The organism is Chryseobacterium gregarium DSM 19109 (assembly GCF_000430845.1).
Taxonomy (GTDB): domain Bacteria; phylum Bacteroidota; class Bacteroidia; order Flavobacteriales; family Weeksellaceae; genus Chryseobacterium; species Chryseobacterium gregarium.
Map to the genome: position 1 here is coordinate 230,687 of NZ_AUMU01000003.1, position 57,671 is coordinate 288,357.

The 57,671-nt window shown below is 39.8% G+C and carries 56 protein-coding genes and 2 tRNA genes (2 of these 58 running past the window's edge); 30 read left to right on the forward strand and 28 right to left on the reverse strand.

Going from position 1 to position 57,671, the window contains the following annotated elements; all coding sequences use genetic code 11:
* From H561_RS0106105 to H561_RS22125, 5 genes are all read left to right on the forward strand, one after another.
* Positions 1-782, forward strand: partial view of a cation:proton antiporter gene (locus tag H561_RS0106105; protein WP_394330843.1) — the final stretch only. The gene continues 1,510 nt to the left of window position 1, outside the view; 782 of the gene's 2,292 nt are visible here — the last part of the coding sequence; the start codon falls outside the window, past its left edge; it ends in the stop codon at positions 780-782.
* Positions 783-1,044: 262 nt separating this feature from the next.
* Complete coding sequence (locus H561_RS0106110; protein ID WP_027386207.1) at positions 1,045-1,890, forward strand: prephenate dehydrogenase; 846 nt, start codon at positions 1,045-1,047, stop codon at positions 1,888-1,890.
* A gap of 130 nt (positions 1,891-2,020) precedes the next feature.
* The gene (locus H561_RS0106115; RefSeq protein ID WP_027386208.1) at positions 2,021-2,287 is read left to right on the forward strand and encodes a DUF2089 family protein; all 267 of its coding nucleotides are present in this window, start codon (positions 2,021-2,023) and stop codon (positions 2,285-2,287) included.
* A 7-nt stretch (positions 2,288-2,294) separates the two neighbouring features.
* The gene (locus tag H561_RS0106120; protein ID WP_027386209.1) at positions 2,295-2,864 is read left to right on the forward strand and encodes a YIP1 family protein; all 570 of its coding nucleotides are present in this window, start codon (positions 2,295-2,297) and stop codon (positions 2,862-2,864) included.
* A gap of 17 nt (positions 2,865-2,881) precedes the next feature.
* On the forward strand, positions 2,882-4,540 hold the full coding sequence (locus H561_RS22125; RefSeq protein WP_051349316.1) for a serine hydrolase domain-containing protein: 1,659 nt from the start codon (positions 2,882-2,884) through the stop codon (positions 4,538-4,540).
* A 56-nt stretch (positions 4,541-4,596) separates the two neighbouring features.
* Here H561_RS22125 and H561_RS0106130 read toward each other — a convergent pair whose 3' ends face one another.
* The 7 genes from H561_RS0106130 to H561_RS0106165 all read right to left on the reverse strand — a co-directional run bounded on the left by H561_RS0106130 (position 4,597) and on the right by H561_RS0106165 (position 11,553).
* Positions 4,597-6,015: an L-serine ammonia-lyase gene (locus H561_RS0106130; protein WP_027386210.1), complete on the reverse strand. Its 1,419-nt coding sequence runs from the start codon at positions 6,013-6,015 to the stop codon at positions 4,597-4,599.
* A 205-nt stretch (positions 6,016-6,220) separates the two neighbouring features.
* Positions 6,221-7,564 carry an ammonium transporter gene (locus H561_RS0106140; RefSeq protein WP_027386211.1) on the reverse strand — a complete coding sequence of 448 codons (1,344 nt, stop codon included), beginning with the start codon at positions 7,562-7,564 and terminating at the stop codon, positions 6,221-6,223.
* Positions 7,565-7,669: 105 nt separating this feature from the next.
* Positions 7,670-8,311 (reverse strand): alpha/beta hydrolase, encoded by a 642-nt coding sequence (locus tag H561_RS0106145; RefSeq protein WP_027386212.1) that lies wholly within the window; start codon positions 8,309-8,311, stop codon positions 7,670-7,672.
* Between the two features lie 84 nt (positions 8,312-8,395).
* A complete protein-coding gene (locus tag H561_RS0106150; protein ID WP_027386213.1) occupies positions 8,396-9,022 on the reverse strand; it encodes a YceI family protein in 627 nt (208 codons plus the stop codon).
* 77 nt (positions 9,023-9,099) lie between these two features.
* The gene (locus H561_RS0106155) at positions 9,100-9,666 is read right to left on the reverse strand and encodes a YceI family protein (RefSeq protein ID WP_027386214.1); all 567 of its coding nucleotides are present in this window, start codon (positions 9,664-9,666) and stop codon (positions 9,100-9,102) included.
* Between the two features lie 160 nt (positions 9,667-9,826).
* On the reverse strand, positions 9,827-10,876 hold the full coding sequence (locus tag H561_RS0106160) for a glucokinase (RefSeq protein WP_027386215.1): 1,050 nt from the start codon (positions 10,874-10,876) through the stop codon (positions 9,827-9,829).
* A 113-nt stretch (positions 10,877-10,989) separates the two neighbouring features.
* Positions 10,990-11,553, reverse strand: a complete 564-nt coding sequence (locus H561_RS0106165) for a membrane protein (RefSeq protein ID WP_027386216.1) — start codon at positions 11,551-11,553, stop codon at positions 10,990-10,992.
* Between the two features lie 273 nt (positions 11,554-11,826).
* Here H561_RS0106165 and H561_RS0106170 point away from each other — a divergent pair, with 273 nt between their 5' ends.
* Positions 11,827-13,206, forward strand: a complete 1,380-nt coding sequence (locus H561_RS0106170) for a DUF1800 domain-containing protein (protein WP_081411640.1) — start codon at positions 11,827-11,829, stop codon at positions 13,204-13,206.
* A gap of 89 nt (positions 13,207-13,295) precedes the next feature.
* Positions 13,296-14,480 (forward strand): DUF1501 domain-containing protein, encoded by a 1,185-nt coding sequence (locus H561_RS0106175; protein WP_027386218.1) that lies wholly within the window; start codon positions 13,296-13,298, stop codon positions 14,478-14,480.
* Positions 14,481-14,697: 217 nt separating this feature from the next.
* Here the strand turns inward: H561_RS0106175 and H561_RS24155 are convergent, their stop codons facing one another.
* From H561_RS24155 to H561_RS0106190, 3 genes are all read right to left on the reverse strand, one after another.
* Complete coding sequence (locus tag H561_RS24155; protein WP_170207310.1) at positions 14,698-14,838, reverse strand: hypothetical protein; 141 nt, start codon at positions 14,836-14,838, stop codon at positions 14,698-14,700.
* Positions 14,839-14,886: 48 nt separating this feature from the next.
* A complete protein-coding gene (locus H561_RS0106185) occupies positions 14,887-15,906 on the reverse strand; it encodes a helix-turn-helix transcriptional regulator (RefSeq protein ID WP_027386219.1) in 1,020 nt (339 codons plus the stop codon).
* Positions 15,907-16,129: 223 nt separating this feature from the next.
* Complete coding sequence (locus tag H561_RS0106190; RefSeq protein WP_027386220.1) at positions 16,130-16,462, reverse strand: HopJ type III effector protein; 333 nt, start codon at positions 16,460-16,462, stop codon at positions 16,130-16,132.
* Positions 16,463-16,559: 97 nt separating this feature from the next.
* On the opposite strand from H561_RS0106190, the gene H561_RS0106195 reads away from it, so the two are divergent.
* From H561_RS0106195 to H561_RS0106200, 3 genes are all read left to right on the forward strand, one after another.
* On the forward strand, positions 16,560-17,942 hold the full coding sequence (locus H561_RS0106195; RefSeq protein WP_027386221.1) for an RtcB family protein: 1,383 nt from the start codon (positions 16,560-16,562) through the stop codon (positions 17,940-17,942).
* A 78-nt stretch (positions 17,943-18,020) separates the two neighbouring features.
* Positions 18,021-18,129 (forward strand) — tRNA-OTHER (locus H561_RS23890).
* Positions 18,130-18,378: 249 nt separating this feature from the next.
* Entirely contained in the window at positions 18,379-20,130 is a 1,752-nt protein-coding gene (locus H561_RS0106200) for a lipocalin/fatty acid-binding family protein (RefSeq protein ID WP_027386222.1), read from the forward strand.
* A gap of 152 nt (positions 20,131-20,282) precedes the next feature.
* On the opposite strand, the gene H561_RS22130 is transcribed toward H561_RS0106200, so the two are convergent.
* Positions 20,283-20,729, reverse strand: coding sequence for a hypothetical protein (locus H561_RS22130; protein ID WP_051349317.1), 447 nt, complete (start codon positions 20,727-20,729; stop codon positions 20,283-20,285).
* A gap of 452 nt (positions 20,730-21,181) precedes the next feature.
* On the opposite strand from H561_RS22130, the gene H561_RS0106210 reads away from it, so the two are divergent.
* The 6 genes from H561_RS0106210 (at position 21,182) to H561_RS0106235 (ending at position 25,878) form a co-directional block, all read left to right on the forward strand.
* The gene (locus H561_RS0106210; protein WP_027386223.1) at positions 21,182-21,931 is read left to right on the forward strand and encodes a nucleotidyltransferase domain-containing protein; all 750 of its coding nucleotides are present in this window, start codon (positions 21,182-21,184) and stop codon (positions 21,929-21,931) included.
* A 3-nt stretch (positions 21,932-21,934) separates the two neighbouring features.
* Positions 21,935-22,765, forward strand: coding sequence for an SIR2 family NAD-dependent protein deacylase (locus H561_RS0106215; RefSeq protein ID WP_027386224.1), 831 nt, complete (start codon positions 21,935-21,937; stop codon positions 22,763-22,765).
* A 23-nt stretch (positions 22,766-22,788) separates the two neighbouring features.
* Positions 22,789-23,520, forward strand: a complete 732-nt coding sequence (locus tag H561_RS0106220) for an ATP-grasp domain-containing protein (protein WP_027386225.1) — start codon at positions 22,789-22,791, stop codon at positions 23,518-23,520.
* Positions 23,521-23,612: 92 nt separating this feature from the next.
* Positions 23,613-23,837: an AAA family ATPase gene (locus H561_RS23250; protein WP_051349318.1), complete on the forward strand. Its 225-nt coding sequence runs from the start codon at positions 23,613-23,615 to the stop codon at positions 23,835-23,837.
* A gap of 110 nt (positions 23,838-23,947) precedes the next feature.
* A complete protein-coding gene (locus tag H561_RS0106230) occupies positions 23,948-24,700 on the forward strand; it encodes a tRNA(His) guanylyltransferase Thg1 family protein (RefSeq protein ID WP_027386226.1) in 753 nt (250 codons plus the stop codon).
* 98 nt (positions 24,701-24,798) lie between these two features.
* On the forward strand, positions 24,799-25,878 hold the full coding sequence (locus H561_RS0106235) for a nucleotidyltransferase domain-containing protein (protein WP_027386227.1): 1,080 nt from the start codon (positions 24,799-24,801) through the stop codon (positions 25,876-25,878).
* A gap of 63 nt (positions 25,879-25,941) precedes the next feature.
* On the opposite strand, the gene H561_RS0106240 is transcribed toward H561_RS0106235, so the two are convergent.
* From H561_RS0106240 to rpsO, 6 genes are all read right to left on the reverse strand, one after another.
* Entirely contained in the window at positions 25,942-26,376 is a 435-nt protein-coding gene (locus H561_RS0106240; RefSeq protein WP_027386228.1) for a cold shock domain-containing protein, read from the reverse strand.
* Positions 26,377-26,915: 539 nt separating this feature from the next.
* On the reverse strand, positions 26,916-27,275 hold the full coding sequence (locus H561_RS0106250; RefSeq protein WP_228372226.1) for a hypothetical protein: 360 nt from the start codon (positions 27,273-27,275) through the stop codon (positions 26,916-26,918).
* A complete protein-coding gene (locus tag H561_RS0106255; RefSeq protein WP_027386230.1) occupies positions 27,265-28,524 on the reverse strand; it encodes an outer membrane protein assembly factor BamB family protein in 1,260 nt (419 codons plus the stop codon). The genes H561_RS0106250 and H561_RS0106255 overlap by 11 nt, the downstream gene beginning before the upstream one ends.
* 47 nt (positions 28,525-28,571) lie before the next feature.
* Positions 28,572-29,300 carry a WG repeat-containing protein gene (locus H561_RS0106260; RefSeq protein WP_027386231.1) on the reverse strand — a complete coding sequence of 243 codons (729 nt, stop codon included), beginning with the start codon at positions 29,298-29,300 and terminating at the stop codon, positions 28,572-28,574.
* A gap of 102 nt (positions 29,301-29,402) precedes the next feature.
* On the reverse strand, positions 29,403-31,709 hold the full coding sequence (locus tag H561_RS0106265; RefSeq protein ID WP_027386232.1) for a polyribonucleotide nucleotidyltransferase: 2,307 nt from the start codon (positions 31,707-31,709) through the stop codon (positions 29,403-29,405).
* A gap of 345 nt (positions 31,710-32,054) precedes the next feature.
* Positions 32,055-32,324: a 30S ribosomal protein S15 gene (gene rpsO / locus H561_RS0106270; protein WP_027386233.1), complete on the reverse strand. Its 270-nt coding sequence runs from the start codon at positions 32,322-32,324 to the stop codon at positions 32,055-32,057.
* Positions 32,325-32,493: 169 nt separating this feature from the next.
* Here rpsO and H561_RS0106275 point away from each other — a divergent pair, with 169 nt between their 5' ends.
* The 3 genes from H561_RS0106275 (at position 32,494) to H561_RS0106285 (ending at position 35,648) form a co-directional block, all read left to right on the forward strand.
* Positions 32,494-33,045, forward strand: a complete 552-nt coding sequence (locus H561_RS0106275) for a pyruvate decarboxylase (RefSeq protein ID WP_228372227.1) — start codon at positions 32,494-32,496, stop codon at positions 33,043-33,045.
* Between the two features lie 540 nt (positions 33,046-33,585).
* On the forward strand, positions 33,586-34,890 hold the full coding sequence (gene mgtE, locus H561_RS0106280; protein WP_027386235.1) for a magnesium transporter: 1,305 nt from the start codon (positions 33,586-33,588) through the stop codon (positions 34,888-34,890).
* Between the two features lie 26 nt (positions 34,891-34,916).
* Positions 34,917-35,648, forward strand: coding sequence for an ABC transporter substrate-binding protein (locus tag H561_RS0106285; protein WP_027386236.1), 732 nt, complete (start codon positions 34,917-34,919; stop codon positions 35,646-35,648).
* 516 nt (positions 35,649-36,164) lie between these two features.
* On the opposite strand, the gene H561_RS0106295 is transcribed toward H561_RS0106285, so the two are convergent.
* Entirely contained in the window at positions 36,165-36,614 is a 450-nt protein-coding gene (locus H561_RS0106295) for a GAF domain-containing protein (RefSeq protein ID WP_027386237.1), read from the reverse strand.
* 12 nt (positions 36,615-36,626) lie between these two features.
* A complete protein-coding gene (locus H561_RS0106300) occupies positions 36,627-38,054 on the reverse strand; it encodes a TonB-dependent receptor (protein ID WP_027386238.1) in 1,428 nt (475 codons plus the stop codon).
* 56 nt (positions 38,055-38,110) lie between these two features.
* Here H561_RS0106300 and H561_RS0106305 point away from each other — a divergent pair, with 56 nt between their 5' ends.
* The 4 genes from H561_RS0106305 to H561_RS23600 all read left to right on the forward strand — a co-directional run bounded on the left by H561_RS0106305 (position 38,111) and on the right by H561_RS23600 (position 39,864).
* Entirely contained in the window at positions 38,111-38,878 is a 768-nt protein-coding gene (locus H561_RS0106305) for an MBL fold metallo-hydrolase (RefSeq protein ID WP_027386239.1), read from the forward strand.
* Positions 38,879-38,955: 77 nt separating this feature from the next.
* A tRNA-Leu gene (locus H561_RS0106310) sits at positions 38,956-39,035 on the forward strand.
* Positions 39,036-39,179: 144 nt separating this feature from the next.
* Positions 39,180-39,581, forward strand: a complete 402-nt coding sequence (locus tag H561_RS0106315) for a hypothetical protein (protein ID WP_027386240.1) — start codon at positions 39,180-39,182, stop codon at positions 39,579-39,581.
* 145 nt (positions 39,582-39,726) lie between these two features.
* Positions 39,727-39,864: an RHS repeat-associated core domain-containing protein gene (locus H561_RS23600; protein ID WP_228372233.1), complete on the forward strand. Its 138-nt coding sequence runs from the start codon at positions 39,727-39,729 to the stop codon at positions 39,862-39,864.
* Positions 39,865-39,952: 88 nt separating this feature from the next.
* On the opposite strand, the gene H561_RS0106325 is transcribed toward H561_RS23600, so the two are convergent.
* Positions 39,953-40,633 carry a Crp/Fnr family transcriptional regulator gene (locus H561_RS0106325; protein WP_027386241.1) on the reverse strand — a complete coding sequence of 227 codons (681 nt, stop codon included), beginning with the start codon at positions 40,631-40,633 and terminating at the stop codon, positions 39,953-39,955.
* Positions 40,634-41,185: 552 nt separating this feature from the next.
* Between H561_RS0106325 and H561_RS0106340 the strand changes: the two genes are divergently transcribed.
* Complete coding sequence (locus H561_RS0106340; protein ID WP_027386243.1) at positions 41,186-41,644, forward strand: hypothetical protein; 459 nt, start codon at positions 41,186-41,188, stop codon at positions 41,642-41,644.
* A gap of 307 nt (positions 41,645-41,951) precedes the next feature.
* Here the strand turns inward: H561_RS0106340 and H561_RS0106345 are convergent, their stop codons facing one another.
* Entirely contained in the window at positions 41,952-43,778 is a 1,827-nt protein-coding gene (locus H561_RS0106345) for an erythromycin esterase family protein (RefSeq protein WP_027386244.1), read from the reverse strand.
* Positions 43,779-43,957: 179 nt separating this feature from the next.
* Between H561_RS0106345 and H561_RS0106350 the strand changes: the two genes are divergently transcribed.
* Both H561_RS0106350 and H561_RS0106355 read left to right on the forward strand, forming a co-directional pair.
* Entirely contained in the window at positions 43,958-45,016 is a 1,059-nt protein-coding gene (locus H561_RS0106350; RefSeq protein WP_027386245.1) for a sensor histidine kinase, read from the forward strand.
* Positions 45,016-45,696, forward strand: a complete 681-nt coding sequence (locus H561_RS0106355) for a LytR/AlgR family response regulator transcription factor (protein ID WP_034761486.1) — start codon at positions 45,016-45,018, stop codon at positions 45,694-45,696. The genes H561_RS0106350 and H561_RS0106355 overlap by 1 nt, the downstream gene beginning before the upstream one ends.
* A 127-nt stretch (positions 45,697-45,823) precedes the next feature.
* Here H561_RS0106355 and H561_RS0106360 read toward each other — a convergent pair whose 3' ends face one another.
* Complete coding sequence (locus H561_RS0106360; protein ID WP_027386247.1) at positions 45,824-46,576, reverse strand: SMI1/KNR4 family protein; 753 nt, start codon at positions 46,574-46,576, stop codon at positions 45,824-45,826.
* A 512-nt stretch (positions 46,577-47,088) separates the two neighbouring features.
* Between H561_RS0106360 and H561_RS0106370 the strand changes: the two genes are divergently transcribed.
* Positions 47,089-48,117, forward strand: coding sequence for a LacI family DNA-binding transcriptional regulator (locus H561_RS0106370; RefSeq protein WP_027386248.1), 1,029 nt, complete (start codon positions 47,089-47,091; stop codon positions 48,115-48,117).
* Between the two features lie 122 nt (positions 48,118-48,239).
* Positions 48,240-48,542 carry a hypothetical protein gene (locus tag H561_RS0106380; protein WP_027386249.1) on the forward strand — a complete coding sequence of 101 codons (303 nt, stop codon included), beginning with the start codon at positions 48,240-48,242 and terminating at the stop codon, positions 48,540-48,542.
* A gap of 196 nt (positions 48,543-48,738) precedes the next feature.
* Here H561_RS0106380 and H561_RS0106385 read toward each other — a convergent pair whose 3' ends face one another.
* Together H561_RS0106385 and H561_RS0106395 are read right to left on the reverse strand one after the other, a co-directional pair.
* The gene (locus tag H561_RS0106385) at positions 48,739-49,332 is read right to left on the reverse strand and encodes a dual specificity protein phosphatase family protein (protein ID WP_051349319.1); all 594 of its coding nucleotides are present in this window, start codon (positions 49,330-49,332) and stop codon (positions 48,739-48,741) included.
* A gap of 424 nt (positions 49,333-49,756) precedes the next feature.
* Positions 49,757-50,143: a winged helix-turn-helix transcriptional regulator gene (locus tag H561_RS0106395; RefSeq protein ID WP_027386252.1), complete on the reverse strand. Its 387-nt coding sequence runs from the start codon at positions 50,141-50,143 to the stop codon at positions 49,757-49,759.
* Between the two features lie 128 nt (positions 50,144-50,271).
* On the opposite strand from H561_RS0106395, the gene H561_RS0106400 reads away from it, so the two are divergent.
* The gene (locus H561_RS0106400; RefSeq protein WP_027386253.1) at positions 50,272-51,063 is read left to right on the forward strand and encodes an SDR family oxidoreductase; all 792 of its coding nucleotides are present in this window, start codon (positions 50,272-50,274) and stop codon (positions 51,061-51,063) included.
* Between the two features lie 65 nt (positions 51,064-51,128).
* Positions 51,129-51,449: a hypothetical protein gene (locus H561_RS0106405; RefSeq protein ID WP_034761552.1), complete on the forward strand. Its 321-nt coding sequence runs from the start codon at positions 51,129-51,131 to the stop codon at positions 51,447-51,449.
* Between the two features lie 1,561 nt (positions 51,450-53,010).
* Here H561_RS0106405 and H561_RS23900 read toward each other — a convergent pair.
* The 4 genes from H561_RS23900 to H561_RS0106420 form a co-directional block, all read right to left on the reverse strand.
* The gene (locus H561_RS23900; protein WP_155845752.1) at positions 53,011-53,163 is read right to left on the reverse strand and encodes a hypothetical protein; all 153 of its coding nucleotides are present in this window, start codon (positions 53,161-53,163) and stop codon (positions 53,011-53,013) included.
* 378 nt (positions 53,164-53,541) lie between these two features.
* Positions 53,542-55,155 (reverse strand): UxaA family hydrolase, encoded by a 1,614-nt coding sequence (locus tag H561_RS0106410; RefSeq protein ID WP_027386255.1) that lies wholly within the window; start codon positions 55,153-55,155, stop codon positions 53,542-53,544.
* A gap of 6 nt (positions 55,156-55,161) precedes the next feature.
* On the reverse strand, positions 55,162-56,625 hold the full coding sequence (locus tag H561_RS0106415) for a tagaturonate reductase (protein WP_027386256.1): 1,464 nt from the start codon (positions 56,623-56,625) through the stop codon (positions 55,162-55,164).
* 309 nt (positions 56,626-56,934) lie between these two features.
* Positions 56,935-57,671, reverse strand: the final stretch of a protein-coding gene (locus tag H561_RS0106420) for an MFS transporter (RefSeq protein ID WP_027386257.1). The gene runs 793 nt beyond the window's last position; only the last 737 of its 1,530 coding nucleotides appear in the window; its start codon lies off the right edge, out of view — the gene reads right to left on this strand; the stop codon is at positions 56,935-56,937.

Genomic DNA, 57,671 nt, shown 5'->3' on the forward strand with positions numbered 1-57,671 from the left:
CGGATAATTTCACCCGCAAAATGAACGGGAATAAAAGTGTGACCGTGATGAATGTCGCTCCCGTTGATGAACTTCATGCCTTTGAGATCGATGACTTCGAAAAAGAGCAGTTCAAAAATGTTATTGAAACATCAAATGAGCTCCAGCTTGAAATCACCACGCTTTTCAAAGCCTCCACCGATGTGGAAAGTGATCTTACGAATATTACCAATAAAGGAAATTATGACCTGCTTCTGATCATGCTCGGAAAATCGATGTATGAAGGAAGTCTGCTGGGAAGGCTGTTAGGCTTTACCACAAAGATCATCAATCCTGAAAAGCTGTTGAATACGGTAAAAGGAAAAGGAAATATTTTTAACAACTCGCCTTTTGACGATTTTACGCTGCAGATTCTGGATAAGACCCATATTCCGGTAGGCGTTTTGGTGGAAAAGGAATTCAAAACCGCAGATAAAGTTTTCGTTCCTATCTTTAACCTGAGCGATTTTTATCTGCTGGAATATGCGAAAAGGCTGATCAACAATAACGATTCCCAGATTATCATTCTGGATGTTGCCGGACAGATCAGAAGTAATATCGAAGTAAAAGAACTCATAAGAAGTATTGAGCAGGTTGCCCCGAACCACATCACTTTATATAATGAAAAAAGGATCGAAAAAGAATTCCTGAAAGCGCAGGACCTGATGCTGATCAGCAGTAAAAGCTGGAAAAACCTGATCGATACGAAGAGCCTGTGGCTGTCGGATATTCCGTCGACCCTGATCATCAGCAACCCTCAATAATGAATGGCGGATTTGCTGTATACACTGAAAATTATCTGAAGTATCTTAAAAAGATAAAACAGACCTTCAGCTTGTGCAGCAGATCACCATTTATATTTAAATTTCAATTAAAAAAAAATTTCATACCTTCGTTTGATGATTATCAGCAAACAAACATATTATTACAGAATTTTTATCGCATAACCGGGATAGGATTTCTGATATACATACCACAAACCTCGTCCCCGGACGGGGTTTTTTGATTTAAAACGCTTAATAAATAATGAAAATAAGTATTATAGGAACAGGATTGATCGGCGGCTCTATGGCCCTGAAATTAAAACAGAAAGGAATTGCAGGCTTCATTTACGGAATCGACAGCAACCGGGAACATCTTGATCAGGCACTGGATTTAAAAATAATTGATGCCGGAGCTGATCTTGAATACGGTATTGCACATACAGATCTGATTATCCTGGCTGTTCCGGTGGATGCAGCCAAAACACTGCTGCCCGGGGTTTTGGATCTAGTTTCAGACCACCAGACCGTTATGGATGCGGGATCAACCAAAGCAGGTATTGTAAATGCCGTAAAGAACCACGCGAAAAGGGCAAGGTTTGTGGCCTTTCACCCGATGTGGGGAACGGAGAACAGCGGACCCGAATCTGCCGTTTCAGAAAGCTTTTCCGGGAAAGCCGGTGTGATCTGCAATAAGGAAGACTCTGCAGAAGATGCTTTAAAAACCGTTGAAGAAATTGTTAAGGCCTTGGATATGCATGTAATGTACATGACTGCGGAAGACCATGATATCCACACGGCTTACATTTCTCACATTTCCCATATCACGTCTTATGCCTTGGCCAATACCGTCCTGGAAAAAGAACGGGAAGAAGAAACCATTTTCCAGCTGGCGAGTTCAGGATTTTCAAGTACGGTGCGCCTGGCAAAATCCCATCCTGAAATGTGGGTGCCGATTTTTAAGCAGAATAAAGAGAATGTTCTTGATGTGCTTAATGAGCATATCTCTCAGTTAAGAAAATTCAAGTCGGCTTTGGAAAAAGAAAACTTCGAATATTTAGGAGAACTGATTACTAATGCCAATAAAATACGCAGTATTCTCAATAAATAAAGGCTTTCAGCCCATATTAACTTCCTGGACAGGAAGTTTTTTATGTCCCATTTTTAAAATAAATTTTAACTTTGTTAAATATTATTTTAATTTTATTCAAATTTATATTACTTTTACAAAAATAAAATCAATGAAACTACCCATTGTTTGCCCGAGCTGTGATCATACGCTTAACGTAAGTCAGATGAAATGCCCAAGCTGTAAAACTGAGGTGAGCGGTGATTACGAACTTCCTGTGATTTTAAAACTGAACCGTGACGAACAGGATTTTATCCTGAACTTTTTCTTGTCCAGCGGAAGCATTAAAGAAATGGCAAAACAGGCCGAACTTTCTTATCCGACCATGAGAAACAAAATGGACGATCTGATCCAAAAAATTGATCAATTAAAAAAATAAAAAAACAATGAACTGGAAAACTGTCTTTAATCCTTTTTTAAAATTTGATGAGAAACTTTTAGTTGCGGCAGGAATTGTTATTTTTCTGCTGAATATCCTGGGCTGCTATTATTCCGAAAGCGTGAATGACAGTATTTTCCATTACTCCCGGCTGGATAAAAACCAGGATATCTGGTATATTTTAAAAATAAATAGCCTGAGCTATATTTTTTCGGTTATTATCCTTTTCATTCTCGGTAAAATTTTAAATGCCAAAACAAGATTCGTTGATATTGTAAATACCGTTTTAATTTCTCAGATTCCACTGGCTGTCATTCTTCCGGTAGGCGGATTACCATTTCATAAAGAAGCATTGAACAGCATCTCTGAAAATATCGGGCATCCTGAAAATATCCCTGTTCAGAATATGGCCATCATAACGATCTGGGGATTGGTTACCTTAATTCTTCTTATTTACAGCATTGTTTTATATTATAACGGCTTTAAAACCGCTACCAATATTAAGAAATGGCAGCATATTGTACTGTTTGCCTTTATCTCACTTATACTGACGCTTATTTCCCAGACTTTATTTTAATCTAAAAATTTAATCATATGAAAACCAAATTATTATGGGTGCTGATTGTATTGGCACAGACTTTTTACGCCCAGGAAATAACAGGCTCCTGGAAAGGAGACCTTGACATGCAGGGAATGAAGCTTCCGCTTATTCTCACCGTTAAGAAGGAAAAAGACCGCTACATTTCCACCGCCGGAAGCCCTAAACAGAGTGACAAAGAAATTCCTGTCAGCAAAACCGAATTTGTAAATAATGAACTTATTTTCGAGATAGAAGGGATCAATGCTTCGTATAAAGGTCAGTTCAAGACCGATCATTTTGAAGGTATTTTTACACAAAACGCTTTTTCCGGTCCTTTAAACCTTTATAAAAACGACCCGAATAAAACCGGAATTAATGATGCTCAGGACTTAAAATTAAAAGATATTGGAACCAGAGCCATCAATACGTCAAAAATCGATGATTATTTAAATTATATCATTCAGAATAAGCAGGGAATCGGTAGTGTTTCTATTTTCAGAAATGGTAAAGAAATTTATCAAAAAAACTTCGGACAGGAACAGCTACCTGATGTAAAATGGAATGCCGATACGGAATATCAGATCGGCTCCGTCAGTAAATTGATAACCGCAGTAATGATTATGCAGCAGGTGGAAAAAGGAAAAATCAACCTCAACGACAGACTGTCCAAATATTATCCCGACCTTCCGAATGCCGGTAAAATCACATTGAAAAGCATCATGAACCACACCAGCGGACTGGGAGATTATGTCGGTCAGAATTACCAGTGGCTTTTTGGAAAACCGGTTGGCGACCAAGTTATTCTGGATGAAATAAAAAAACAGGGCGTCAGTTTTCAGCCGGGCGAAAAAACGAGATATTCCAACTCCGGGTATTATCTGTTGAGCAGAATTCTGGAAACTGTTGCTCAAAAGCCTTACAATGTTTTACTTAAAGAATCCATCACTGATAAAGCCCGGATGAAAAATACTTTTTCTGTGCTTGATCATCCTGAAAATGTATTCAAACCTTATGAAAACAACACCGGAAAATGGACTGAAATGCAGGATTTTGATTTCCACAACTGTATCGGCTTGGGCGATATCAGTTCTACACCGAATGATATGAATTTGTTTATCAACGCATTATTCAATCATCAATTCGTTAAAAAAGAAACACTCGACACCATGTTACCAAAATCCAGCAAAAATTTCGGATTGGGAATGATGGCGGTTCCTTTTTACAATAAAGTTTCATTCGGCCATGGCGGCGATACAGCGGGAACCCATTCCCTTGTTGCCTACAGCCCGGCTGAAAATTATTCCGTTGCTGTCATGATCAACGGAGAAAAAATGCCGCATAACGATCTTTCCATCGGTATTTTAAATATAATATATGACCAGAAGTCTGAATATCCGAAATTCAGTGAAGTAAAAAAGATTTCGGGAAAAGAATTAGAGAAATATCCGGGAGAATATACTTCTGCAGATATCCCATTAGGATTAAAGATATTTATAAAAGATGAAACGCTTTTCGCACAGGGCACGGGCCAGGCTGCTTTTCCTTTAGAGTACATGGAAAAAGATCAGTTTCAATATGAAAAAGCTGACCTGAAAATAATATTCATTCCTGAAAAGAACGGACTTCAAATGATCCAGAGAGGAACAACATTCAACTTTCAAAGAAATAAATAAAAAGAAAATCCTTAGAATACTGTTCTGAGGATTTTTATTTCAATTGAATTTTATATTTAACATTCAGGTACATTCACCGCAATGGCCAACCCGCCTTCCGAAGTCTCTTTAAAACGGTCACTCATTGAAAGTGCCGTCTCCCACATGGTCTGGATTACCTCATCCAGCGTAACTTTTGCTTTTGCCGGGTCACTCTCCAATGCGATATTAGCAGCCGTGATGGCTTTAATGGCACCCATGGTGTTCCGTTCAATACAGGGGATCTGCACCAGGCCTCTGATTGGGTCACAGGTTAGACCCAGGTGATGCTCCATTGCGATTTCTGCTGCCATCAGCACCTGGCCGACACTTCCGCCAAGAATCTCTGTAAGGCCTGCCGCCGCCATCGCCGAGGAAACGCCGACTTCTGCCTGGCATCCGCCCATCGCTGCAGAGATGGTCGCATTTTTCTTGAATAAAGTCCCGATTTCGCCTGCTACCAGTAGAAACCGTGCAATATCATCTTCACTCGTAGCCTCGGTAAAAGCCTGGGCATACATCAGTACTGCAGGAATCACTCCGCTGGCACCATTCGTGGGTGCCGTAATGATTCTTCCGAAGCTTGCATTTTCCTCATTCACCGCCAGAGCAAAGCATGCGATCCATTTATTGATATTGGTGAAGTTTTCTTCCGCGTCAACCACCTGCTGAAACCATTCTTCTTTATTTCTGTAGATCTTGTCCCCCAGCAGCTTCCTGTTGATCCCGGCAGCTCTTCTGGTAACATTTAGTCCACCCGGAAGAATGCCTTCCTTGTTGACTCCTTTATAAATACATTCTTTGATCTGCTGCCAGATATAGAGGGCCTCCTCTCTGGTTTCTTCCTGCGTCCTCCAGCTTTCTTCATTGATTAAGATCAGATCTGAAATTTTATCAATTCCGAGCTTTTGGCAGTACTTTACAATATCTGAAGATTTATGACACGGATACAAAGTACGTACACAGTGTTTTTCTATGGAATTTTTTTCCTGGCTTGCAATAAAGCCTCCGCCCACGGAATAAAAATCCTGGACAAGCTTGGTTCCGTCTTCAAACACAGCTTTGAAAATCATTCCGTTGGGATGGAAATCAAGGGATTTCTGCATGTTCAGCACCAGATGATGACCATAAATAAAAGGAATTTCCTTCTCGCCACCCAGATTGAGGATTTGGGTACTTTTGATCTGTTCTACTTTCTCATCAATTTTTGATGTATTGATGGTCTTAAAATCCTCGCCGTTCAAACCCAGCATCCCGGCAATGTCTGTTCCGTGCCCGATCCCGGTTTTGGCCAGGGAACCGAAAAACTCAAGGAAAACTTCTTTCACCTCGGCTACCGACCTTTCCCTCTTTATAATTCTGATGAAGGCAGAAGCTGCATTCCAGGGGCCCATGGTGTGTGAACTCGACGGACCTATTCCAACCTTAATAATTTCAAAAACAGATATTGACTCCATATAGAAAATCCTACATTTTTCCTTAACACAAAGATACACGATAAATCGAAATGCAAAAGCCGGAGATGAAAAATCACCTCCGGCTTTCTAATTAAAACTATATGAACACTGTAGATAACGTAATTTTTACAAATCGTCAATTCTTTTTGCTGCGTTTTTTTTGAATTCACCTGTAAAACAGAATCCACCGCTGATGATCCGCTTTTCAACAAAGACTTTCTTCATGCTGGGAAATGTCCAGACCGAGCTCTTCAGACGCTTCAGAAACCCTCAACGTGATGATCTTATCGGTAATTTTATACAAAATCAATGACCCGAAAAAAGCAAATAACGATACCAGGACCAAAGCCATCATATGATGTGCAAAAACCTCAATCCCGCCGTGCAGGAGACTGGCATTTTCACCATGGGCAAAAATAGCCGTCAAAATCATTCCCATGATCCCGCCAACGCCGTGACAGGCAAAAACATCCAGCGTATCGTCGATTTTTTTAAGCTTTTCCCAGTTCACCATCAGGTTTGAGACAATAGCAGAAATGAATCCGATAAAAATACTTTCCGGGATCGACACAAATCCGCAGCCCGGAGTGATGGCCACCAGCCCCACAACCGCACCGATACAGGCTCCCAAAGCAGAAACTTTCCTTCCGTTGATTCTGTCAAAAAAGATCCATGTCATCATGGCCGAACCCGAAGCAATCGTTGTGGTCCCGAAGGCCATGGCGGCCGTTGCATTGGCACTTAAAGCCGAACCGGCATTGAACCCGAACCAGCCGAACCAAAGCATTCCTGTCCCCAATAATACGTAAGATATATTCGATGGCTCATGATGCGGCTTTTTCCGGTTCCCGACCACCAAAGCTCCTGCCAATGCGGCAAAACCGGCACTCATGTGAACAACCGTTCCTCCCGCGAAGTCTTTAACCCCGAAATATTTGTTCAACAGCCCGTCCGGATGCCAGACCATATGGCAAAGCGGCGTATAGATGAAAATGCTGAACAGCACCATAAATAAAAGATAAGAGACAAAGCGGACCCTTTCAGCAAAAGATCCTGTAATCAAAGCCGGAGTAATCACGGCAAATTTCATCTGAAACAAAGCAAAAAGTACAAACGGAATTGTAGAAGCCATCGTTTTGTGAGGCAAAACCCCCACTCTGCTGAAAAACGGATAACTTAACGGATTGCCGATAATTCCGTAATGTTCGCCATTCACTGTAAACCCGACCGAATCACCAAAGGAAAGTGAAAAACCGATGACCACCCATACGATGGAAATAACCCCCAATGCAATAAAGCTCTGAAGCATGGTGGAAATCACATTTTTCTTTCCTACCATGCCTCCGTAAAAAAATGACAGCCCGGGAGTCATCAATAAAACCAGACCGGCGGCGGCCAGAATCCAGGCAACATCCGCCCCTACAATTTTATCTTCCGATAAAAATGCTCCCGTATTCGGAACGTCGGCAACAGGGCTCCAGAATAATCCTCCGACAGCAACCAGTGTAATGATGGAAAACGAAACAATCCATTTCAGTCCTACTTTCATAAAAATTAATTTTACCCCTTTCAAAAGTAAGCATAATTTTTATAAAAACACATATTTTAATATAAAACCCCTATAATTTTTAATTTAAACAGAAATAAAATCAATTTATTCAAGTACTACCCCTAAAATTTCAGACACTTCCTTACATTTTGTTGCCGGGAAGAGATGGGTGCCTCCTTTGATAATATAATCAGGTTTAGAATTTTTTACAGGGAAAACAATATCACGGTCTCCAAGAATCTGAATGACTTCCGGATTCTCCTCACACATCCAGTCTGATATTTTTTCGACGGACCACTTAAGATAATAGGGGTCTCTCACTTTAAAATACTGCATCAGCTTGGGATTTTTGGGATCAAAAAGTTTTCTGACCACACCATAAACATTGGCCGCTTTTTCATTGAATAAACCCAGCGGCAGTATTTTAGGAATCCTGGTAATCTGTCCGGTTCGTATCAAGCGGGATTTTTCTTTATCTGATTTTATACTTCCCAGGATAACGACTTTCCGGGCAGGCTTTATTTTATGTATTTCCTGAACCATGATTCCGCCAAACGAATACCCTAAAAGGTAAAAAGGTTCTGAATCGTCAATCTTTTCGGCCATTCTCCCGGCATAATCTGTAAACCCCTCATTCGGCAGGGGAATGAGCCAATCTATAAAAACCACTTCATGATGTTGCGGGAACTGAAGTTTCTCCAGCACGGTGAAATCTGCACCAAGGCCGCTTACGACATAAATTTTCATGATACTAAAATAAAAAAAATCAGACAAAAAATAAGCGGCTCCTAAAGAAACCGCTCATTTTATTTTTTAAAGATCCTATATTATTTATCCTTTCTTCTTTGGAGCCCTGTTTTCATTATCCAGCTTTTCCGTTGAAAGCTTGAACTGGATATCCATTTCGTTTTTGATAAAATAATCTTTCAGTGAAGACTGGTAGAATACCTTGAAGTCTCTTCTGTTTAATGAGAACTTCGCAGACTCGATCACAACCGTAAACTGAGTAATATAAACGTTTGCAGGGAAAGTAATGGTTTTTCTCACACCTTTGATCGTGATATCTCCGTATACTGTAGAATTGTATTCGCTGTTTGCCAGAGGAATAATTTTCGTCAGGTGGAATTTCGCAAGAGGGAATTTTTTAACCTCGAAAAAGTTGGTGCTTTTAAGGTCATTGGTCAGTTTTACCTGATCTTCATCTGAAACGTCCCCTGCCATGATAGATTTCATATCAATCACAAATTCACCGTCTACCAAAACCGTTTTATCAAAAGTAAATTTTCCGCTTTTCAGTTTTACAGTCCCGGAATGTGATGTAGGAACCGTTTTCACCACTTTATAACCCCACCATCTGATTTCCGATGATGTTACTTTTACCACCTTATCTCCTTTCTTCTGGGCGAAAACAAATGATATGCTGATGCACATCATCGCAAACAATAGTAATCTTTTCATTTTTTTTATTTACAATTCAACAAAAATAAAAAAAAGTGCAGAACTTCTACACTTTTAACAATCTTTTTTTGATTAAATTATTTTGCTGTTACTTTTACAAGCATATCGATGTCATCTTTCACAAGAACATCCTGCATTGTGGATTTATAGGTAACATCAAATTTCTGTCTGTCAATCGTGAATTTCTTTGAAGCCAGGGTTACCGTTCCGTTGGCATACGTAATTTTAGCCGGGAAAGAAACTGCGTTGGTTTTTCCTTTAACTGTTAAATTACCGGACACCAAAGAATTGTACACTTTATCGTTGTTTTTCTTTACGCCCGTAATCTTGAAAGTTGCTGTCGGGAATTTTTCAACTTCAAAAAAGTCTCCGTTTTTAAGGTGACCGTTCAGTTTCTGCTGGTATTCACCGGTAAGGTCAGTAGCATTGATGGAAGTCATGTCTAATACGAAAGCGCCTCCAACCAACTGGTTTCCTTTCATCATCATTTCTCCGTTTTTCACTTTTACCGTCCCGTTGTGAGCGCTGGCTTCAGACTTTGCAATCTTATACCCCCACCACTGAACATCAGAAGCGATTACTTTTTTGTTCTGTCCGAAAGCCAGTCCGCCGGCCAATACCGCTAATAAAAATATTTTTTTCATTTGAAATAAAAGTTATGTACTTGTTTATTATTTACTGCTGCAAATGTAGTCAACTGTTTCGATACTCAATCTTGATGTATATCAATAAATACAATTATTTTCATAAATGATATCATTGCCTGTTATTGCACAAAAAACTCCGGGTAATCCGGAGTTTAATTTATTCTTCATAATAAGCAGTATACAATGCCACACCATTGAGGGCGGTCTGGTCCTGCTTGATCAGGTAGATCGGGATGTTTTTGAGCATCTCTTCCATTTTATCGCTGATCTTATATTTTTCGTAGAACTTATCTTTATTGATGTAAGCCCTGATTTCCTGCGGAATGTCCCCTGAAATCAACAGGCCGCCTGTCGCTTTAAGCTTTAGGGTAAGGTTGTTGGCTTCTCTTGCTAAAAATTCAAGGAAGGTATCCAGAGCAATTTTACAGATCAGCACATCATCTTCAACGGCTGCCTTGTAGATTTCCTGGAGGAAATTCCCATTGTTTATCTTTTCTGCCAGCCATTCCGGTTCAGGATGTCTTTTAACATCCCTCAGGAATCTGTAGATATTAAAGAGCCCGGATTTGGACAATACATTTTCCCAGCTCACGATCCCGTAGAGATTATTTAGGAACTGGTAAAATTCTACCTCAACGGTGGTTCTCGGAGAAAATTCAGAGTGTCCTCCTTCTGAAGCAAATGGCCTCAGGTATTTTCCGTCAAAGAAATATCCGGCTTCACCCAGACCGTTCCCCGGCGCCAAAATAGCCACGTTGCCTTTCTCCAGGTGTCCGCTGGTATATATCGGGTCCAGATCATTATCTTCCAGAAGGGCCATGCCGTAAGCTGAAGCTTCCTGGTCATTCAGCATATCTACTTTTTCAAATCCGAAATCTCTGGAATATGCTTCCATATCAAGGTCCCATCCCAGTCTTTCGGGACGGCTTTTTCCGTTAAGTACCGGCCCCGGGACCGCCATACCGAATCTTTTTATATTTTCCAGCTGGTTATCCTGCATAAACTTTTTTAAAATATCTGAAAAATCAGCGTATTCTTTAGTAGGATAACTTTGTTGGATTTTAATCTCAAGACCTCCGTTACCGGAAACAAAATAGCCTAAAGTTGTCACGTCTTCACGAAGGTTTGCGCCAATGATAGAAACATTGTCATTGCTACCGTTTTTTACTCCCGGTAAATAAAGTGGAAATTTTGGATTTAAAATCATAACCTCAAATTTTATCAAATATAATAATACTTTTTGTAAATGCCCGCTGTAAGTAAAAAACCTTTTCAAAAACTCGAAAAGGCTTGGTTAATAATTACTTATATAAAGTCTAACTATTTTCCTAGTGGAATATTGTAAGAAAACCCTACACCAATGTTACCTACATTGTAGTCCTGATTAGGCATATCCCCTTTGCTTCCTACAAATACTTTCTGATACTGTACAAAGAAATTCCAGTCCTGGTTGTGGTACCCTATTTCAGGCTTGATGTAAAAACCGCCGTTTGGCCTGTCCATTGAAGAATTAGTGGCTACCTTATCGTCACCTACTAAAAATCCGTACCCTAAGTCGGTCCCGAAATAGAATCCCATCTGCTTAGGATAAATTCTGATTAAAGCCGCTACAGGAACAACCCCTACATCATTATTATCATATCCGTTGTTTTCTTTCCCAAAATAATGGGTGTATCCTGTGGCAATACCCAGTCCGAAGCCCGGCGTTATTAGGTTCTGATAGGATACATCTACGCCTACGGCAGCAGACAGGTTATCCGAAGGAACCGCTAAACCAACATTCGCTCCCACTTTAATCATGTTGTTCATCTGTGCACTCTGAGCACTCACCACACCTGCTGTTAAAAGTCCGGCCAGTACTATTGCCTGTTTAAACATTTTCATACTTCTGATTTTTAAATTTTGCTAAGCTGACAGATGTAAAAATCGTGCCAATGAAAGCCTTTTTTTCAAACCCAATAGCTCTTGGTAATATAAAACAATGACTGTCAATTCATTAAAATTTAAATGCCTGTTTAATATTTTTTTAATGAATGACATACATCTTTAGGGTTGCCTCCGGACAAAATACGGAAGAAAGCAATACTATTAACAATTCTTAACCGTTATTAATTTTAACCTTCTATCTGCTGAAACATCAAAACACAAATCATACGTATGATACCATCATCATTCATTAACAATAAACATCTTCTCTGGCGCGCGGGCTTCGGAGCAGACCTCAGCCAGTTAGAAGATCTTAAAAATAAAGATACCGGAACGCTTTTGAGTGATCTGCTGAAAGAAGATGGATTCACGGATATCAGTTATGAAACTCCGGATACAGAAACGGCAGAATACATGAATGACCCTTCTCCTGCTGAAAAGAAAAAACAGATGCAGAAGATCATCCGCCAGCAAAATGAAGAACTAAATCTGAATTTTCTCGACAGAATGGTCCACAGCAGGGAACAGATGAAAGAAAAGATGGCATTTTTCTGGCACGGGCATTTTGCTTCAAGGGGACAGAACCCTAGGTTCAACAGGCAGATTTTAAATATCATCCGGAAAAATGCAATGGGAAATTTCAAAGATCTCTTGTTTGAAGTGAGCCAGGCTCCCGCGATGCTGAATTTCCTGAACAACCAGCAGAATAAAAAAGACCATCCGAATGAAAATTTTGCAAGGGAAGTCATGGAACTCTTCACCATGGGACGGGGAAACTATACCGAAAATGACATCCGGGAAGGGGCAAGAGCGTTTACCGGATGGGGCTATGACAAGGAAGGCAATTTTATAGAAAGAGGCAAACTTCATGACGAAGGCATAAAAACATTTCTCGGAAAGACCGGAAACTTTACCGGAACAGATGCCCTAAACCTCATTCTGGAACAGCAAGCGACTTCCCGGTTCATTACGGCAAAGATCTACCGGTTTTTTGTCAATGATACACCTGATGAAGGCATCATACAAAAACTGAGTGAAAATTTTTACCAGTCCGGTTACGACATCAGAAAGCTGATGATTGAGATTTTTTCAAGCAAATGGTTTTATGACAGGAAAAATATCGGCAACCGGATAAAATCTCCTGTCGAACTCATGGCCGGCATGATGAGAACCCTTCCTATGGACATCCGGAATCCGGAGAACCTGATTGTATACCAGAAATTGTTGGGGCAGATGCTCCTGAATCCGCCGAATGTTTCAGGATGGCCCAATGGCAAGTCTTGGATAGACAGCTCTACGCTGATGCTCAGGCTTCAGATTCCCCAGATCTGGTCGGGATTACGGCCGCTGGAATATTCCCCGAGACCGGATGACGATATTGACATGGGACTCAAATCCCGTGAAACAGCCCTGAACAAAACCTTTAAAAGCCCGAATATCACCATCGACTGGGCACGGGTTGAAAAAGTTTTTACAGGGAAACGCGCTGAAGAATACCTCATCCAGAGCTCGACATCACTGGACATGGGTTCGGTAAAGAACTTTTCGGACAACAGTGTGAAAATGAATATCATTAATATCATGTCAACCCCGGAATATCAGTTAATGTAATTTTCAGGTAGCAGACGGCAGATTTCAGCTGACCTTTAAAATATGACTGTAAAACGTCAACCTAATATCTTAACTTAAACCTAACCGTTATGTTAATCAAAAGAAGAGAGTTCCTTAAAATAAGTTCACTGGCCACGGCTTCGCTACTGATGCCGAATTTCCTGAAAGCCATGACCTTTGATGAAGCCCTGGAACCGAATCAGAAAATCCTGGTCGTGCTCCAGTTTACCGGTGGAAATGACGGACTGAATACCATTATCCCGGTGCGGAATGATATTTATTTTAAAGAAAGGAACAGCATTGCGATTAAAGATTCCTTATCATTGAATGATGAAACGGGGATCAACCCTGCCCTTTCCTATTTTAAAGAACTGTATGACAACGGTGAACTTTCGGTGATGAACAATGTCGGTTACCCGAATCCTGACAAATCCCATTTCCGAAGTATGGACATCTGGCAATCTGCCAGCAAAAGCGATGAATACCTGGAAACGGGCTGGCTCGGAAGGTTTCTGGATGAAGAATGCTACCGTTGCGATCACCCGACCCAGGCACTGGAAGTCGATGACATGCTGAGCCTGGCCTTAAAAGGCGGACAGAATAAAGCATTTGCTTTCAAAGATCCGAAAAGGCTTTACCAGACCAGCCAGGAAAAATACTTTAAATCGCTGTATGACCATCATCATGATGACGAAACGGTTTCGTACTTATACCAGACGTTAGGGTCTACCATCAATAATGCCGGCTATATTTTTGAAAAGAGTAAAGCAAAAAAAACGGAACAGACTTATCCCAATTCCCAGTTGGGCAAAGATTTCAGAACTGTGGCTTCCTTAATAAAATCCGACATCAATACCAGAGTGTATTATCTTTCCGTCGGAAGTTTCGATACGCATGTGAATCAGAATGACATGCAGCAGAAGCTTTTCGGTGATATCAATGAAACCGTAAAAGCCTTTGTTGCCGATATGAAAAGCAACGGGCTCTTTGATGATATACTGCTGATGACCTTCTCAGAATTCGGGAGGCGGGTGGCCCAGAATGCCAGCAAAGGGACCGACCACGGGACGGCTAACCAGATGTTTTTTATCAGTGGCGGCTTAAAGAAAAAAGGGCTTTTAAATCCGCTTCCCGATTTGGCTAATTTAAATGAAGGCGACTTGATCTATTCCGAAGACTTCCGGAAAGTGTATGCCACCATTCTTAAAAACTGGCTGAAGGCAGATGCTTCCAAAGTACTGGGATGGAAAAACGGCATCTATGATTTTATTTAAATAGGATTCAGGTTAAAAGAAACAAGGTGATTCCACAATGCCTGAGCTTGGTTTTCAGGATATTTTAATTCAGCATCCGGATTAACGGAAAAGCTGTTATTATAAAAACAGCGAAGCAGATTAAGAATCTTTAATCCACAAACCTAACGCTAACTGTTTATGCCCATAAAAACAGGCCGTTGAAAAACAACAGCCTATTTTATAATTGTTAATTGAACTACTCCAAATTATGTACCGGGATCTGTTTTTTATCTGCCGCCGGTTTCTCATCAAATTTCTCAGCGATTTTTTTAATAATAAATTCGATCACCAAGGGAGCCACTATGGCTACTATCGCTTTCAGTATTCTAGATTTCATAATTGTTATATTTTATGATTCCGATAATACAATTTCTGAGCCATTATCTCATCCCTGTTTTTCAGGATCTTCCTGGTGGTAGTTCCGGCAGGCCTCCTTCAGGCTTTTTTCAATCCGGTTCCTGAGCTTTTCCGGCCTGAGCACCGTTATGAATTCGCCGAGCCCCAGAATCATCCGTTCCAATTCGAAATTAAGCTGCACACAGATCTTAAATGTGGTTCCGCTTTCGTCTTCCGCCATGATTTCCTGAGAATGGTGAAACGGTTTTGTTTTCACATACGGGGCATGTTTAGCATTGATTTTAAAAAGAACATTCTGCGGACGCTGTGTTTCAGAAACCGTGACCCCGATTACTTCCCCGAAATACCGGTCAGAGTCGAAATCCTTATCAATATAGTCCATCTTCTCTTCAACGGCAATCGTTTCTATCCGGTCAAGGGCCAGATTATACATCTTATTTTTGCACCAGCAGATCAGGAACCAGCGGTTATTGTATTCTTTCAGCAGTTGCGGATGGACGATGTAACAGTCGGATTCTTTTGCCTTGAAGCTTTTGTAGACGATATTCAGCACCCTTTTATTCAGGATGGCTTCATACAGGATATCAATATGCTCCAGGCCTTTCAGATTTTCATTTTTGTCAAGGTGGATAATTGATTTCGGGCTTCGGGCATGAATGGAATCTTCCAGTTTTTGAATCACCCCGTTCATCTCCTTGAACATTGAAAAATCCTTGAACTGCTTTAGAATCTGCACTGCATTATTCATCGCCTTCAGGTCGCTTTCATTCACGGAAATATTATGGATGCTGTATTCCGGGTCGCTGTATCGGTAGTATTTTTTTTCATATACTTCAATCGGCGCTTCGTACCCGAACTTTTCGCTGCGCATGTTCTGCAGATCGAGCTGTACGGTCCGTTTGCTTACAAAGGATTCTTTCCCTTCAAATTCAAATAAGGCTTCGGAACATTCGTCGATTAGATCTTCCAGCGTGTATTTCCGGTATTTGTTTTTCAGGCATTGGTCCAGCGTTTTATAGCGGATCAGGGCATTTTTATTGGATGACATGGTTTTATTTTTTTTATTGGGGCGTGTCCCTTTGTTTTCCGGCTCCGAACCTGACAGGTTTTGAAACCTGCCAGGTTCGGAGCCGGTCACTCCGGGCCGGGCTGCTTCAGGCTTCACTTTGTTCCGGTTTCTTACCGAGGAAGAATTCACTTTATTAATATATTATTATTCAAATCGGTTTTGAAATAATTATGATGAGACGGCTCTGGCAATTGCATAAAGACTATTTCTTACGTAAAGCTTCCCCGTCAAAAGAGATCCCTTCCCAGCCGGATTCCATAAAATTCCTGATATTCTGGTGGTCCGTTCCTTCAGGGTTTTTCAGGACATCTTCCCTGTAAAAGTCACCAAAAAGGCTTAACACCTCATCTTCAGTCAGGTTATTTAATTTTCCGAAGCTGAACACTTTGCAGGAGCCGTTGTTCTGATCCGCTTCATTGACGGTATTTCCGTTGGCGAAGCGGGTCGGTGTAAAGCTATAATGTTCATCAATGTAAGCGATCACCTCTTTAAACCGGATGGTTTCAGGAGACGTTTTTATCTGTTCCAATAGCATTTTTAAAAATTTTGTCAAAAATAATCAAATTAATCTGATCTGCGCAAAAACATTGCACACTTGCACCGTTACTTTGCATTATAAAATAACAACAGAAATGGAATTTAACGGAAACCACTTAATTGAATTAGGATATAGATCGGCGAAATGGTTTAAAGAAGCCATTGCACATATCAACGAAAATAAATTGAATGAAAACCAGATCCGGGAATACTTGGAACAGTTCAGGCAGCCGGAGCTGATCCCGCTTCATGAAAAAGCGAAAGAGTTTGTCATCAACATCAGGGCTGAGCATGAAAGCGAGCAGGAGAATGTGGAAAAAGTAATCACAACCATGAATGTCCTGATGAAAACCCCTACCCTGATAGAAGGTGCCATTATGCCGGATGCGTGTCCGACAGGCCCGGCAGGCCATATTCCCGTGGGAGGTGTCGTGGTGGCAAAAAACGCGATCCACCCGGGATTCCATAGTGCGGATATCTGCTGTTCGGTGATGCTGACCGATATGGGTAAAGCTGATCCTAAAGAAGTTCTGGATGCCGCTCATTCGGTGACGCATTTCGGATACGGAGGAAGGCCGAGAGGGGAACAGATGGAGATGTCTCAGGAACTGATGGATGCCTTCAGGGAAAATGATTTCCTGAATGATGAAAAGCTGATCAGCATTGCCCGTTCGCATATGGGTACCCAGGGGGACGGAAACCATTTCCTGTTCGTGGGGATTTCAAAAAATACCGGAAACACGATGCTGGTAACCCATCACGGATCAAGAGCTCCGGGCGCTGCCCTGTATGATAAAGGAATGAAGGTGGCCAACCGTTTCAGGATGGAAATGTCACCGGAAACACTGAAGGAAAATGCCTGGATACCCTACGATACGGAAGAAGGAAAGTCGTATTGGGAAGCGCTGCAGCTGATCAGAACATGGACTAAGGAAAACCATACTTCGATTCATGATGCGGTCCTAAATAAAATGAAAACGGAAAAGCAAGACCGGTACTGGAACGAACATAATTTCGTCTTTAAAGACGGCGATCTGTTCTATCATGCGAAAGGGGCCACCCCGCTGGATGATAAGTTTTTACCGGATATTACCGGACCGAGACTGATTCCTTTGAATATGGCTGAGCCGGTGCTGATCGTCCAGGGGACCACCAACGGGAGAAATCTCGGGTTTGCACCGCACGGAGCAGGAAGGAATTTCAGCAGAAGCCAGCATAAAAGGTCACTGGCCCATAAAGCCATCGAGGAAGTCTTCGCCGAGGAAACCCAGGGGCTGGATATCCGTTTCTTCTCGAATGAAATCGATATTTCCGAGCTTCCGACCGCTTATAAAAGCGCGAAAAACGTACGGGCACAGATTGAGGAATACGGATTGTGTGAAGTATTGGATGAGGTGATGCCTTACGGATGTATCATGGCGGGTGATGTCCAGAAGAATGCACCGTGGAAGAAAAAGAAAAAGTTCAGGAAAGCATAATTTTTCAAACTAAACTAATAGCCAAACCTTGCAGAGATGAAAGCCTGCAGGATTTATGAAAGCTTTTAACATAAGGCAGGAGCAGTAGCTCAGTTGGTTAGAGCAACAAAAATACTTTTCGCTACCGGCACAAAAAGTTCCTATGAATTAAGTTTGTGTGTCGCAGGTTCGAGCCCTGCCTGCTCCTCAAGTGACGAAATGTTTATCCTAAATGGTTAATCATTAATGATTCCATTCGTCAAAAAATTTAAGGCAAAGAAAGTTCCTATTTGATTTCCCACATTTACTTTCCGCCTTTTTAAAAAAACTTAAGGCAACGGGAGTTCCTCTAAATTTGGCAATTACTCCCCACTTTTTATAAAACTGTAGGTAAAAGGAGTTCCTATACATTTCATTAAAAGAACTACTCCTCACTTATTTTTTTAACAGTAAAACAATGAAAACACTAAAATTATTCAATGCCGTACTGGCAAAAGAGTCTGATGCAAAAGCCTTTATTTCGGAAGAGGGTTTTGTGATTGAACCCGATGCCATTTGGGCGAAGAAAGAAATTATTTCTTACTATGCGAAAGAAAAGCTGAACGGGAATGATTTAAACAAAACCTTTCATAAATCCTGGAAGAAAATCAAGGACAGCACAAGATTCCAATTGCTGGCTGAGCAGATCAGCCATTATGTTTCCACGTACGGAAGTAATTTTCAGAACGATATATATATTCCGGATGAGATTCTGAATGTTCCTGATCTGAAATTAACTTTTAAAGTGATCAAAGCCTACACAAAGGAAGAAATGCAGGAAAAATGCCTTTCCCTTCTCAAGTCCGGGATTGCTCTGAAAGAAGAAACCGTTGATGACCTGCTGCATATTTTGCATAACGAATTAGAATATGATTTTACAGGAAAAGAAAATATCAGGAATAAGGAAGCGGTGATAAAAATTGCGGACCGGTATAAAATGTATCCTGAAAACCCGGTTGAATTTTTCCGTTACGTGATTTATAAAACAACAGGAACCACACTGTTGATCAAAAATGATGAACTGATCAATTTGATTAAGGTAAGCAAATTCAATCCGGCCTATCTGTTTGAAAGTTTTGAGCTGGAAAAACTGGCCCAGATTTTCAACCGGTTCAAGCCTTTGTTTTTAGCCTACAAAAGCAAAGTGCCGAAAACCATTAATAGAATTTCTAAGCTTTCAAAAGTCCACCATCAGCCTTTGGTTTCAAACCCGCTGAATCATGCAACCAGTATATTGCTGGAAAAAATCGACCTGCACTGGCTGGAGAATGCCACTCCGTTTGCCTTGTTCAGAGCATTGTCTGCCTGCTATTCCAGGATGTACGGACAGGATACTTTTGTGTACAGGATCAGGAATGGGAAATCATGGACCGGGAAATCAACGGCAGCTTCTGTCAATGAAGCCAATTACGGTTTTATCCTGAATTACCTGAAATCAAAATACAATCTTTCGGGAAAGAAAATGTATTTCCCTGAAGATGTGGAGTTCGGACTGCCGGCTTCTGAAAAAATGTTTGTCGGAAATATCCCTACCGGAACGAGATTTTACGGGGAAAGGCTCGCTGTGGGCATTTATTGGGAAGATGCCTGGGGAGCGCATGACCTGGATCTTTCAGGACTGAATATTGCCGGAAAAATAGGTTGGAATGCTGCCTATAACCAGCAGGAAGGACAGCTGATGTATTCCGGGGACATCACTTCCGCGCCCAAAGGTGCCGTAGAATACCTTTATGCCAACAGCGGTTTAGCCGCTCCAACATTGGTCATGAACAATGTGTTCAGCGGAAGCAGTGACTGCGGGTATAAAATCATTATCGGAAAAGGGGATGCCGTTTCTTACGATTATATGATGAACCCAAACAACCTCTTTGCAGAAGCCAGGTGCAACTCCGTTCAGAAGCAGACGGTTTTGGGAATGTTACTGCCGAAGGACGGAAAACAATGTTTCGTCTTGCTGAATTTCGGCGCGGGACACTCGCATGTTTCAGGGAATTCCGAAGTTTCCGTAATGGCAACCAAAGCCCTGTATCAGCAATGGTACGAACCGATGTCTTTCAATCACCTGGTTGAAGAATTGGGGGCCGTTATCACTTCAGACCGGGCGGAAGCCGATTTTGATTTTTCTCTGGAAAGCCTGGAAAAAGACAGCTTCACCAGGATTTTCAGATAATTGGCTTGGATCAGAAAGTATTTAATACAGGATCATATATCCTCAAATTAAATTTAACGGGTTCTTAGAAAGCATAAAAAATCCCTTTCAGGTGTGAAAGGGATTTTTTATGCTTACCGGTTACTTTAGCTCTTTATTTTCCGGTATTTTTTTTATTTGGGAGTACCGTTATTCATCGTTCCGTTGGTATTTAATGTACCGGTTGTTCCGTATTTCACCGTACTGTTGGTTCCGGTTTTTAAAGTTCCCGCACCGGTATTCAGCGTACTGTTGCTTCCGGTATTTAGAGTCCCATTATTGTTCATGGTTCCGGTAGTTCCGGTATTGAGTGTACCATTAGTTCCGTTATTTAATGTACCATTGGTTCCGGTGTTCAGGTTTCCGGCACCGGTATTCAGACCACCATTACTATTGATGGTTCCGGTGGTTCCGTTATTGAGTGTACCATTTCCGCTTAATGTACTGTTGGTACCGTTATTCATAATTCCGGTACCACTGTTCGTCGTTCCGGTACTGGTATTGGTCTTGGGTGTTGTCTGCGCAGAAACCGTAATTAGACCGCCTGCTATAAATACTGCTGCTGCTATTAAATTTTTCATATTATTAAAATTTAGATTGGTGATGTCACATTAAATACAATTATCGTACAAAAGTTTAGATATTTTGATTTACAATTGATTAAAAAACAAAAACTGCTTTCTATAAAAAAGGAAATATTCTAATTTTTTCTTTAGATAAGCCAAAGAAAAGACCGTTTTACGTAAATTTCAGATGGTTGTTGCATATTGGAAAAATTAAAATAATTTAACGCAATGTTTTTCTCTTCTGTCTGTATAAGCAAAGAGTAGATCATCTCGCTAACCTGATAATCTGATAAAGCGAAGGCCTATCCGTAATCTTTCTCAACAGCTTTGCTGCTTTTCTTTACGTCTTTACAACAAGCAGATCTGGAGAGAAAATTTGCTTTTTTTTAAGCACAACAAATAAAAATACAGCCTGCGCAGAAACATTGCGCAAACCCCATGTTATTTTGTACCATAAAATTAAAACAATGACACCCAAAATACTTGAAAAACTAAAAGAAACCGAAGAAAAACGCGGCATAGAAATACTGCTGGCTGTAGAATCAGGAAGCCGGGCCTGGGGCTTTGCATCCCCTGACAGCGATTATGATATAAGATTTATCTACCGACACGAAAAAGACTGGTACCTTTCGCCGTGGGACAAAGACGAAACTATAGAATTTATGACGGAAGATGACCTGGACGGATCCGGATGGGACCTTCGGAAGACTTTTCATCTTTTGCTGAAATCGAATGCTGCCTTGTTGAGCTGGTTCTATTCTCCTATAGTCTATGTAAAAAACGAAACTTTTTACGAACTGTTCAAACCTCTGGCGGAAGCCTGCTTTTCTCCGATAGCGGTTTCCTACCACTATTTGAGCATGAGCAAAAAATACCTGGAAGCCTGCAGGCATGATGAAGTAAAATTAAAAAGTTATTTTTACTGCCTCCGTACGGCACTGACCGGAAGATGGATCCTAGACAAAGGAACGGTTCCGCCGGTTTTGTTCAGTGAGCTTCTGGTATTGACGGATGACTTCACAAGGTCCAAAATAGAACATCTTATCGCTTTAAAAGCCACCAGAGGAGAATCTTATTTTCACCCGAACGACTGGGAACTTTTCGGATTCCTGGAGGAAATGATAAAGGAGAACGAAGAACGGGCAAAGAGTCTGAAAGGAGGAAACGCGGATAAAAGTGAAATGGAAAGGGTTTTTAGGGAAATCTTAAATTTATAATCAATGGAAACAGCTTTAGAGATACTTATACAGGAAAATTTCAAAAAGGAAAAAAGAAATCTTTTTACTTTCCTCACCGGTGCCGGGATTTCGTCAGAAAGCGGATTGCCTACTTATCGCGGAAGCGACGGGATCTGGATAAAAGGAACAAAATACCATAAGCCCGAAGAATTCGGAACCTATGCCTATTTCAGCCGGAACCAGGAAGAAGTCTGGCAGTACAATCTATTCTGGAAAAAACTGATTGATGCAGCACATACGGGACAGGGACATTTTGCCCTTGCCGAAATAGAGAAATCACTGAAAGACAAATTTCAACTGATCACCCAGAATGTAGACGGCCTTCATAAAAAAGCGGGAAGCAGAAATATATTTGAGATCCACGGAAACAAACAGACAGTACGGTGTGCTTCGGAATGTTGCGGCATTATGCCTATGCCTTCGGGATTACAGTCCAAAGAGCTTACGGAAGACCTCAAAGCAAAAGATATTGAACTGCTTCACTGCCCGGACTGCGGAGACTGGTTGCGTCCGAATACGCTATGGTTTGACGAATCGTACAATGAAAAAATGTACTTCCTGGATTCTGCATTAAAAGCGGCAAAAAATACGGGAATTCTTTTTATCATCGGCACTGCGGGAGCAACAAATTTACCGCAGATAATTGCGGAAACCGTTCTGCAGTACGGCGGTTATCTGGTAGAAATAAATACTGAAGAAGACAGCTATTTCTTCGAACGATTTTCCAGAACCAAAAAATACATGCTTCTAAAGGGAAAAGCGGGAGATACTTTAGCTAAAATAAAAGAAATGACAGAAAAAGTGACAGAATAAAAAACACATTAAAAACCGACGTTATGAAAAATCTTATCGCCCTGTCTCCGATCTACACTGATGACAGCAATACCCTGAAAAAAGCATCGCTCAATTCACCTTATGAACTGAACCGCTTCAATGTAAAATGGAATGTTCCGGAAGCGTTCCGGACTGATGTGATTGCCGTGTACGGTGAAGATATTTACGCGGAGATTGTGGCGGAACAGTGCCGCCTTACGTTAACCAAACCTGATGACAACTGGCTTTCAAGGATTTCGGAAACCTTTACAAAACGTAAAATTTCTTACGGCCCGTTAAAGGATTTTGTTCATGAAGAAAATATTTTCATTAAATGTTCTGATTTTAAAAGCTTTAAAGCCGGCGTTTTTGACCAGGTGAAGAACATCAGAGGCTTTGATTCCCTGGATCCGGAAATGATGGTCTTTACTTCCGAGGTGGTGGAATGGGAACTTGAAGTGCGCTGTTTTGTTTTACATAACGAAATAAAAACACACTCTTCCTATTGGCGGAATAACGCTTTTGACACCGGTCCGCTTTCCGGAACCGAACATAGAGAACTGTATGTGTTTTTTAATGATTTTATTCAAAAGTATAAAGGAACGCTACCTGTTGCCATTGTCCTGGATTTCGGGATCATTAAAGGAAAAGGCTGGGCTTTGATTGAAGCAAATCCTGCATGGTGTTCAGGTCTATATGCTTGCGATGCGGAAAAAGCACTGAAGGTAATTGTAAAAAGCTGTATTGAAAACTAAATTAATGGAAATGATCATCTTCATCGGGATTCCCGCCAGCGGAAAAGTTCCTTTTACAAGGAACTTTTTTCAATTCGCACATCAGGATCAGCATGGATCTGCTGAGTACCCGCAATAAAGAAGGAAAGCTGCTGCAATACGGTTTTGAAACCCAATCTAAAATGGTGATTGACAATACCAACGTAACGGCAGAAAGCAGAAGGAAATATATTCATCTTGCTGAACGGAACCAATATGAAATCATCGGTTATTATTTTGAAAGCAACATTCAGGATTGTCTTGAAAGAAATAAAAACAGAAAAGACCCCCATCAATGAAATCGGTATCAAAGCAAAATATAAAGAATTGGAAAAGCCTTTGTTCACAGAAGGGTTTGATAAAATATTCAATGTGAAAATCGTAAATAATACATTTGAAATCAGCAGTTATGAAATTTGAAAAGATTGAAGCTTTAATGCGGAAAAATGAAAGCCTTTCGGAACAGTACATCCTTCCGGAAAATTTCATTATCATAAGACTGGACGGAAAAGGCTTTACTAAACTGACCAAGGAAAAGCTTTCACTGGAAAAACCCTTTGATAAAAAATTCAGCCGGGTGATGACTGATACAACGAAACATCTTTTTACCATCGGTTTTAAGGTTGTGTACGGGTATACCCAAAGTGATGAAATTTCTCTGCAGATTCATAAAGACGACCATACCTTCAGCAGGAAAGTAAGAAAATTCAATTCGGTTCTGACAGGGGAAGCCAGTGCTTTCTTCAGTCTGCAGTTCCAGGAGCTATGCGTTTTCGACTGCCGGACCCTTGCTTTTCCGAATCAGGACATGCTGCTGGATTATTTTTGCTGGCGGCAGGAAGATGCCCACCGGAATTCCCTTTCTGCGTATTGTTACTGGACGTTAAGGAATAAAGGGTTTAATGCAGCACAAGCTACGGAAAAGATTGAAAAACTATCTCAGGCCGGTAAGAACGAACTGCTTTTCCAATACGGAATCAATTACAACATGCTCCCGTCATGGCAGAAACGCGGTATCGGCATCTATAATAAAGAAATGAGCAAAACAGGCTTTAATCCGGTGACCCAGGAAAAGGTAGACTATTTGAGGAATGAGTTATTTGTGGAAAAGGAACTGATGATAAGGGAAGATTACAGGAGGTTTTTGAAGGGGATTTTTTGAAATAATAGAAATTACTGTAAGCCGTAATGGTTTATAGATACAATCATGTTATATTTATTAAAGCTAATAACTAATTACGATAAAATGATGGAAATATGATAACCATACAAAATTTTCAAACCAAAAACCTCATCCTCCTCGAAGCCATCTCCGGCAGCCGCGCTTTCGGCCTGGCCACGGAAAACTCGGATACCGATATCCGGGGCGTGTACTATTTGCCGAAAGAAGATTTCTTCGGGCTGAATTATGTTCCGCAGGTTTCCAATGAGACAAATGACATTACGTATTATGAGATTGGGCGGTTGGTAGAATTGCTGCAGAAAAACAACCCGAATATCCTGGAAGTCCTGGCCAGCCCGGAAGATTGTATTCAGCATAAACATCCGTTGATGGATCTGCTGAAACCTGAAGATTTTCTGTCGAAGCTCTGCAAGGATACGTTTGCCGGATATGCTATTTCGCAGATCAAAAAAGCCAAAGGGCTCAATAAAAAAATCCTGAACCCGGTAGAAAAGGAAAGAAAATCCGTTATGGATTTCTGTTATGTTTTAGAGGGCCAGGGTTCGGTCCCGTTACAACAGTGGCTTCGTGAATTCCGCTTCTCCGAAACTAAGAATGGGCTTTCCCAGGAACAGTGCGGGCTGGTAAGCATCGGACATACCAAAGGAATGTATGCGCTTTTCTATGATCATTCCGGAGACCTCCATTACAAAGGGATTATGCAGCATGAAGAAGCCAACCAGGTTTCCGTTTCATCGGTCCCGAAAGAAGAAAAGCCGGTGGCGTACCTGTTCTGCAACCTGGACGCCTACTCTACCTACTGCAAAGATTACAAAGACTACTGGAAATGGGTGGCGGAGCGCAATGAAGACCGGTACAATGTCAACAGCCTGCACGGGCAGAATTATGACAGCAAGAACATGATGCATACGATCCGTCTGCTGCAGTCATGTGAGCAGATTTTTAAAACCAATTCACTGAATATCCGGGTGGAAAACCGGGATGAACTGCTCGACATCAAAGCCGGGAACTGCCCGTACGAACAGGTGATGAAAAAGGCTGAGGGCCTGATCCGGTCGATTGACCATTACCATTCGGTTTCTACGCTGCCGGAAATGCCGCACCTTGAAAAAACTACAAAACGCTTAATCGGGATTCGGGAACAACTGTATGAATAAAAACAAATAAAGCTCCGTGTCCGGAGCTTTATGTATATGTTTGTTAAGATAGATGGTATAAAATTATTTAACCAGTTTGATATCAACCGCAGAAAACCCTTTAGGTGATCTTTCTTTTTCAAAGGATACCTTGTTCCCTTTCTTCACAAGCTCCGTACAGTTGTTGCTGTGGAAGAAAACATTTTCCTTCGATTTGTCTTCGGTAATGAAACCATACCCTTTTTCACTGAAGAAGGTAACAATCCCTGTTTTTCTGATTTCTTCTGCTTCAATCGGAGCAGCTCCCAACTGGATATTGTCAAGATCGATTTCAACCTTATCTACGTGATCAGGAGGTGTTGAAGACAGCTGACCGTTTGCATCTACATACATTAACATGTCATCAAGACCTTTTCCTTTGTTGTTGCTCGTCTTACGTTCTTCACGCTTCTGAGCTTTCTCTTTTGCTTTTTGAACTTTTTTCTTGAAATTTTCTTTTTTAGAGAAAGAATCCGCCATATATTTTATTATTAATTACTGTTTATCTTGTTTTACAGATCATGACAAGCTCAGATAATAGGCCTTCCGGAATATTATATAAGTTTCATGAAGCGTGTATTATTAAAGGTTTCTGAGTGCTTTTATTAATGTGAATGCCTTGTGATCAAGATAAATAAGGCAACTAAAAATTAACCCGGAATATATAAAATCGCTAAGCGATCACAGAAGTAAAGACAGAGATTTCTTTTAATAAGTAAACAAAGATACGTAAAAATAAACTCACATGCAAATAGGATTGCTTTCAAACGGTTGAAATTCAATTTATTTTATCAATTGCCAGAGATTACCCATATGTATCTTAAGATTTATCTGGTTTTAAAAAATTATAAAAATTTTCAAAATCCTGTTTTTAACCCTGCTTCCATCGCTTTTTTCAGATCCGGCGAATTGAATACATGTAAAACCCTGCACGGTCACCGTAACCTGCAAGAAACTATTTTTGAAATATATTGAAACAGGCTATAAAAACCGTCAATTGGCTTACGGTACTTACCCTATTATTTATTCTTCTTCAGAATGTAATAAATAGCTTTATCTTTTTCATCATTCATGGTATAGGCAAACTGAAAGGAAAAGCCGTTGGCAGACATAAAATTAAGGGCATCCATCATGGAATTGAATTTCATGTTCCGGCCTCTTTCATCTTTGATGTTGGTTCCGTTTTTAAAAGAAACAGATTTCGTTTCCTGGCCGAAATCAATTTCCACATTTACTTTCGTACTCAGCGTACGCCCTGTGCCGATGATCTGGATATAATCCACATCAATGTCTTTCAGAGGAACATCATTCACCGTCTGGGCAAAAGCCGAATGGGCCATCACTACGGTACCGATAAGAATAAGGATTTTATTTTTCAAAATATTTAATTTGGTTTAATGGAATGGAACTCGGATAAAAGGTATGGGCAATCAGCAAGGCAGCTCGTTTTGTCTTTCTGTCAACAGCAACGATCCCTTTTCCTGAAATGTATAAAAGTTGATTTTTCGAATTGATTTCAATATTGGAAACCGGGTACAGGGAAGGATCGATCGGAGTCTCAAAATTAACTTTCCCGTCTGAATCCAGGACCCATATTTTATTTTTGGTATAGGCGGTAATGGCTTTCTCATTCACGACCTGCCAGTTTTTTATCACGTCCTCCGGCTGGAACATCCATTTTTCTTTTCCAGATCCGGAGTCAATGGCAATGAGGGCCATTTTGCTTTCGTTTTCAGATTCCTTGCAGACGATCAGAAGGTCATTGAGCAAAGCGGTCTGGCCGTCTCCCAGTCCCGGGTATTTTTCCGACTGGTACGTCCATTCAAAAAAATGATCGCGCTTCGCATAATTACTGCTGGGGCTGGAATTGCTTCCGGCATTCACAAAACCGTCTTGATTGATGGCACAGGCGTAAAACCTGCCGTAGTCGTCACCGAACAGCAGGCGGTTTCCGGAAGTCTGCATCTGGGTATAAAGTGTATGCTCAAATGCTGCATTCTCATTGATCCCGTTCCTGTCTGATCCCGATTGGTAATGCAAATCTAAAAACACGGCAGAATTAACGTAAATATTCCCTTTGTTTTCTACAGGCTGAAAATAATTGTAATTGGTGGAATTCCGGTTGGTCCGTATCACTTTGCCATTTTTTGTATCGATCACAAAAAAATCAGATTTGAACGTCTCAGGCCTGCCTGCCGAAACAATATACAGCATATTGCCTGAAACCAGGGGTTTTGACATAAAAATGGGCCCCAGATCCCTGTCGGAATGATCTTCAGCGGCATCCATATTACCAGCATGATCCGTAGCCATATAGGAAGGATTGATGAAATTATGGTCCCAGACCACCTTTCCGGAATTGATATCGGCTCCGATCATCCTCCCGCTTTCAAAGGGCATATAGATGTTTTCTGCATCATACGTGAAACGGTTGCGGTTGATCAGGGTATCTTCTTTGGATATATATTGCCAGGTAAGCTTTTTGGTCTCGAGATTGAAATTAAACAATTTCCCTTTGCCCGAAACGATCAGTGTTTCATTGGGCACCGTAGCTTGGGCTGACGTTTTTTCGGAAGAATGGCAGCTTATTAAACCCGACAGAACTGCGGTGATCAGGATTTTTCTCATAAGATTATTTTGGTTGATGACTGGTTTTTAATGAAATGGAAACTCAATTATTTTTTGACCACTTTGCCGCTGCTGTAAACAATGTATTCGTCCCCACCATCCTTTTGCAGAACCGTTTTTCCGTTGACAAATTCTGAGGTGAATGTGAATTCAGGTTCAACAATGATTTCGTCTTTTAAGTTCCTCAGGCCCCATCTCTGCGGTTCTTTCATATAAAAAAACAAACCGTCCCCTGCATAAGAAGCTCCCGGGTATTTCGGCTGTATCAGTACTTTTCCGGTCGTATCGGCAAAACCGCTTTTGCCGTCTTTATTGATGATTAACAAATTATCCTTCGCAACCTCTATCCAGTCATACACCGGCGGCAGAATCTCCTGCCCTTTATCATTCACCATCCCCTTTTTCTCTAATGATACCTCACATAAACCGTTCACAAAACCAATGGACAGCCCTGAATATTTTGTAGAGACGACAATTTTTCCTTTTTTGTCAATCAGTCCCAGATGTGGCTCATCCTCATTGTCTGTCAGCCGGTGAATGCTGGCATAATTACTGCCGCTGAAATCAGCGGATTCATAGAAAGGGTCTTCGCTGATCCAGGAATCATCCTTTTTATTGTAATGTCCCTTAACCTGTTTCCCGAAATCATCTGTTGCCGCTGTTTTGGAGGCCGTCACTTGTGCCGGTTCCCCTTTTGTCTGCTGCTTAACCTCCCTGGCATTTTGCTGACAGGAGAGTAACACCAACATAATACTAATGCCTGTAATTTCTTTCATACTGTTTTTTGATAAAGATAGAAAAAAATATAGATCAAAAATCCAACATAAAAAAATCCCCCGGATATCCGGGGGATTCTATTGGTATATCTAAGATTAATCTTAAGCTTCTGATGAAGGATCCTGATTCTGAGTCTGGTCCTGATCTCCGGTTGGCTGGTCGCCTTCCGGTCTTCTTTGTCCTTGCGGCCTGTCGGGTCTGCCCTGCCCTTCCGGTCTTGACGGTCGGTCAGGTCTTCCTTGTGCTGCCGGTCGGTCCTGACCTTCTGTTCTCGGTTTCCCTTCCGGTCTCGCCGGTCTCGGTAAAAGCACTTTTCTTGAAAGCTTCATTTTCTTACGGTCATCATACCCCATGAACTTCACTTCCACTTCATCCCCTTCATTGTAAGGGACTTTGTCTAAACGCGCCCATTCGATTTCAGAAATATGGAGAAGGCCTTCCGTTCCTTTGGCAATCGCTACGAAAGCCCCGAAATCCATTACCTTCACTACTCTTCCGTTGTAGATTTCACCGACTACCGGTACAAAAGTAATTTCGTTGATCTTGGCAATCGCTTCATTGATCTTATCTCTGCTGACCCCGGAAATTTCAATCCTTCCGATCTCGCCGATCTCTTCAATCGCAATAACCGTATCGGTATCTTTCTGCATCTGCTGGATGATTTTTCCTCCAGGCCCGATTACCGCACCGATGAATTCTTTAGGAATTTCCATCATCACCATTTTCGGAGCGTGAGGCTTCACGTCTTCTCTAGGCTGGGCAATGGTTTCCGTTAATTTATCTAAAATATGAAGTCTTCCGTCTTTAGCCTGTAAAAGCGCTTTCTCCATAATGTCCATAGAAAGTCCCTGGATTTTAATATCCATCTGGCAGGCTGTAATCCCGTCTGCCGTTCCGGTTACTTTAAAGTCCATATCCCCTAAGTGGTCTTCGTCTCCAAGGATATCGGAAAGCACGGTGAATTTACCGGTCTTCACGTCAGTTACTAGTCCCATGGCGATCCCTGAAACAGGTTTTGAAATCTGAACCCCTGCGTCCATCAGTGCCAAAGTCCCTGCACAAACCGTTGCCATGGAAGAAGAACCGTTGGATTCCAAAATATCGGAAACGATACGGATCGTATACGGGTTTTCTTCAGGAATCATGTTCGCCAAAGCTCTCTGCGCTAGGTTTCCGTGTCCTACTTCCCTTCTTGAAGTTCCTCTCAAAGGTCTCGCTTCACCGGTAGAGAACGGCGGGAAGTTATAATGCAGGAAGAATCTTTCGTCATAGTTTACCATCACGCTGTCCACCATGTTTGCATCTTTTACCGAACCTAAAGTTACTGCCGTTAAAGACTGGGTCTCCCCTCTTGTAAAGATGGCAGAACCGTGGGCACCAGGTAAATAATCGATTTCGCTCCAGATCGGGCGGATGGTTTCAGGATCACGGCCGTCAAGACGGATCTTGTCATTCAGAATCATCTGACGCATCGCTTCTTTTTCCACGTCGTGGTAATAGACTTTAGCGAAAGGGGTTACCCTTTCCAATTCTTCAGGATGCTCTACATACTGGGCTAAAAATTCTGCAAGCACCGCTTTGAATTTCTCCCCTCTTTCTTCTTTTCCTGAAGGCGTTTTCGCTACTTCATATACTTTATCATAAGTTTCTTTCCACACTTTCTCACGGATGGCCTCATCGTGATTTTCGTGACTGTATTCTCTTTTCGGGAATGATTTTCCAACTTTTTCAGCCAGTCTTTCCTGAGCTTCCACCTGTTTTTTGATTTCAACATGGGCAAACTGGATCGCCTCCAGCATTTCCGCCTCAGAAATCTCTTTCATTTCCCCTTCTACCATTACAATAGAATCTTTAGTGGCACCAACCATAATATCCAGGTCGGCAATTTTAAGATCTTCGAAATTAGGGTTCACCGAAAGTTTACCATCGATTCTTACCACTCTTACTTCAGACATCGGTCCGTTGAAAGGGATATCGGTGATGGCGATCGCTGCAGATGCGGCAAGACCTGCCAAATCATCCGGAATCGACTTTCCGTCATAAGAAATCAATGAAATCATGACCTGAACTTCCGCATGGAAATCATCCGGGAATAACGGTCTTAATACCCGGTCTACCAAACGCATGGTCAGGATCTCCTGATCGGACGGTCTGGCTTCTCTCCTGAAAAAGTTCCCCGGGATTTTACCGCCTGCGTAGAATTTTTCTCTGTAATCTACTGTTAAGGGTAGGAAATCCACTCCTTCTTTGGCTTCTTTACTAGCAACAACGGTTGCTAAAAGCATGGTTCCGCCCATTTTTACGACAACAGATCCGTCAGCCTGTTTTGCTAATTTTCCTGTTTCGATGGTGATTTCTCTGCCGTCTGCAAGAGTAATCAACTCTGTAATTGCTTGAGGTATACTCATAAATTGTTTTTGTGTTGCACTCCGTATTGAGTGCTTTAATATTTATATTTCGTCTGAATTATTGGCTGCAAATTTAATGTAATTATTTGGATAATAGCATTTGTACCGATGAAAATCCACAGGAAAAGCCGCTATTGCTTGCATTTTTACTAAACGCCGTTCCGTTCCCGGTGATTAGATGCATATCCGGGATGATGCAGAAAAGCTGGCAGGATCTGTAAGCCGCTTCTTTATCAACGGATAGTTGTAGGCGTAAATATTAGACCTAGTGAGCAAACGTACCAACAAACGAGCATAAAAAAAGCAACCTCGGAAAGGTTGCTCTTATATTTACATCTCTGTAGATTATTTTCTTAATCCAAGTTCAGCAATAATTGCTCTGTATCTTGTGATATCTTTTTTCTTAAGATAATCCAATAAGCTTTTTCTTTTACCTACCAGTTTTACCAAAGATCTTTCCGTATTGAAATCATGACGGTTAGCTTTCAAATGCTGAGATAAATGGTTGATTCTGAAAGTGAAAAGAGCTACCTGCCCTTCAGCGGTTCCTGTGTCCTGTGCAGATTTTCCGTGTTTTGCGAAGATTTCTGCTTTTTTTTCTGTTGTTAAGTACATTCCAATATTGTTTAATGATTATTATGTAACGGCTGCAAAAATACGACTTATTTTTAATCCGGCAAACATTATCGATTCCGTTTATTGATTTTAATAGAAAAAAATGTTAATTATTTCTTAAAAAAATGATAGTATCCCGTTAAAAGGCAGTAATTTTGCATAGCAATCCATGATGAGAAAATTTATATTCTTTACTTCCTTTACCGTTCTTCTTTTGTGCTGTGCTTCTTCTGTAAAAGCACAGAAAAATCCTGATAACAAAACCCGGAAAGTTTTGTATTTCAACCCTCAGGTAGATCCGGATATCGAAGAAATCAAGGAACCTACCAATACAGCGTTCTTCAGTGCCGTTTCAGATAATTTAAGCGAAAGGAGAAACAGGATGCTTAAAACCGAAATCCAGGTTTCTTTTGACAGTATCGACAAACAGACGATTTCGGATTACTGCATCAACAATGATGCGGACTTCGCCGTGGTGCCGAAAGTAAAGTATTTTAAAGTGGGGATCGGGAAATATGTTTTCTCCAACCAGGTCATCGTCAGCATGAAGCTTTTCGATGCCGAAGGGAACCTGCTCACGGAAAGCGATTACGACACCTATAAAAAGAATATGAGGCTTTTAGGCTCTACCACCAATTCCGTAAAGATCGGGACCAACGGAGCAATTAAAGGAATCCTGAAACAGTTACGCAAAATAAAGCCTTCAGAAGCAGGGTTTTAATCCCTGTCCATAATTTCCTGATAATGGTATCCTCCTGGGAGTTTACTTTAATTTATTTCAAAAAATAATTTCCCGCTGATTTTTAGAGCCAACAGTTTAAAACCAAATTAAAATCTACGTGATTGCCGTCATCTCTGAGAATAAATTCAATCTCTTTCGCTTTTTCCGCTCCATCAAATCTTTATTTTTTAATTAACAGCTTATTTAAACTGCTATTTTAAAAGGGATTCTCACCTTCTGTACTCCGTATTTTAAGTCATCCAGACTAAAGTATTATGCACTCCATTGAATTTCATCAATTTAAATTTCATTAACTGGTGAATAATACAAATTATTTTATTAATTTAGTTGGACAAACAATTCATTCAAACTATCTCAGTAGAAATTTCTTCAGGCACCTGCAATAATTGCAGGTGCATTATTTTATTGTATGTTGCTAAATTTAATAAATCCTTAAATTTCACGGTTCGCTGGTCAATCTTAAAAATTTGAATTATTTTTGCATAGCTAAAAAACTACGTTTTGAATCCTAATGACGAACTGACCTTCAATCCCGCCGATATTGCCGAAACGCTCAGCGAATTACATGCTGACGAAAGGCTTCTGGCATTCCTGAAAGTTCCGAAGGAATACAAAGCCGACGTTTTTTCACATCTGAATCCTGATTTCCAGGAAGAAACCATCCGGAGCATCGGAAGCGACGAGGTTTCCGAAATCCTGAACGCGATGACACCGGATGACCGGACCGCCCTGTTCGAGGACTTTCCGGATGAGCTCATCAAATATTCCATCAATCACCTGAACCCCCAGGAAAGAAGGATTGCCCTGAAACTGCTGGGCTACGATTCCAATTCCATTGCCCGTCTGATGACGCCTTATTATATACAGATCCGTAAAGAATGGACGATCAAAAGATGCCTCCAGCAGATTAAGAAAGTCGGGAGCAGAGTGGAGACCATGAATTACCTGTATGTGGTGGACGAAAGGAACCGCCTGATCGATGATATTGCACTGGGAAGCTTATTGCTGGCGGAGGAAGACACCTTAATCTCGGAAATTACCGACAATCAGTTCGTGGCGATTGCAACCACCGTCTCCAAGGAAGATGCCGTTCAGTATTTTGAAAAATATGACCGGGCCGCGCTCCCCATCGTCACCGAAGCCGGCGTACTGGTAGGCATTGTAACGATTGACGATATCCTTGACCAGATTGAGCACCAGAATACCGAAGACATCCAGAAATTCGGGGGACTGGAAGCACTGGACGATCCGTATACCCAGACTTCACTGATTGAAATGGTCAAAAAGCGGGGCATGTGGCTGATCATCCTTTTCTTCTCCGAAATGCTGACCGCTTCCGCGATGGGGTATTTTGAAGATGAAATCCAGAAAGCGGTGGTGCTGGCTTTATTTGTGCCTCTGATTATTTCCAGCGGCGGGAACTCCGGTTCACAGGCTGCTACCCTGATCATCCGGGCCATGGCCCTTCAGGAGATCGGACTAAAAGACTGGTGGTATGTAATGAAAAAAGAAATTTTCACCGGGCTTTTCCTTGGGGGAATCCTGGGGATCATCGGTTTTTTGAGGATCATGGTCTGGCATAAGGCCGGCTTTTTCGATTATGGCATCCACTGGGCTTATGTGGGCCTAAGTGTCGGCGTTTCTTTAGTGATGATCGTACTTTGGGGAACCCTTTCAGGTTCTATGGTTCCGTTTATCCTTAAAAAACTGAAGCTCGACCCTGCTACCTCTTCTGCCCCGTTCGTAGCCACCCTGGTAGATGTTACCGGTCTGATTATTTATTTTTCCGTAGCCGGACTTTTCTTAACGGGCAAACTTTTGTAATTTTAGGCAACTTCTAAAATACGATTATGAAAGTGGTTTCTCTGGTTCCCTCGATCACCGAGGCGTTATTTGATTTAGGCTTAACCGAACATGAAGTTGTCGGAAGAACAAAATTCTGCATCCATCCTGAAGACAAAGTAAAAAATGTAGCCGTTATCGGCGGAACGAAAAATATCAACATTGATAAAATCAAAGCGCTGCAGCCTGACCTTATCCTGGCCAATAAAGAAGAAAACATCAAAGAACAGGTGGAAGCCCTGATGGACGATTATAAAGTGATCGTGACCAACGTAGAAAATATTGAAGACAATTACGATCTGCTTAAACATCTGGGCAGCCTTTTTAACAAAGAAGATAAAGCACAGCTTTTCAATCTTAAAATCTACGAAGTCCTGAACCAGTCAAAAATCAGCACCAGGATCAAAGCGGCTTATCTTATCTGGAAAAATCCGTATATGACCATCGGCTCGGATACTTTTATCCATAAAATCTTAGGCGAAATCGGTTTTGAAAATATGTTTAAGGACAGAACGCGTTACCCTGAGATCCAGGCTGAAGAACTGGCAGAAGCGGACCTGATCATGCTGTCTTCGGAGCCCTTCCCTTTTAAAGAAAAACACATTGATGAACTGAGGGAATTCTATCCGGATAAAAAAATTATGATCGTGGACGGGGAAGCTTTTTCCTGGTATGGGACCCATATTGCCAGGTGCGGAGAATACTTTAAGGAACTGGTTGCAGAAGCAGAACCGGATTAACTTTAAATTTCTGATATTAAAGTTTTTAAACCCCGCTTCTCCTCTATTCTGACTTTATTTTATTGACCAGCAAATTTAAATACTAATAAAATCTGCATAATCTGCGAGAGTTAATAGCTTTTAAAATTCTATACAATCTCTAATCTTTATAAGATAGGATTATAAAAGTTTTAAATCGCTGAATTCAGCTTTTTATCGAAGGCAAACAAAGGATGCTTTCTATAATATATAATAAGATAGACAAGGACATTTCATTCATCAAAGAAATGCAAAATGTTTCCTGTGCATTAATTATTTATAAATGGATCAACATTTTTTTTAAGCTTAAAAATTAACTGGATATTTACCATTCAGTTGGTTTAATCGTTATCCCAAATTCGGATTATTTCATATATAGTTTCGGGAATCTCAGCTAAAAGGCATGAACCATCATACTTAAATTATTAGATGATCATAACAAGAGACTCCGGCCCTTCGGGCCGGAGTCTCTTTAAATATCTTCAGGATTGAATGCAATTATAAGATTTTTGAAACCTCGTTACACAGCCATTCCAGCAATTCGCGGTCTTCATCCGTAAAGGGATCAACCGTATGGGAATCAATATCGATCTGGCCGATATTCTGCCCGTCTTTAAAAATAGGAACTACAATTTCCGCTTTGGTATCGATGGAACAGCTCAGGTAATTGCTTTCTTCATTCACATCCGGAACCACAAATGTTTCATTGGAAACGGCAACCTGTCCGCAGATCCCTTTGCCGTAAGGGATGATGGTATGGTCTGTGGGCGCGCCTACGTAAGGGCCCAGCTTCAATTCGTCTTTATCGCCGTTTTTGAAATAGAAGCCCGTCCAGTTGAAATAGGAAATTTCCTGGTCTAACAGGTGGCATACTTTTTCAAGCTTTTCTTCGGTATTGTGTTTAGGACTTTCCAGGATAAACGAAAGCCTTTTTTTTAATTCTGACATTGTATGTTGTTTTTAAGAGAATTGTCTTAAGGAAAGCTCTTCTTTATAGCCGAACATTCCGCGTTCTTTGATCATTTCCGCAACGCCGTCCGGAACCTGGTTTTCCCAGCCTTTGATATTGCAGCTTATTTTTTTCAGAATATCTCTCGAATAAATTTCCAGAAATTCCGGATTGTAATTTTTGATATCTACGATACGGTCGTTGTGCTTGAAATATTTATATAATTCCTTCAGGTTTTCTTCTACTTTCAGGGTGGAAGAATCCAGCAGCTCATGCGTTTCAGGATCTTTATAAGGATACAGGTACACCCTCATCCCGTTTCTGAAGAATTTACCGAATGCCTCCAGGATCCCACCCGACAGGTTTTTGTAGTATTTTTCATCAAAAACCATCAGCAGGTTGTTGACACCCATCGCAACGCCGATATTTCCATTGGTATAGGAAGCGAAATAATCAATCAGACGGTAATACTCCGAATAATTGGAAATGATCACGGTATAGCCTAACCTCCCCAGGACATCTACCCGGTCCAGGAAATCCCGTTCGTCAATATCCCCGTCTGCCCGAAGGTTGGAGATGGTGATCTCAATCAGGATTTCCGTATCCTCCTGGGTACAGATGGCATCTTTCAGGAACATGTCCATGCCGTTTTTCAGCATGTCGATGTTCACTTTCGTTACCGGCCTGAAGCTTCCTCTTACCGCAAAAATATTCTTTTTGTACAGAATATCCGCGGGAAGCATATTGTTGCCTTCGGAATTGAAAATTACGGCATCGGTCATTCCGTGCTTTACCAGCTGCAGGGACATCAGCCTGTTGTCCACATACTCAAAGCCTGGCCCGTTGAAATCGATCATGTCAATTTCAAGGTTGTCCTTGGCTACGTCATCATACAGGGACTCAATCAGGTTTCTCGGATTATCATAATAATGGAATGCCCCGAAGATCAGGTTCACGCCAAGGTTCCCTAAGGTTTCCTGCTGTAAAGTCGCATCGTTTTCTTTGAATTTGACGTGGATGACAATTTCATTGTAGCCTTCGTTCTCTTTTACCTGAAAGCGGATGCCGACCCAGCCGTGGCCCTTTACCGTTTTATCAAAATTAATCGTAGTTACGGTATTGGCATAGGAAAAAAACTTTCTGTTCGGGTTGTTCTCCCTGGAAATCCGCTCTTCAATAAGGGATACTTCATAGCGAAGCATCTTACGAAGCCGGTTCTGGGTAACGTACCGGTTTTTTACTTCTTTTCCGTAGATCGCATCACTGAAATCCTTGTCATAGGCAGACATGGCCTTAGCGATTGTACCCGAAGCTCCTCCTGCTCTAAAAAAGTGCCGCACAGTCTCCTGGCCTGCTCCAATTTCCGCGAAAGTACCATAAATAGTAGGATCTAGATTAATTGTTAATGCTTTTTGTTTAGGAGTCAGTTTCTGATACATTAGGACATTAAATTTTTCGTAAATTTACCAAAATTAAACCAACCTGAAAAGAAAAAATGAAGTTGAAATTTTTAGGAACGGGAACTTCCCAGGGTGTGCCGGTCATCGGCTGTACCTGCGAAGTCTGTACGTCAGAAAACCCCAAAGACAGCAGGCTGCGGTCTTCTGTGATGGTGACCACGGATGAGCACCGGAAAATACTGATCGACTGCGGCCCGGATTTCAGACAGCAGATGCTGACGAATCACGAAGATACGGTTGACCTTACCCTGCTTACCCATGAGCATAATGACCATGTCATCGGTCTCGATGATGTGCGTCCGCTGATTTTCAAGAGCGGGAAAGATATGCCGCTTTACTGTTATTCAAGGGTGGGAAATGAAGTCAGAAACCGCTTTCCCTATGCTTTTGCTGATGTAAGGTATCCCGGCGCCCCGGCTTTTGACCTGCATGAAATCGAAAATAAGCCGTTTACCGTTCTCAATACGGAAATTACGCCGGTTGAAGTGGTCCACTACAAAATAACGGCTTTCGGGTATAAATTTAAAAAGCTGGCCTATATTACCGATGCCGGTTTTATTTCCGATAAGGAAAAGGAAAAACTGAAAGATCTTGAGGTGCTGATTGTCAACTGCATCAGGAAATTTGATCCGCATCCTGCCCACTTTATCCTTCCCGATGTGATTGCACTGTTTGAAGAACTTAAACCCCAAAAAATGTTCCTGACCCACATCAGTCATCATCTGGGGCTGCATGAGGTTGAGGACAAACTGCTTCCGTCCGGAATGCACCTGGCCTACGATGGTCTGCAGATCAATTTTTAAAATTTTCTGCAAAAATATTTTTAAGTATTGATAAAAGTTTCTATATTTGCACACCAATTAAAAGCATGGTAACACCGGCCCAGGTGGCGGAATTGGTAGACGCGCTGGTCTCAAACACCAGTTCTTAGGAGTACCGGTTCGATCCCGGTCCTGGGTACAGAAACCCTCTGAAATCATTTGATTTCAGAGGGTTTTATTTTTCAGGATGTTAAATTTAAAAGGATATATATTATTTAAACTTAATCTGTATGGGGTTTGAACATTATTTTGATAAAAATGCATTTAGAAAATTAAAAAACTAATGGATAAATTAATAATACTAAAAACAAGTTGGGGTATTGCTATATTTTATGAAATAAAAGAATTGTTAGATTTAAACAAAGATTCTACTAGTACATATGAAATATTCCCATCAGTATATTTGAATTTAAATGACAATCCAATTGATAATGTTTCTTTAGAGTATTTGAAAGCAGGAGTAATTAGCATTATTAAATATATAAAAACGTTTCCAATTATTTTTTCTGTAGAGAAATTAGAATATAATATTTGTGATTATCAACCTGAAGGGATGTATTATATGTTTAGAAAATGGTTTTTTGCGAATCATAAGATGGAAGTTCCATCTATAAATGTTTATTATGACAAAGAAGCAAACAGATATATCTTCCCCGATTTAAAAGATGAGTTGAATACAAAATAAGATGCTTTTATTTTAAACTTCTTTGAAATAATGGATTCTAAAACCTACTAGATTCATCCTGACCACCTGGGAAGCTCATCGGTACTACCAACAGCAGATCCAAAGTGACCAACTGTACGAATATATGCCTTTCGAGGAATCTTTAATGGAATTATCAAACAAAGAATATAATAATCCGTATAAATACAATGGTAAAGAACTGGATTCCCATACCGGTCTTTATTATTATGGGGCCAGGTATTATGACCCTCAAAATATGTCCGCCCTTTCCCCTTGTGTCTAAACATAATTATTTTTAGTGAAATCTTACGAATGCGTGCAGGGAATTATACACAGCTTCCTAAAATGAGTGAGGCCAGATATGGTTATTTTTAAATATTTGCTATAAGGGTAAGACGGTCCAAATCTATTAATTCAATATTTCTTCCTTTCATAACAATAAGATGATCTTCCTTGAAATCATGAAGAATGCGGGCTAACGTCTCAGTAACAGTTCCAACCATATTGGCAAGATCTGCTCGGGATAATGTAATAAAAATTTTATCCTCTACAATATTTGATTTATATTTTTTATGCAGAATCAATAAGCTGAGTGCCACACGTTCCCTGACCATTCTTTGCGATAGAACGGCCATAAGGTTAACCATTACATTAAATTCATGACTAAGGCTTTTGAGAAGAAATTTTGAAAAAAAGTCTGACTGCTTAAGAATGTCCAGAAAGTTTTCTTTTGAAATAAAAGCAATAGCAGAATTTTCTATCGCTTTTGTGGTACCTCCATAGGACTCATTACTTAATATGGCTGAATATCCAAAAAATTCACCTTCGTTATAAATATAAATAATCTGCTCTCTTCCATCATTGTCAACCTTATACTTTTTTACCTTCCCATTTTTTAAAAAAAATATGCCGTTAGGAATGGTTCCCTCAGTAAATACAGCTTCATTTTTACGGTAATTTTTAATCTGCATAACCTTTTCAAGGGTCTCTTTATCATATTGGGGAAGATCCTCAAAAAGATATTGATTATTAAAAATAAACTTTGAAATCATGGTTTACGAAGCTACACATTTTATAGTAATATAAAATTGACTTAAATCAAATTTATTAAAGACATGCGTCATTTTTACTTTCTCTTAAGACTCCTACTTTTGTGAGCATAACAAATCTGTATTAATTCATGGAGTATTTAAAATCTCTAGAAAATATTGGGATTGTACCAAGTGAAGAAGTTTATTGGAATTTATCCATACAACAAATGATATTCGAGACACTGAAAAACAGTCAGGAACTATTACAGATTCAGGAGCTTTGGCTTGTGATACCTGTGAATTTAAGGGATATTCTGCTAAGAATAAGCATATCGTAATGGATGAAACAACTAATGCTGTCGAGTTCAAATTAATTCCTGAAATACATAATACTCACCACCATAACTTTACGATTATTGATTTGACCAGGAAAATAATCCTTATTGGAGGGAGTGGGTATACCTGAGAAATTAAGATAGGGATTTTAAAGATTGATATAAAACCCTCCCTATTATTTTGTGACCAATCATACACATCAACTATCTAAAAAACTCAAAATTAAATATTGTTTTCATGCTGGTAACCAATAAAAAAAATATCGTTAGAAAAATGAATTTTCTTATATTGATTCTTACATTGATTTTTTTCTCAACAGTTGTAGGTTTTGTTCTTAAATCTGTAATAAAATATAATTTGAGATTACCATTGTTGGTATTAGGAATCATATTAATCATTACCATTTTAAATTGGATTAAAAATTTAAGGATATTTCTGTTTGAAACTATAGGATCTACCGTCAGTATCAAATACCATCATCCATTTAAAAGAGGCATTGTATTTCCTTATCTTGAATTTCCGATTACTAATATTAGAAAGTTTAAAATAGAAAAAAAATATTTAAAATCCGACCTCATGAAAATTGATATTTATATTGAAGAGAAAATCAGAATTGTAAAATTTAAGCTGAAAATTTCAAGCCTCAGCCATAATGCCTATCAGGAAATAGAAGATTTATTAAGATCAAAATATTAAATACAAAAGTCTATAGAGAGAAAACTTCAATTTTATTATCACCTCGTAAAGCTTTACCATAAATACTAATAATCAGAACAAAATTAAAACTATAAATATGAAATATTTAAAATATAAATTTTCTGTGTTTATAAAATTTCTCAAAGAAAACATTTTTATCAACAAAGAAATTTGATTATTATATTCTCGTTTGTGGCTGGTCCTGTAATCTTCCGATCTTTAGGCATACTTAAAAGTAGAGGTTTTTTTGAGAAATAATTAATTTTAAACGAATAAAAATTATTGTTTTAACTTATCAGCCTACATTTTATTCAGCAGATAAATAAGAAATTGACGCAGTTGTATTTTTACAAAATATGATCCCGTCAAAGGTCTTGCTTAATACCCCATCATATTTATAATCATCACCGTCTCCCGACTGTATATAAGTAATATCCAGTTGTTTCATTGCTACATTAAGCCATGATGCATTTTTTTGCTGTAAAGCCGGCGTATTTAACGGAAGAAAATATAAGCTGCTTTTTGCTTTTTCCAATACATAGGAGTAAGTACCGCGGTACGCTTTTTCAAAAGGAAAGGATTTCCAGACTTTTTGTGTATAATCCTGGGCAGCGGTGTAACTGCCCCAAGCAGAGGTAAAGGCAATAGGAACATAGGATTCTTTAAAATAGTCTTTAAGCCATGCCCCCATCGTTTTGGAATGATCACTCGTCAGATTTGAAATATGCGCATTGTGTGCCCACACCAATATTTTGTCATCAGGATGATGCTGTGAATAAAATTGGATATTGTCAGACATATACTGATCTCTGGTATCGGGAGCCTGATTGTAGAATCTGGTATCCAGCCACTGCAGGCAGACTCTCAGATAGGTCTGTAATTGAAAATGCTGTTCAGTGCCCATATTGTGGTTCTGTACACTGACCATTGACTGCAGACCGGTTATGGCAGATTTTACATCATCTGCTAATTTTTTTATAGCTTCCGGATTATTTTCAGGATTATTTTTAGCGATAAGGGTATCCAGCTTCTGATTAATTTTTTGGATCTGATCTACCGATGCAGGATGATACTGCCGCAAAACCGTTTCTATCATTTCGCGTGAAGAGCGCATCCTGATATCTTCCATATCTACACCGATAAGTTTTACTTTTTTTGGATGGTTCAGATTATATTGGTAAATCCAGGTGAATAAATCATTCATTTCAGAAGTTTTCCATACCTTATAAAACGGCATCGCCAGAAGGTTTTCTTTAATGGACGGAGTCCGGGTATTCAATACCTCATTCATCCGGTCACAGGTCGGGATTACTTCTTCCAGTGCAATGGTGTTAAATCCTTTTTGAGTAACTAGATATTCCAGTAACCTCAGTTTAAACTGCAAAGCTTCATGGGTACCATGGGTGGGCTCTCCGATACCCACTACTTTCGCATCCGCGCACAGCTTGCCGATGGCTGCCATATCGCCATGCTTCGGCTGAATACTGACTGAGGCCAATGGGTAGATATGCCTGTTTAACCAGGTTATATTTTTGGCATCAGGCTCCTGATAGAGACTTGGCGGTTCACTGATTACCGCTCCATCCACTTTTACGGTGATGTTATCTGCCCAGGCCAGGGCCGGTTTATTAAAGGTCAGTCCATAATAAAAGCCGGCCCAGGATTCTTTGGCATCGAGCGTGTATTTTAATGTGACAAGCTGCCATTGATTTAATAATGATTTTTCCGTTTTAGCAAAACTTGTCAGAATTTTTTTTCCCCTTAAGCTCTGAATAAAAATCCCCAAAGCCTCATCTGAGGCATGCGCAAGTTTAATATATGCACTGATCTCAATCATGCGGATGCGTTTTGACGAAGTAAGCCCGTAACCATTATAGACAATGGCGCCGGATGCTTCGGGAGTACCGTCAGCCTTAAACTGCAATGCATATTTCCCTTTGTATACATGACTGGAATCCAGCTGAATACCATAATCAGGCGATTCAATCGCGCTTGCCCATCCCCGGGAAATGCTTTTTTTACTTGTAAGTTCAAAACTGCCGTTGACCGTTTCCTGAACATCATTTTGCTGGGCGTAGCTGTTACTTTTAAATACGGTCAGAATAAATAGAAGAGTACATAAGAAGTTTCTCATTCGGTAATTTTTTGTTTATTTGATGGCAAAGGTAAATTTCATATTGAACGCTGTTTAAGTTTTTCGACAGACGGTCCGCTTTGCTCGGTTAATTGAATGACTGATGTTTTTAATCGGGTATACAATACGATTCGTCGAAAATTGCATGAACATAAGCCTGTTTTCTCTAAATTAGCACCGTGCTGAAAATTCCAAAATTTACGTTCCCTGTGGTGTTTGAATGGTTGATATGGCTGTTTTATGTCGGAATATATAAGTATTCCTATTTTATAGAACAGTCGGGCCTGCCAAAGATCCCCAATACAAATTTCCCTTACCCGGAGATCGGGGCTTACAGCTTTGCCGTTACGTTATATCTTATTCCCTATTATCGCTGGGCGGTACCCAAAATGCTTGAATACAGGCGGTACGGCTTACTTCTGATTTCTAGCGCTTTGCTGCTGTTGTTTTTCAGCATTTTTAACAATGCAGTTATCGCCCGGCTGTTTATGGGTTTTACTCAGGATCCCCTGCATCATTATTTCGATCTGCATTATCAGGCGAGGTATGTAGATTTCAATGTACTGCTCACTGATTTCCTGGCTTTTTCATGTCTTGCTTTTGCGCGTTATTCCTATCATAAAGAATTAACCAACCGCCTGATAGAAACCGATCATTTAAACCTGCAGATCAGCATGCTCAAGTCACAGCTTCATCCTCATTTCCTGTTTAATACATTGAACGGCTTATATGGAATCAGCCTGACCCACTCCGAAGACACTCCCCGTTATATTTTAATTTTGTCGCAAATGATGCAGTATATTTTATATGACTGTGATCAGGATTATGTAGAGATCAGTGAAGAAATTGATTTTATCAAAGGGTATTTCGAACTGGAACAGAAGAAATTTCCGGCAGCCCGTATTAGTTTTAAAGTTAACGGGATATCCAATAATATCAGGATCCCTCCGTTATTATTTTTACCGCTCATAGAAAACAGCTTTAAACACGGCCGGCATAAACTTACAGATCATGCCGAAGTCAGCGCAAGACTGACCGTGTATGATAATCATCTCGAATTCATCATATCCAATGATGTCCTGCCGCAGATGGTACTGGTAAATGAAGATAAGAAAGGCGGAATAGGCCTGGCAAACCTTCATAAGCGTTTACATCTTTATTATAGCGGCTACCGTCACAAGATGACGGTTTTACATAATGAGCATACCTATTCCACCACTTTAATAGTAAAGCATTGATGAACTGCATAATAATTGATGATGAACCGTTAGCGCATCAGGTGATTGCGCATTATATTAATAAAATGCCGGGGCTGACCCTGGATGCCAGCTTCCGTAATACAGTCGAAGCTTTTGAATACCTGAACAGAAAAAATACAGACCTGCTTTTTTTAGATATCGAAATGCCTTTGGTTAATGGAATTCATTTTTTAAAATCATTGGCTGATCCGCCTGCCACAATTTTTACAACGGCGCACAAGCAATATGCGTATGACGGATTCGAACTTAATGCAGTCGATTATCTGCTTAAGCCGTTTTCTTATGAACGTTTTGTTAAAGCTGTTGAAAAAGCGGAAACACGCCAGGTGATGACCCAAAACCATCAGAACAATATATTGCATGTTAAAGATGGAAAAGGCATCCAGATCATTAACCAGATAAATATTACCCATATTGAAGGCTGTGGTGATTATGTAAAAATATTTACCCCTAACCGGATGTTTATGATTTATCATACGCTTAAAGCCTTACGTGAGAAACTTGATAAAGATGTATTTCTACAGGTGCACCGCTCCTATATTATAAATACATCAAAAGTCATCTCCATTATGCCGAATAATTTGATATTAGAAAATCAAATCAGTGTACCTTTAGGGCAGTCATTTAAGAAAGAAGCTGTAGAAAAGCTTTCAGAATAATAGATAGTCAAGCTCAATACAAATTTTATCAAATCGTAATACTTAGCCTGCCATTGATACCTGTTATTTGTCATTAAAACTGCGAAGCAATCCCAAAGATCAAGTTATTTGCCTTGTTAGGTCCTTATCATTCATACTCTTTTAGATAAGTTACCAACTTTTTTTCAATAAAGTCAAATAATGAATTTGCTGTTTTTATTGCTTTAGGCGGCCGGTATCCGTGGGCAAGAATATATATGCTGTGATTTTCCAAACTGTATAGTAATTCATCGCCATCGCCGGACAGCCAAAATTCGCCCAAAACCAGATATTGTCTTTTCTGAACAGTTTCTATGGTTAATTCTTTAAAATCAATGTAAACACCTTCGAATTTTAAGCATGATACGTTTAAATTCCATGCTATAAGATCCTCGGGCAGCTTTATGGAAAGTTCTTTTTCTTTATGCTGAATCGCTTCCCGATTTACTCCTTTTTCAATACCATCAGCATTACCGTATGATTTGATTAATTGTCTGAAAAATCTTGGGTAACGGTCTTTTAGATATCCGAATTTGTTTTCAACTTCTTTCTGAAGCTGTTTTTCTTTTTGTTTTTCCGATTTACAGAAATCATCAAATTCTTTTTCCCACCCTTTTTTATAAAGGTCAGATAATGAAGTGTTGATTCCTTTTGACTGTAGCCAGTTGAAGGCCGCCAGCTGACCTATGTATAAATTTCTGATATCACTGACATTTATAGGCTTTATTTTAAGAAAAGCGGTTCTCCCGCATATTTTTTCTATGGCATCTTTATGGGTGATAAACCAACTGAGCCATTCCCCGGCCATGAGTTTCCCCTCTGAAAGGCTCTTGAATTTTTCAATCACTTCTTCCTGCATCATATGGTAGTGGTAGGTTTTGCATTTAAATGTATGATAATTTTCAGAAAAAAAGGGGTATTATGGATTTACATTAAAATGTTATAATTTAAAAGTATAAATTAATTAACTTTAAATAATATTATTATGGAAAATCAGATTCAGTCATAAGCAAATCATTAAAGTAGTAAGGCAATACGATATCAGAATCAACAATAAAAAACTTCGCAGATTAATTGATATCATCCGTTATAAATTTCACAAATAGCGAAGTGGATACTACGGAATAAAATTTTAGAATTTAAGTGTATAAATCAATCAGAATGAGAGATTGTGAAACTAAAATAATTTTGATAAGGCCTAAAATATAACCTTAAATAAAAGAAAATTAATATTTTAAGTGCATTACACTCAGCATCCTTTATACTCTTTTTTAAAATACACAACAATTCCTTTTTCGCGACATAATTTTAATTAAATTTACGTCTCTAATGTATATCGGTCCGATAGACAGGAAACCTCTGCAAAAAACGTGTATGAATAAAAAAAGTGCCACCATATATGACATCTCGAAAAAGCTCAACGTAAGTGTGGCAACTGTTTCCAGGGCATTGAACGACCATCCGAGAATAAGCCAGGCAACGAAAGACCTGGTGAAGAAAACCGCCAAGGAAATGAACTATAAGCAAAATAATCTTGCCAAAGCTCTGAAAAGCGGGGAAACGAAAAACGTAGGGATCATCGTGCCATACATCAATACCAATTTCTTCTCATCGGTGATCCGGGGAATTGAGGAAGAGCTTTCTCCACACGGCTACCACGTGATTATCTGCCAGAACCATGAGGATGTGAATGTTGAGAAAAGGCACTTAAATACCCTGCTTAATGCGCAGGTGGACGGAATTTTCATGTCGGTTTCAAAAACAACGGTTGATACGGAACACATCCAGAGCATTCTGGATACGTCAAATACCCCTATTATATTTTTCGACCGTAAAAAGGATATCGGAGGAATCAGTACGGTAACGATTGATGACTACCGCGGCGGCTATATGGCTACTGAACATCTGATCAGTGAGGGATATAAAAACATCTGTCATTTTTCAGGTGACTTAAATCTTGAAATCTACCAGAACCGTCTGAATGGTTATAAACAGGCTCTGGCTGACCATCAGTTACCCGTAAAGGAAGAGAATATCATCACAACGGGAAGTTCTATTGATGCCGGGATTGAAGCGATCAAAACACTATGGAACAGAAAATCTATTCCCGACGCCATTTTTTCTTCAAGTGACTTTGCCGCTTTGGGTGCCTGCCAGGAGTTAAAAAAACGAAAGATTAAAATTCCCGAAGAAGTTGCCGTGATCGGCTTTTCCAACGAACCCTTTACCCAATTTATGGAACTTGCGATGAGTTCCGTAGACCAGACGCCCGTAACCATGGGGAAAATGGCCGGACAGGTTTTTATAGAAGGGGTAAAAGAAAATGGATCAGGGATTTCTACTGAGAAAAAAGTGGTTTTGGCACCGCAGCTTTGTGTAAGGAAGTCTTCGAAAAGAAGATAGTTTTGTTTTTTGCACAGTATAAATATGGATCTGGATAATCAATCTCTTTATATTATTCTCGGTGGTATTAGTCAGATTACTTTGTGGCTATTTTATAAAATACTGAGAAATAGAAAAGTATTTTGATAATATTACTACTAACTATTCTGATTGCTTTATTCGGTTATCTCAATATCGGCCGTGAATCTTTAAAAATGGTAAAAGGCAATGCTGCGGCATGGACGTTTTTACCATTATTATTTATGATTTATTACTGGATATTAAGAAACCTGTTTCTGATAATTTTTGGAAATGAGCCGCTAATGACAGGTTATATGCAATCAAGTTGGGAACAAGGTGAGTATAGAAGATTACATGCAGGAGATGCTGCCTTCACTGTGTTAACTTTAATTTTACCCTTTTTAACGATTTTATTTTTTCAATGATAATATATCTTATATTGGCTCATTGACGATGTCATAGAATTATAACCTGTGATTCATTTGTAATTGATATATGAAATACAGATTGTAAAATCTGCAATATCATTTCTGCAATGTTGATAAAACAATAAAATGTTCACAGTAAGCAAGAACAGAATACTCGCGGATTCTAAATTATCCTGTTGAATAAATTGTTTATTTATTTCTCCAATCCTCTTTTTTGATAGTTCAGAAGGTAGATTCCTTTTTCAGAGCTTTTTGAAAAATTGCTTCCCAATTCCCAAAACAGGCGTGCCTTGGCTCTTGCGTTTTCATTAGTGAAATTTTCGTATTCAATTCTGTAAATAGAACTGAATAGGCGTGAACGCCCTACCCCATGGTGACAATGGATAAGGACAGGATAATTTCCGGAATTATCCATAATCTTTAAAAATTTCTGAACCGTACTGTCTTCAGGGATCTGGTTGGTGGGCAGATTAAAATAATGTACCCCGGCAATCTGATCGGCTGCATATTCCTCTGCATTTACCTGCTTTTTGGTCTCGGGATTTAAGGCGGTCTGCACCAGGCCGTCACGCAGATCAATAATTGTTTTTATCTTGTAATCACTAACGACATCCGCCAGTTTTTCCGGCGGAACTGCTCCTGAATTATATACTTTATTTTCTGATATCGTTACCAGGTTATACCGTATTTTTTTCTGATACAATACAAATGCCAGAATCAGGGCCGCAATAATAACCAGTGAAATGAATATCCTTTTCGTTATATTATTTTTGAAACTTAGATTCATAAGGCTTTGAAGATTAGATTTTAATTGCTGCGAATCTACAATCTTTTTTAGAATTTTGATAAAGCTTTGTATTGATTAATGAAAATGCGTGTAATTTTTGTTTGTTTGTGTTTGTAATTGTAAAGTTTCTAAACCGCCCCATACTTTTCTTCGAAAAAATCCACCCCTCCAAGGGAGGGGAATTTTTGCAGTGCATAAGGTTCTACTGCTTTTCAAATTTAGAAAATTATTGAAACAATACCATCTGAACCTGAAAGCCGAAAAGGATGGATGCTGGATTATTTTAAAAGACCTGTGAACATTTTTCCAGAGTTCAAAATTTTAAAATATGGCATAATCTTAATGACATTGCACTCGCGCCACCGTGGGGTAATCATTTTAGTTCGTTATTTAAATAAAATAGTAGCAACTCAGCTTTCACTCCTCATTCTTCCAAGCGAAGCGACTCGCTTTCTGCGTTCAAACGATTCAAAATAACGGTACGTAAATGCGTTTCGTTTTTATCGCCCCAGATTCCCAACTGCAAAATTACCGGAATAACGCTTTTACCCAATTCCGTAAGACTGTACTCAACTTTGGGCGGCACTACAGGGTAAATTTTCTTGGTAATCAATTCATGACCTTCCAGTTCTTTTAACTGTATATTCAAAACCCTCCTCGTGGCATTGGGGATTTTACGCTGCAATTCACTGGGTCGTTGATGTCCCTGATCGATAAACCAGAGCAGACGTATTTTCCATTTGCCGTAAAGTACCTCACCGATCAGATCAAGGCCGCAATTTAAGTTCGGGATTATTTTTCTCTCATACATATTGCGAAATTAAACGTATGTTCCGATTTGCACAATAGGGGAATAATTTATCCCTATCTGAATCGTAATTCCGTACTTGTACAAACTGTTTTTATACCCCAATTTTGCCCTATAAACAAATTATAAAAATGGAACAGTTTAATTTCAACAATGAGTTATCAGGCAAAATTGCTTTGGTAACAGGAGGTACAAAAGGAGCCGGAAAAGCTATTGCAGAAAGACTATGGCAAGCCGGTGCAACAGTAATCATTTCGGCAAGAAATGCACCGGAAGAAGAAAACAGCAATCAGCATTTCATTGCTGCTGATTTGAGTACTGCGGAAGGAACACAGAAAGTAATCAGTGAAATAATGTCTGCGTATGGCCGACTGGATATTCTGATCAACAACCTTGGCTCTTCCACAACACCTGCCGGTGGCTTTAATGCATTATCGGATGAGGACTGGGAATCTACGTTAAAGGCTAATTTACTTGCTCCTGTAAGACTGGACCGTGGGTTTTTGCCACAAATGATTGAGCAGAAAAGTGGGGTTATCATCCACATTGCTTCCATTCAGGGTAAGCTTCCTCTGTACGATTCTACTTTGCCTTACGCCGCTTCAAAAGCAGCATTGAGAAATTACAGTAAAAGTCTGTCGAATGAAGTGACTCCAAAAGGGGTTCGTGTTCTGGCTGTTTCACCGGGGTGGATCAATACCTCAGCGTCTGAAGCATGGTTGGGCGAAATTGCAAGAAACGCAAACAGCACAGTAGAAGAAGCGCAACAGGGCGTGATGGCTGCACTGGGCGGAATCCCTTTTGGGAGACCTTCCGAACCGAAAGAGGTCGCTGAATTTGTAGGCTTTCTTGTATCTCCAAGAGCCGGCTATTTAACAGGAACCGAATACGTCATCGACGGTTGTACCGTACCTACTATTTAATCATTTTAAAATACACTACACTGAAATCGAAGATTCACGAACACAATAAAAACAATATTAACCCAGTGAGTAAATTACCAAACATCATCTCAGAATTAGTAAAGACCCAAAATGAATTTGACAGCGCTGCCTATGCAGACTGTTTCGCCGAAGAGGCCCAGGTATCTGATGAAGGCAAAACGCATAACGGAAAGGCAGAAATTGAAAAGTGGATCGACAAATCCAACAAAGACTATAAAGCCACCATGGAGCCGCTAGATTATGATGAAAAAGAAGATATCTTGTCTGCAAAAATTGCAGGATCATTTCCGGGCAGTCCTCTGATTCTGAAATTTCATTTTAAAATTGCCGAGGGGAAAATTCAGAACCTGAAAGTAACAGGATAAAAGATCTGTCTGGAAACCCCAATGTTTTAATATGCAGGGCTGAAGTGAAAATTTCAGTCCTTTTTTTGCTTAATCTCACTAAACATTTCTCGGGATCAACTGTGGCTGTTTCAAATATGAAACAGTAATACGAGGGAGATGAATTACTATCGCATATAAGTCTGAAATTGTAATCAAATTAAGAAAATACAGAAAAATATTCGACAAAAGACTATGTGTGGAAATTCCCCTCCTCTGGAGGGGTGGATCAATTTTCAGAGAAAATTAGGACGGGGTGGTTTAATACCCATAATGCTGAATAATAAAATCCTCCAAATCTTTCATTACCTTACCCAAATTATTCTTCACATCAAAATCTGTAACTCTAAATATTTTCAAACCCGATGTCGCGGATTTACAATCCGTGACTTTTCAATTTAAAAAATTTTGTACTTTTAAATAAAAACACGATGGCTACCATGCTGAAGAAGTTTTTTCAAATAAATGGATTAAGCAAAAGATAAATTATATTCATCAAAATCCCGTAAAACAGAAAATAGTGGCAGAGCCCGAGCATTACTACTTCAGCAGTGCCAGAAATTATGCAGAATTAGATAATGCTATAGATGTTTTTGTGGTTTTTATGAGGTGATTTACTATGTGTTGTAGTCACGGATTGCAAATCAGCGACATCGGGTTTGTAACCGTGACTTTATGATATTCTAAGCGCAAATCTGCTATCGATATGCTATAGTTACTGATTTTAAGAAGAAGAAGCACGGTTGCAAATCCGCGCTATCTAAGAAACAGTTGTTAATATTTAAATATAAGAAACTTAAGCACACAACTATTTCTTTTTTACAATATTTTACAAGTTTATTGATTGAACTCAGGCTTTTAAGAAAAATCTACTATTAATCATAACAAGCTATTAATTGACCCAATTTAAAACAACAGTTCGGTAATGAGCAATAGATATAACCTGTAGGACATGCTCCTCCACTTGGAGGAATCGCATATGGATATTGACCAGTGCATTGATCAATTGGAGGCAATACTTTCTCAGAACCTACAATTTTACTCAAATCGTTTCTCTTAATTTTTTTCAAATTTTTCATAATAATTAGTTTTTTGGTTTATTTTTTCCTACTCTATTATAGTTTTTCAGATTACGCTTTTAATGAGATTTAAATGTAAAAAATAATTCTGACATAGATGATTTATTTTTAAATTAATTAACTAATTCAAGTTGATTTTTAATACGTTTGTAATATTCTACCTTTAATACATGATTTTCCAGATGTGATAATCACAGAGTACAAAATACTAAGCACGGATTACAAATCCGCGCTATCGACTTTTAATTTTGGATTGTAGAGAAGATTTTTTACAAAGTTTTTACGTATAGAGATTCCATTGATGTGGGTTAATGTTTCTTTCATTGTTGTGTTTTTTCTTTTTATTCTTTAAACCACCCCGTCTTTTTTCTTCGAAAAAATCCACCCCTCCAAGGGAGGGGAATTGTGATGTGTGTTAGAATGGTGAGTCTTTAATTCAAATTTAGAAAATGTAAGACAAATATTCAATAAAAACCTACATGTGAGAATTCCCCTCCTCCAGAGGGGTGGCGAAAATTCGAAAGAATTTTTGACGGGGTGGTTTGTTTGTGCAGGAACAGAAAATGGGTTTTGGTTTCGCTGTCACGAGGAGAAAGCTCAATCCCACGTGGGTCCATAATAATTAGCTTTTTTTTAATCACTTTAATAAATATTACCTTTTAAAATACATATAGATATACTTTAAACAACTAAATATATTGAAAGGAAAATAGAAAATATCATTAAAATAATTGATATTAATTGTATTCTCGAACCAATCATTTTTGAAATAATTAGGTATAAAGAATACCCGATGTCGCAGATTTGTAATCCGTGACTTTATGATAATATTCTAAGTGCAAATCTGCTATCGACATGTTAAAGTTATTGATTGTAAACCTATTATAAGATGAGGAATAAGCACGAATTGCAAATCCGCGCTGTCGACAAAAAGAAAATGCTCCCTACCGAAGCAAGAAGCATTTTCAATCCTAATATTTAATATAATTAACCCATTACAAAGAGACCCCTCGTCTCCATGGAATGAAATCATTCTGGTTAAGCTGGTCGGCTTTGGTTTTGACCTCGCCGCTGGCTACGTTGATGATGAGTTCAAGAAGTTCGTCTGCCGCTTCAGGAATTGTTTTTTCCCCACTGATCACCGTACCTGCATTGAAATCAATAATATCCGACATTTTTTCTGCTAACACTGTGTTGGAAGAAATCTTCACAACCGGAGAAATAGGATTCCCCATCGGAGTTCCAAGACCGGTCGTGAAAAGCACCACTGTTGCACCTGAACCGACCAAAGCCGTTGTACATTCAGCATCATTTCCGGGAGTACACAAAAGATTCAGACCTGGTTTTGTGGCATATTCTGTAAAATCAAGGACTTCCACAATGGGGGCAGCGCCGCCTTTTTTGGATGCTCCCGCAGATTTCATCGCGTCGGTAATTAAACCGTCCTTGATATTTCCGGGGGACGGATTCATATCGAAGCCTGACCCTGCCGCAACCACAGAGGCTTCAAAATCTTTCATCAGTTTCAGGAATTTTACCCCGTCTTCATCGTTGATGCAACGGTTTACCAGCTCCTGCTCTACCCCACACAATTCAGGGAACTCGGCCAGCATGGTGGTTCCGCCAACTGCCGCCATAATATCGGAAACTTCGCCCAAAACAGGGTTCGCAGAAATTCCTGAGAAACCATCTGAGCCACCGCATTCCAAACCAATGTTCAGCTTGGTAATTGATGCTGGTTTTCTTTCTATTTCGTTGGCTTTTTTAATGCCTTCATAAGAATCTTTAATAACACCGGTCAGCATTTCATCGATGGTACCCGATTTTTGCTGTTCGTAAACGACAATCGGTTTTTTGTTATCCGGAGCCAGTGCATGCAATGAATCCATGAAAATCTGTACCTGAAGGTTTTGACACCCTAAGCTAAGAACCGTTGCGCCTGCAACATTCGGATTATTCACATATCCTGCAAACAGTCTTCCCAACGCTTCAGCGTCCTGACGGATTCCGCCGCAGCCGCCCTGGTGTGTGATGAATCTTGCATCGATATTTTTAAATATTCTTGTATCCGGCTCGTCTTCTTTCACTTCAACAGTTGCTCCACCGTTCAATAAGGAACGCAGTAATAATTGGTGTTTGCTGGCTTTATCGTGAAGCAATTCTTTTTCGAAAATATCCTTCAGCGTTTCGATATTCTTGTTTTCACAGAATACCAACGGGAAAAACAGCCAGACGTTTTCTGTACCTACCTGTCCGTCTTCACGGTGATAGCCCATAAAAGTACGGTCTTTCCACTTGTCTACATTGGGTGGCGTCCAGCCTAAAGTAGCGGTTTTCCCGACCACTTTTGCACTTTGGTGCTTTACGTTTTCGGTGGTAATTACTTCGCCCTGTTTGATGGATTGGTTGGCTTTTCCAACGATGACACCATACATTAAGATATGGTCGCCATCCTCAAAATCTGCGGCAGCGAATTTATGTTTTGCTTTAATATCTTTAAGAATCGTATAATCTGTACCGTCCAGGTGCACCGATTCTCCGGCAGGCAAATCCAACAGCGCTACAATAACGTTGTCTTTGGGATTTACTTTCAGTACTTTCTTTTGCATGATTTTTTAAGAATAAAATTGAATAAAATTTTTGTAAGCAGTTTCCATATCATGGTGGTCGATTTCGTACAATGCTTTTGCAACTGTTGCTTTCAGGCCTTCAACCTGGGTAAGGTCAGTATCCCAGAATAGTTTTTCGCTCAATGCCTGCTCTGAAACGACTTCGTAATCTTCGTTTTTCCAGATTTCCTTGAATCTGTTGACGATGGCTTCTTCATCATTCAGAGGAAGAGATTTTTCACCAAAACTTCCCTGATAGAATCTGATTAAACTTGCCAGAGAAAACGTTAAGTTCAGCGGAAGTTTATTATTTCTTTCAACATAAGTCAATAAACTCGGAACGACTCTTACTTTAAATTTAGAAACAAAATATAAAGCGATGCTCGCCAGATGATGCTTGATAAAAGGATTTCTGAACCGGTCGAAAACTTCTTCCGCAAAATCCTTCAGCTCAGTTTCATCTAAACCTAACGTCTGATTGATTTCATTAAAAATAGAATCCCTTAAAAAAGTTCCGATAAACTGGTCATCAATCGCTTCTTTTACGATTTCTTTTCCTGCTAAAATCCCCGGAGCCAACATCAACGTATGTCCGCCATTCAGGATTCTTACTTTTCTCAGACGGTACGGCTGAATATCATCCACCACCAGAATCTGCTCGTTGATTTTGTCGAAAGGAATTCTTTCTTTTAAATTTGCCACATCCTGAATCACAAAAAGTAAGAAAGTCTCAGAAACCACCATCATTTTATCTTCATAATCCAGTTGGTCTTCATACGATTCCACATCATCTTTCGGATAACCCGGAACAATCCTGTCAACCAAAGTATTATGGAAATAATTATTCTGATTAATCCATTGCGCAAAACCTTCTTCTAAATTCCAAAGTTGAGCATATTTCAAAATAATATCTCTTAACGCAAAAGCATTGTTTTCGATCAGCTCACAAGGAATAATTCTTAAACCTTTGTCTGCCGCTCCATTGAAATGCCTGTATCTTTCATGAAGTAAAACCGCTACCTTCGCAGGGAAATTTTTATGCGGGCCTTCATAAGAAGTCTCTGTTTCATCGTACGCAATTCCTGTTTCCGTGGTGTTTGAAAATACAAATTCAAGTTCTTCTTCTTTTGCTAATTCTAGGAAACTACTGTAATCTACATAAGGATTGATCGACTTCTGAATAGCCGAAATCACGGATTTCTCATCGATAATTTCTCCTTTTTTAATTCCTCTTGTGAATAATGTGTACAGATTTCCCTGCTCTTCCAGTTTATGGACCGAACCGTTCGGAGTCGGCTGAATGTTGACAATTCCGGCATCGAAACCTGCTTCTTTGTTTAATCTATCAATTATATAATCCGTAAATCCGCGCATGAAGTTCCCTCCGCCGAACTGTACGATTTTGATGGGTAATTTTGTATTGAGTCCGCTGTTCTGGCGGTTTAATTTTTGTTTTGTCTGATCTTCCATTTTCTAATTTGAATTAAATTGTGTTTTTAATTCTGTCTAATCTTTGCTGAATGTTTTTTTTAAACGCAAAGTCCGCAAAGATTTTTTTTTAATGCTTGAGGTATATTTTTAAGTCGCAAAGGCGTTTGACTACGTCGAATCTACGATTTCACTTAGCTAAGAACTTAAAGCTTTTTCTTTGAATCATTAAGATTTATTAAGGAGTTAAGGTTATTTAAGGGGAATAAATTTCTTAAGCTTGAACTTCAATTTACCTGCAGATTCTTAATCTTTCCTGACTTTCTTAATTCTTCTTAATGGTTTTAAATTCTATTTACTGATCACCTTATATTTCGGCACCAATGATTTCATGACCACCCAGGCGATCAGGTAAGCGACTGCACAGATTGAGAAAATAATCATATATCCTTTATCAATTCCGTCTGAGACTACCGCTCCGGATTTTTTCAGCTGCTCAAAAAAACCTTCCGGTAACCGGTCGTTAATATACTGCGGATATTTTTCCAGCAACGGAACCCCGTCAACGGTGGACCAGGCTTTGTGCGCATGATCAAACAAAACTCCTGAAGATTTATTAATGATAAATGAGCCGATTCCGCCTGCCATGCCGCCGATTCCCGTAATCGTTGCAATGGCTTTTTTCGGGAACATATCGCCGACGGTCGAGAAAATATTGGCTGACCAAGCCTGGTGAGCTGCTCCTGCAATACCGATAATTAAAACCGGAAGCCAATAAGTGATTGTCCCTAAAGGTTGTGCCAAGAGAGCTAACAAAGGAAAAAAAGCAAAGATCAGCATGGCTTTCATCCTTCCGTTATAGGCATTCATTCCTAATTTTTCAACAAAATATTTTGGAAGCCAGCCTCCGATGATGGATAGCAACGTAATCATGTACAATACGAATAACGGCAATGCGCTTTGTGTGGAATCCATTCCGTATACCGAACTCAGATAAGCCGGCGTCCAGAATAAGAAGAACCACCAGACCCCATCGGTCATAAATTTTCCGAAGGCAAAAGCCCAGGTCTGTCTGTAGCTGAAACATT

Coding starts and splice junctions, on each gene's coding strand:
- H561_RS0106110 (WP_027386207.1), top strand. CDS start 1,045: ATGAAAATAAGTATTATAGGAACAGGATTGATCGGCGGCTCTATGGCC.
- H561_RS0106115 (WP_027386208.1), top strand. CDS start 2,021: ATGAAACTACCCATTGTTTGCCCGAGCTGTGATCATACGCTTAACGTA.
- H561_RS0106120 (WP_027386209.1), top strand. CDS start 2,295: ATGAACTGGAAAACTGTCTTTAATCCTTTTTTAAAATTTGATGAGAAA.
- H561_RS22125 (WP_051349316.1), top strand. CDS start 2,882: ATGAAAACCAAATTATTATGGGTGCTGATTGTATTGGCACAGACTTTT.
- H561_RS0106130 (WP_027386210.1), bottom strand. CDS start 6,015: ATGGAGTCAATATCTGTTTTTGAAATTATTAAGGTTGGAATAGGTCCG.
- H561_RS0106140 (WP_027386211.1), bottom strand. CDS start 7,564: ATGAAAGTAGGACTGAAATGGATTGTTTCGTTTTCCATCATTACACTG.
- H561_RS0106145 (WP_027386212.1), bottom strand. CDS start 8,311: ATGAAAATTTATGTCGTAAGCGGCCTTGGTGCAGATTTCACCGTGCTG.
- H561_RS0106150 (WP_027386213.1), bottom strand. CDS start 9,022: ATGAAAAGATTACTATTGTTTGCGATGATGTGCATCAGCATATCATTT.
- H561_RS0106155 (WP_027386214.1), bottom strand. CDS start 9,666: ATGAAAAAAATATTTTTATTAGCGGTATTGGCCGGCGGACTGGCTTTC.
- H561_RS0106160 (WP_027386215.1), bottom strand. CDS start 10,876: ATGATTTTAAATCCAAAATTTCCACTTTATTTACCGGGAGTAAAAAAC.
- H561_RS0106165 (WP_027386216.1), bottom strand. CDS start 11,553: ATGAAAATGTTTAAACAGGCAATAGTACTGGCCGGACTTTTAACAGCA.
- H561_RS0106170 (WP_081411640.1), top strand. CDS start 11,827: ATGATACCATCATCATTCATTAACAATAAACATCTTCTCTGGCGCGCG.
- H561_RS0106175 (WP_027386218.1), top strand. CDS start 13,296: ATGTTAATCAAAAGAAGAGAGTTCCTTAAAATAAGTTCACTGGCCACG.
- H561_RS24155 (WP_170207310.1), bottom strand. CDS start 14,838: ATGAAATCTAGAATACTGAAAGCGATAGTAGCCATAGTGGCTCCCTTG.
- H561_RS0106185 (WP_027386219.1), bottom strand. CDS start 15,906: ATGTCATCCAATAAAAATGCCCTGATCCGCTATAAAACGCTGGACCAA.
- H561_RS0106190 (WP_027386220.1), bottom strand. CDS start 16,462: ATGCTATTGGAACAGATAAAAACGTCTCCTGAAACCATCCGGTTTAAA.
- H561_RS0106195 (WP_027386221.1), top strand. CDS start 16,560: ATGGAATTTAACGGAAACCACTTAATTGAATTAGGATATAGATCGGCG.
- H561_RS0106200 (WP_027386222.1), top strand. CDS start 18,379: ATGAAAACACTAAAATTATTCAATGCCGTACTGGCAAAAGAGTCTGAT.
- H561_RS22130 (WP_051349317.1), bottom strand. CDS start 20,729: ATGAAAAATTTAATAGCAGCAGCAGTATTTATAGCAGGCGGTCTAATT.
- H561_RS0106210 (WP_027386223.1), top strand. CDS start 21,182: ATGACACCCAAAATACTTGAAAAACTAAAAGAAACCGAAGAAAAACGC.
- H561_RS0106215 (WP_027386224.1), top strand. CDS start 21,935: ATGGAAACAGCTTTAGAGATACTTATACAGGAAAATTTCAAAAAGGAA.
- H561_RS0106220 (WP_027386225.1), top strand. CDS start 22,789: ATGAAAAATCTTATCGCCCTGTCTCCGATCTACACTGATGACAGCAAT.
- H561_RS23250 (WP_051349318.1), top strand. CDS start 23,613: ATGGATCTGCTGAGTACCCGCAATAAAGAAGGAAAGCTGCTGCAATAC.
- H561_RS0106230 (WP_027386226.1), top strand. CDS start 23,948: ATGAAATTTGAAAAGATTGAAGCTTTAATGCGGAAAAATGAAAGCCTT.
- H561_RS0106240 (WP_027386228.1), bottom strand. CDS start 26,376: ATGGCGGATTCTTTCTCTAAAAAAGAAAATTTCAAGAAAAAAGTTCAA.
- H561_RS0106255 (WP_027386230.1), bottom strand. CDS start 28,524: ATGAGAAAAATCCTGATCACCGCAGTTCTGTCGGGTTTAATAAGCTGC.
- H561_RS0106260 (WP_027386231.1), bottom strand. CDS start 29,300: ATGAAAGAAATTACAGGCATTAGTATTATGTTGGTGTTACTCTCCTGT.
- H561_RS0106265 (WP_027386232.1), bottom strand. CDS start 31,709: ATGAGTATACCTCAAGCAATTACAGAGTTGATTACTCTTGCAGACGGC.
- rpsO (WP_027386233.1), bottom strand. CDS start 32,324: ATGTACTTAACAACAGAAAAAAAAGCAGAAATCTTCGCAAAACACGGA.
- H561_RS0106275 (WP_228372227.1), top strand. CDS start 32,494: ATGATGAGAAAATTTATATTCTTTACTTCCTTTACCGTTCTTCTTTTG.
- H561_RS0106285 (WP_027386236.1), top strand. CDS start 34,917: ATGAAAGTGGTTTCTCTGGTTCCCTCGATCACCGAGGCGTTATTTGAT.
- H561_RS0106295 (WP_027386237.1), bottom strand. CDS start 36,614: ATGTCAGAATTAAAAAAAAGGCTTTCGTTTATCCTGGAAAGTCCTAAA.
- H561_RS0106300 (WP_027386238.1), bottom strand. CDS start 38,054: ATGTATCAGAAACTGACTCCTAAACAAAAAGCATTAACAATTAATCTA.
- H561_RS0106305 (WP_027386239.1), top strand. CDS start 38,111: ATGAAGTTGAAATTTTTAGGAACGGGAACTTCCCAGGGTGTGCCGGTC.
- H561_RS0106315 (WP_027386240.1), top strand. CDS start 39,180: ATGGATAAATTAATAATACTAAAAACAAGTTGGGGTATTGCTATATTT.
- H561_RS23600 (WP_228372233.1), top strand. CDS start 39,727: ATGGAATTATCAAACAAAGAATATAATAATCCGTATAAATACAATGGT.
- H561_RS0106325 (WP_027386241.1), bottom strand. CDS start 40,633: ATGATTTCAAAGTTTATTTTTAATAATCAATATCTTTTTGAGGATCTT.
- H561_RS0106340 (WP_027386243.1), top strand. CDS start 41,186: ATGCTGGTAACCAATAAAAAAAATATCGTTAGAAAAATGAATTTTCTT.
- H561_RS0106345 (WP_027386244.1), bottom strand. CDS start 43,778: ATGAGAAACTTCTTATGTACTCTTCTATTTATTCTGACCGTATTTAAA.
- H561_RS0106355 (WP_034761486.1), top strand. CDS start 45,016: ATGAACTGCATAATAATTGATGATGAACCGTTAGCGCATCAGGTGATT.
- H561_RS0106360 (WP_027386247.1), bottom strand. CDS start 46,576: ATGATGCAGGAAGAAGTGATTGAAAAATTCAAGAGCCTTTCAGAGGGG.
- H561_RS0106370 (WP_027386248.1), top strand. CDS start 47,089: ATGAATAAAAAAAGTGCCACCATATATGACATCTCGAAAAAGCTCAAC.
- H561_RS0106385 (WP_051349319.1), bottom strand. CDS start 49,332: ATGAATCTAAGTTTCAAAAATAATATAACGAAAAGGATATTCATTTCA.
- H561_RS0106395 (WP_027386252.1), bottom strand. CDS start 50,143: ATGTATGAGAGAAAAATAATCCCGAACTTAAATTGCGGCCTTGATCTG.
- H561_RS0106400 (WP_027386253.1), top strand. CDS start 50,272: ATGGAACAGTTTAATTTCAACAATGAGTTATCAGGCAAAATTGCTTTG.
- H561_RS23900 (WP_155845752.1), bottom strand. CDS start 53,163: ATGGACCCACGTGGGATTGAGCTTTCTCCTCGTGACAGCGAAACCAAA.
- H561_RS0106410 (WP_027386255.1), bottom strand. CDS start 55,155: ATGCAAAAGAAAGTACTGAAAGTAAATCCCAAAGACAACGTTATTGTA.
- H561_RS0106415 (WP_027386256.1), bottom strand. CDS start 56,625: ATGGAAGATCAGACAAAACAAAAATTAAACCGCCAGAACAGCGGACTC.